The organism is Cyanobium sp. Cruz-8D1, assembly GCF_024345975.1.
Classification (GTDB): Bacteria; Cyanobacteriota; Cyanobacteriia; order PCC-6307; family Cyanobiaceae; genus Cyanobium.
On record NZ_JAGQCD010000017.1, the window covers coordinates 1 to 53,344 of the forward strand.

General features: G+C 65.1%; 62 protein-coding genes, 1 tRNA gene and 1 pseudogene (1 of these 64 cut by a window edge). 33 read left to right on the plus strand and 31 right to left on the minus strand.

What is annotated here, in order from left to right; translation table 11 throughout:
• The first annotated feature begins 112 nt into the window (after positions 1–112).
• The 3 genes from KBZ33_RS11405 to KBZ33_RS11415 are packed head-to-tail and all read left to right on the plus strand — an operon-like array spanning position 113 to position 1,157.
• Positions 113–271, plus strand: a complete 159-nt coding sequence (locus KBZ33_RS11405) for a hypothetical protein (RefSeq protein WP_254953320.1) — start codon at positions 113–115, stop codon at positions 269–271.
• 5 nt (positions 272–276) lie between these two features.
• A complete protein-coding gene (locus KBZ33_RS11410) occupies positions 277–777 on the plus strand; it encodes a hypothetical protein (protein ID WP_254953318.1) in 501 nt (166 codons plus the stop codon).
• 32 nt (positions 778–809) lie between these two features.
• Positions 810–1,157: a helix-turn-helix domain-containing protein gene (locus KBZ33_RS11415; protein ID WP_254953316.1), complete on the plus strand. Its 348-nt coding sequence runs from the start codon at positions 810–812 to the stop codon at positions 1,155–1,157.
• Between the two features lie 6 nt (positions 1,158–1,163).
• Here KBZ33_RS11415 and KBZ33_RS11420 read toward each other — a convergent pair whose 3' ends face one another.
• Genes KBZ33_RS11420 through KBZ33_RS11435 form a run of 4 tightly spaced genes read right to left on the minus strand, consistent with a single transcriptional unit; the run spans position 1,164 to position 4,354 of the window.
• Entirely contained in the window at positions 1,164–1,388 is a 225-nt protein-coding gene (locus KBZ33_RS11420; protein ID WP_254953314.1) for a hypothetical protein, read from the minus strand.
• A gap of 34 nt (positions 1,389–1,422) precedes the next feature.
• Positions 1,423–1,908 carry a GNAT family N-acetyltransferase gene (locus KBZ33_RS11425; protein ID WP_254953312.1) on the minus strand — a complete coding sequence of 162 codons (486 nt, stop codon included), beginning with the start codon at positions 1,906–1,908 and terminating at the stop codon, positions 1,423–1,425.
• Positions 1,895–2,176: a DUF1778 domain-containing protein gene (locus KBZ33_RS11430; protein WP_197163942.1), complete on the minus strand. Its 282-nt coding sequence runs from the start codon at positions 2,174–2,176 to the stop codon at positions 1,895–1,897. The genes KBZ33_RS11425 and KBZ33_RS11430 overlap by 14 nt, the downstream gene beginning before the upstream one ends.
• A 39-nt stretch (positions 2,177–2,215) precedes the next feature.
• A complete protein-coding gene (locus KBZ33_RS11435) occupies positions 2,216–4,354 on the minus strand; it encodes a WYL domain-containing protein (RefSeq protein WP_254953308.1) in 2,139 nt (712 codons plus the stop codon).
• Positions 4,355–4,524: 170 nt separating this feature from the next.
• Between KBZ33_RS11435 and KBZ33_RS11440 the strand changes: the two genes are divergently transcribed.
• The 10 genes from KBZ33_RS11440 (at position 4,525) to KBZ33_RS11485 (ending at position 17,493) form a co-directional block, all read left to right on the plus strand.
• Entirely contained in the window at positions 4,525–5,445 is a 921-nt protein-coding gene (locus KBZ33_RS11440) for a hypothetical protein (protein ID WP_254953306.1), read from the plus strand.
• A 159-nt stretch (positions 5,446–5,604) separates the two neighbouring features.
• On the plus strand, positions 5,605–9,132 hold the full coding sequence (locus KBZ33_RS11445) for a helicase-related protein (protein WP_254953304.1): 3,528 nt from the start codon (positions 5,605–5,607) through the stop codon (positions 9,130–9,132).
• A 1-nt stretch (position 9,133) separates the two neighbouring features.
• Positions 9,134–10,609, plus strand: coding sequence for an AAA family ATPase (locus KBZ33_RS11450; RefSeq protein WP_254953302.1), 1,476 nt, complete (start codon positions 9,134–9,136; stop codon positions 10,607–10,609).
• 2 nt (positions 10,610–10,611) lie between these two features.
• On the plus strand, positions 10,612–11,292 hold the full coding sequence (locus KBZ33_RS11455; protein WP_254953300.1) for a retron system putative HNH endonuclease: 681 nt from the start codon (positions 10,612–10,614) through the stop codon (positions 11,290–11,292).
• The gene (locus KBZ33_RS11460; protein WP_254953298.1) at positions 11,289–11,966 is read left to right on the plus strand and encodes a DUF1156 domain-containing protein; all 678 of its coding nucleotides are present in this window, start codon (positions 11,289–11,291) and stop codon (positions 11,964–11,966) included. The genes KBZ33_RS11455 and KBZ33_RS11460 overlap by 4 nt, the downstream gene beginning before the upstream one ends.
• Positions 11,963–12,886: an HNH endonuclease gene (locus KBZ33_RS11465; protein WP_254953296.1), complete on the plus strand. Its 924-nt coding sequence runs from the start codon at positions 11,963–11,965 to the stop codon at positions 12,884–12,886. The genes KBZ33_RS11460 and KBZ33_RS11465 overlap by 4 nt, the downstream gene beginning before the upstream one ends.
• A 144-nt stretch (positions 12,887–13,030) precedes the next feature.
• Positions 13,031–15,490: an ATP-binding protein gene (locus KBZ33_RS11470; RefSeq protein ID WP_254953294.1), complete on the plus strand. Its 2,460-nt coding sequence runs from the start codon at positions 13,031–13,033 to the stop codon at positions 15,488–15,490.
• Between the two features lie 30 nt (positions 15,491–15,520).
• Positions 15,521–15,874: a hypothetical protein gene (locus KBZ33_RS11475; RefSeq protein ID WP_254953292.1), complete on the plus strand. Its 354-nt coding sequence runs from the start codon at positions 15,521–15,523 to the stop codon at positions 15,872–15,874.
• A gap of 425 nt (positions 15,875–16,299) precedes the next feature.
• Entirely contained in the window at positions 16,300–16,512 is a 213-nt protein-coding gene (locus tag KBZ33_RS11480) for a hypothetical protein (RefSeq protein WP_254953291.1), read from the plus strand.
• A gap of 357 nt (positions 16,513–16,869) precedes the next feature.
• Positions 16,870–17,493, plus strand: coding sequence for a sigma-70 family RNA polymerase sigma factor (locus tag KBZ33_RS11485; protein WP_254953290.1), 624 nt, complete (start codon positions 16,870–16,872; stop codon positions 17,491–17,493).
• A gap of 102 nt (positions 17,494–17,595) precedes the next feature.
• Here the strand turns inward: KBZ33_RS11485 and KBZ33_RS11490 are convergent, their stop codons facing one another.
• From KBZ33_RS11490 to KBZ33_RS11515, 6 genes are all read right to left on the minus strand, one after another.
• Positions 17,596–18,642 carry a hypothetical protein gene (locus tag KBZ33_RS11490; RefSeq protein WP_254953288.1) on the minus strand — a complete coding sequence of 349 codons (1,047 nt, stop codon included), beginning with the start codon at positions 18,640–18,642 and terminating at the stop codon, positions 17,596–17,598.
• Positions 18,643–18,654: 12 nt separating this feature from the next.
• A complete protein-coding gene (locus KBZ33_RS11495; RefSeq protein WP_254953286.1) occupies positions 18,655–19,332 on the minus strand; it encodes a hypothetical protein in 678 nt (225 codons plus the stop codon).
• A gap of 40 nt (positions 19,333–19,372) precedes the next feature.
• Positions 19,373–19,615 carry a hypothetical protein gene (locus KBZ33_RS11500; protein ID WP_254953283.1) on the minus strand — a complete coding sequence of 81 codons (243 nt, stop codon included), beginning with the start codon at positions 19,613–19,615 and terminating at the stop codon, positions 19,373–19,375.
• A gap of 80 nt (positions 19,616–19,695) precedes the next feature.
• Positions 19,696–20,370: a hypothetical protein gene (locus tag KBZ33_RS11505; protein ID WP_254953281.1), complete on the minus strand. Its 675-nt coding sequence runs from the start codon at positions 20,368–20,370 to the stop codon at positions 19,696–19,698.
• A 10-nt stretch (positions 20,371–20,380) separates the two neighbouring features.
• Positions 20,381–20,815, minus strand: a complete 435-nt coding sequence (locus tag KBZ33_RS11510) for a hypothetical protein (RefSeq protein WP_254953278.1) — start codon at positions 20,813–20,815, stop codon at positions 20,381–20,383.
• 79 nt (positions 20,816–20,894) lie between these two features.
• Complete coding sequence (locus KBZ33_RS11515) at positions 20,895–21,803, minus strand: major capsid protein (protein WP_261362404.1); 909 nt, start codon at positions 21,801–21,803, stop codon at positions 20,895–20,897.
• A gap of 262 nt (positions 21,804–22,065) precedes the next feature.
• Between KBZ33_RS11515 and KBZ33_RS11520 the strand changes: the two genes are divergently transcribed.
• The 5 genes from KBZ33_RS11520 (at position 22,066) to KBZ33_RS11540 (ending at position 24,583) form a co-directional block, all read left to right on the plus strand.
• Positions 22,066–22,266 (plus strand): hypothetical protein, encoded by a 201-nt coding sequence (locus KBZ33_RS11520; protein WP_254953275.1) that lies wholly within the window; start codon positions 22,066–22,068, stop codon positions 22,264–22,266.
• Positions 22,267–22,363: 97 nt separating this feature from the next.
• On the plus strand, positions 22,364–23,107 hold the full coding sequence (locus KBZ33_RS11525) for a L,D-transpeptidase (RefSeq protein ID WP_254953273.1): 744 nt from the start codon (positions 22,364–22,366) through the stop codon (positions 23,105–23,107).
• 54 nt (positions 23,108–23,161) lie between these two features.
• On the plus strand, positions 23,162–23,428 hold the full coding sequence (locus tag KBZ33_RS11530; RefSeq protein ID WP_254953270.1) for a hypothetical protein: 267 nt from the start codon (positions 23,162–23,164) through the stop codon (positions 23,426–23,428).
• A gap of 114 nt (positions 23,429–23,542) precedes the next feature.
• Entirely contained in the window at positions 23,543–23,881 is a 339-nt protein-coding gene (locus KBZ33_RS11535; protein WP_254953268.1) for a hypothetical protein, read from the plus strand.
• A gap of 483 nt (positions 23,882–24,364) precedes the next feature.
• Complete coding sequence (locus tag KBZ33_RS11540; protein ID WP_254943082.1) at positions 24,365–24,583, plus strand: hypothetical protein; 219 nt, start codon at positions 24,365–24,367, stop codon at positions 24,581–24,583.
• 338 nt (positions 24,584–24,921) lie between these two features.
• On the opposite strand, the gene KBZ33_RS11545 is transcribed toward KBZ33_RS11540, so the two are convergent.
• Positions 24,922–25,869: a hypothetical protein gene (locus KBZ33_RS11545; RefSeq protein WP_255011777.1), complete on the minus strand. Its 948-nt coding sequence runs from the start codon at positions 25,867–25,869 to the stop codon at positions 24,922–24,924.
• A 123-nt stretch (positions 25,870–25,992) separates the two neighbouring features.
• Between KBZ33_RS11545 and KBZ33_RS11550 the strand changes: the two genes are divergently transcribed.
• Together KBZ33_RS11550 and KBZ33_RS11555 are read left to right on the plus strand one after the other, a co-directional pair.
• Positions 25,993–26,208, plus strand: coding sequence for a type II toxin-antitoxin system VapB family antitoxin (locus KBZ33_RS11550; protein ID WP_254953264.1), 216 nt, complete (start codon positions 25,993–25,995; stop codon positions 26,206–26,208).
• Positions 26,205–26,594, plus strand: a complete 390-nt coding sequence (locus KBZ33_RS11555; protein ID WP_254953262.1) for a PIN domain nuclease — start codon at positions 26,205–26,207, stop codon at positions 26,592–26,594. Before KBZ33_RS11550 ends, KBZ33_RS11555 begins: the two co-directional genes overlap by 4 nt.
• 25 nt (positions 26,595–26,619) lie before the next feature.
• Here KBZ33_RS11555 and KBZ33_RS11560 read toward each other — a convergent pair whose 3' ends face one another.
• Positions 26,620–27,264 (minus strand): LysM peptidoglycan-binding domain-containing protein, encoded by a 645-nt coding sequence (locus KBZ33_RS11560; RefSeq protein ID WP_254953260.1) that lies wholly within the window; start codon positions 27,262–27,264, stop codon positions 26,620–26,622.
• 58 nt (positions 27,265–27,322) lie between these two features.
• On the opposite strand from KBZ33_RS11560, the gene KBZ33_RS11565 reads away from it, so the two are divergent.
• A complete protein-coding gene (locus tag KBZ33_RS11565) occupies positions 27,323–27,709 on the plus strand; it encodes a Uma2 family endonuclease (protein WP_315859191.1) in 387 nt (128 codons plus the stop codon).
• Between the two features lie 287 nt (positions 27,710–27,996).
• Here KBZ33_RS11565 and KBZ33_RS11570 read toward each other — a convergent pair whose 3' ends face one another.
• Positions 27,997–28,752: a lamin tail domain-containing protein gene (locus tag KBZ33_RS11570; RefSeq protein WP_254953257.1), complete on the minus strand. Its 756-nt coding sequence runs from the start codon at positions 28,750–28,752 to the stop codon at positions 27,997–27,999.
• Between the two features lie 484 nt (positions 28,753–29,236).
• Here KBZ33_RS11570 and KBZ33_RS11575 point away from each other — a divergent pair, with 484 nt between their 5' ends.
• Positions 29,237–29,911, plus strand: a complete 675-nt coding sequence (locus KBZ33_RS11575; protein ID WP_254953255.1) for a Uma2 family endonuclease — start codon at positions 29,237–29,239, stop codon at positions 29,909–29,911.
• A gap of 16 nt (positions 29,912–29,927) precedes the next feature.
• Here KBZ33_RS11575 and KBZ33_RS11580 read toward each other — a convergent pair.
• The 6 genes and pseudogenes from KBZ33_RS11580 to KBZ33_RS11605 form a co-directional block, all read right to left on the minus strand.
• Positions 29,928–30,764 (minus strand): annotated as a pseudogene (locus KBZ33_RS11580) (carotenoid oxygenase family protein); the annotation flags it as partial.
• A 3-nt stretch (positions 30,765–30,767) separates the two neighbouring features.
• The gene (locus tag KBZ33_RS11585; protein WP_254953253.1) at positions 30,768–31,334 is read right to left on the minus strand and encodes a hypothetical protein; all 567 of its coding nucleotides are present in this window, start codon (positions 31,332–31,334) and stop codon (positions 30,768–30,770) included.
• Between the two features lie 3 nt (positions 31,335–31,337).
• A complete protein-coding gene (locus KBZ33_RS11590) occupies positions 31,338–31,835 on the minus strand; it encodes a hypothetical protein (protein WP_254953251.1) in 498 nt (165 codons plus the stop codon).
• Positions 31,836–31,851: 16 nt separating this feature from the next.
• The gene (locus KBZ33_RS11595) at positions 31,852–32,307 is read right to left on the minus strand and encodes a type II toxin-antitoxin system YhaV family toxin (protein ID WP_254953249.1); all 456 of its coding nucleotides are present in this window, start codon (positions 32,305–32,307) and stop codon (positions 31,852–31,854) included.
• Positions 32,304–32,651, minus strand: coding sequence for a hypothetical protein (locus KBZ33_RS11600; RefSeq protein WP_254953247.1), 348 nt, complete (start codon positions 32,649–32,651; stop codon positions 32,304–32,306). The genes KBZ33_RS11595 and KBZ33_RS11600 overlap by 4 nt, the downstream gene beginning before the upstream one ends.
• Positions 32,652–32,707: 56 nt before the next feature.
• Entirely contained in the window at positions 32,708–34,288 is a 1,581-nt protein-coding gene (locus KBZ33_RS11605; RefSeq protein WP_254953245.1) for a DUF4055 domain-containing protein, read from the minus strand.
• Between the two features lie 359 nt (positions 34,289–34,647).
• Between KBZ33_RS11605 and KBZ33_RS11610 the strand changes: the two genes are divergently transcribed.
• Genes KBZ33_RS11610 through KBZ33_RS11620 form a run of 3 tightly spaced genes read left to right on the plus strand, consistent with a single transcriptional unit; the run spans position 34,648 to position 38,092 of the window.
• Complete coding sequence (locus KBZ33_RS11610) at positions 34,648–35,736, plus strand: ABC-three component system protein (protein WP_254953243.1); 1,089 nt, start codon at positions 34,648–34,650, stop codon at positions 35,734–35,736.
• Positions 35,733–36,242, plus strand: a complete 510-nt coding sequence (locus KBZ33_RS11615) for an ABC-three component system middle component 2 (RefSeq protein ID WP_315859192.1) — start codon at positions 35,733–35,735, stop codon at positions 36,240–36,242. Before KBZ33_RS11610 ends, KBZ33_RS11615 begins: the two co-directional genes overlap by 4 nt.
• On the plus strand, positions 36,239–38,092 hold the full coding sequence (locus tag KBZ33_RS11620; protein ID WP_254953239.1) for a hypothetical protein: 1,854 nt from the start codon (positions 36,239–36,241) through the stop codon (positions 38,090–38,092). Before KBZ33_RS11615 ends, KBZ33_RS11620 begins: the two co-directional genes overlap by 4 nt.
• Before the next feature lie 249 nt (positions 38,093–38,341).
• Here the strand turns inward: KBZ33_RS11620 and KBZ33_RS11625 are convergent, their stop codons facing one another.
• The 9 genes from KBZ33_RS11625 to KBZ33_RS11665 form a co-directional block, all read right to left on the minus strand.
• Positions 38,342–39,322 (minus strand): IS5 family transposase, encoded by a 981-nt coding sequence (locus KBZ33_RS11625; protein ID WP_254953237.1) that lies wholly within the window; start codon positions 39,320–39,322, stop codon positions 38,342–38,344.
• A 108-nt stretch (positions 39,323–39,430) separates the two neighbouring features.
• The gene (locus tag KBZ33_RS21610) at positions 39,431–40,132 is read right to left on the minus strand and encodes a sigma factor (RefSeq protein WP_254953235.1); all 702 of its coding nucleotides are present in this window, start codon (positions 40,130–40,132) and stop codon (positions 39,431–39,433) included.
• Positions 40,129–41,772, minus strand: coding sequence for a terminase (locus KBZ33_RS11635; protein WP_254953233.1), 1,644 nt, complete (start codon positions 41,770–41,772; stop codon positions 40,129–40,131). Before KBZ33_RS11635 ends, KBZ33_RS21610 begins: the two co-directional genes overlap by 4 nt.
• Positions 41,769–42,302, minus strand: a complete 534-nt coding sequence (locus tag KBZ33_RS11640; protein ID WP_254953231.1) for a hypothetical protein — start codon at positions 42,300–42,302, stop codon at positions 41,769–41,771. The genes KBZ33_RS11635 and KBZ33_RS11640 overlap by 4 nt, the downstream gene beginning before the upstream one ends.
• Entirely contained in the window at positions 42,299–42,703 is a 405-nt protein-coding gene (locus tag KBZ33_RS11645; RefSeq protein WP_254953230.1) for a hypothetical protein, read from the minus strand. The genes KBZ33_RS11640 and KBZ33_RS11645 overlap by 4 nt, the downstream gene beginning before the upstream one ends.
• 3 nt (positions 42,704–42,706) lie before the next feature.
• A complete protein-coding gene (locus KBZ33_RS11650) occupies positions 42,707–43,054 on the minus strand; it encodes a hypothetical protein (RefSeq protein WP_254953228.1) in 348 nt (115 codons plus the stop codon).
• A 97-nt stretch (positions 43,055–43,151) separates the two neighbouring features.
• Entirely contained in the window at positions 43,152–43,865 is a 714-nt protein-coding gene (locus KBZ33_RS11655) for a hypothetical protein (RefSeq protein ID WP_254953226.1), read from the minus strand.
• Positions 43,866–44,256: 391 nt separating this feature from the next.
• Positions 44,257–46,773, minus strand: coding sequence for an AAA family ATPase (locus KBZ33_RS11660; RefSeq protein ID WP_254953217.1), 2,517 nt, complete (start codon positions 46,771–46,773; stop codon positions 44,257–44,259).
• Complete coding sequence (locus KBZ33_RS11665) at positions 46,760–46,936, minus strand: hypothetical protein (RefSeq protein ID WP_254953215.1); 177 nt, start codon at positions 46,934–46,936, stop codon at positions 46,760–46,762. The genes KBZ33_RS11660 and KBZ33_RS11665 overlap by 14 nt, the downstream gene beginning before the upstream one ends.
• 88 nt (positions 46,937–47,024) lie before the next feature.
• Between KBZ33_RS11665 and KBZ33_RS11670 the strand changes: the two genes are divergently transcribed.
• From KBZ33_RS11670 to KBZ33_RS11705, 8 genes are all read left to right on the plus strand, one after another.
• Positions 47,025–47,324: a DUF2786 domain-containing protein gene (locus KBZ33_RS11670; RefSeq protein WP_254953213.1), complete on the plus strand. Its 300-nt coding sequence runs from the start codon at positions 47,025–47,027 to the stop codon at positions 47,322–47,324.
• Positions 47,294–47,875, plus strand: coding sequence for a hypothetical protein (locus tag KBZ33_RS11675; protein WP_254953211.1), 582 nt, complete (start codon positions 47,294–47,296; stop codon positions 47,873–47,875). Before KBZ33_RS11670 ends, KBZ33_RS11675 begins: the two co-directional genes overlap by 31 nt.
• Positions 47,876–47,949: 74 nt before the next feature.
• The gene (locus tag KBZ33_RS11680) at positions 47,950–48,633 is read left to right on the plus strand and encodes a helix-turn-helix transcriptional regulator (RefSeq protein WP_254953209.1); all 684 of its coding nucleotides are present in this window, start codon (positions 47,950–47,952) and stop codon (positions 48,631–48,633) included.
• A gap of 126 nt (positions 48,634–48,759) precedes the next feature.
• A complete protein-coding gene (locus KBZ33_RS11685) occupies positions 48,760–49,548 on the plus strand; it encodes a hypothetical protein (protein ID WP_254953207.1) in 789 nt (262 codons plus the stop codon).
• A complete protein-coding gene (locus tag KBZ33_RS11690; protein WP_254953205.1) occupies positions 49,545–49,784 on the plus strand; it encodes a hypothetical protein in 240 nt (79 codons plus the stop codon). Before KBZ33_RS11685 ends, KBZ33_RS11690 begins: the two co-directional genes overlap by 4 nt.
• Positions 49,774–50,427 carry a hypothetical protein gene (locus KBZ33_RS11695; RefSeq protein WP_254953203.1) on the plus strand — a complete coding sequence of 218 codons (654 nt, stop codon included), beginning with the start codon at positions 49,774–49,776 and terminating at the stop codon, positions 50,425–50,427. Before KBZ33_RS11690 ends, KBZ33_RS11695 begins: the two co-directional genes overlap by 11 nt.
• Positions 50,427–50,663 (plus strand): hypothetical protein, encoded by a 237-nt coding sequence (locus tag KBZ33_RS11700; protein WP_254953201.1) that lies wholly within the window; start codon positions 50,427–50,429, stop codon positions 50,661–50,663. The genes KBZ33_RS11695 and KBZ33_RS11700 overlap by 1 nt, the downstream gene beginning before the upstream one ends.
• Complete coding sequence (locus KBZ33_RS11705; RefSeq protein ID WP_254953199.1) at positions 50,660–50,875, plus strand: AlpA family transcriptional regulator; 216 nt, start codon at positions 50,660–50,662, stop codon at positions 50,873–50,875. Before KBZ33_RS11700 ends, KBZ33_RS11705 begins: the two co-directional genes overlap by 4 nt.
• 99 nt (positions 50,876–50,974) lie before the next feature.
• Here KBZ33_RS11705 and KBZ33_RS11710 read toward each other — a convergent pair whose 3' ends face one another.
• The 3 genes from KBZ33_RS11710 to KBZ33_RS11720 all read right to left on the minus strand — a co-directional run.
• Complete coding sequence (locus KBZ33_RS11710; RefSeq protein WP_254953197.1) at positions 50,975–52,192, minus strand: phage integrase central domain-containing protein; 1,218 nt, start codon at positions 52,190–52,192, stop codon at positions 50,975–50,977.
• 188 nt (positions 52,193–52,380) lie between these two features.
• Positions 52,381–52,465: transfer RNA gene (locus KBZ33_RS11715), tRNA-Ser, on the minus strand.
• A 23-nt stretch (positions 52,466–52,488) separates the two neighbouring features.
• A protein-coding gene (locus KBZ33_RS11720; RefSeq protein ID WP_254953195.1) for a ComEC/Rec2 family competence protein crosses the window boundary here: on the minus strand, positions 52,489–53,344 show its 3' portion. It continues 1,151 nt past the right edge of the window; 856 of the gene's 2,007 nt are visible here — the last part of the coding sequence; its start codon lies off the right edge, out of view; its stop codon occupies positions 52,489–52,491.

Sequence of the window (53,344 nt, forward strand, 5' to 3'; positions counted from 1 at the left end):
ACGGGTCTGGGGATCCACAGGGGATTGGATTGGTTTCGCAGCCCCAAGCTCCCATGGCTCCCTGCCCACCCCATTGACTGAGACCCATTCTGTCGCAAGGGTTCTCAGACTTGTGTCGGGCAGTCAGGTCGCCCACACCAACCGCTACCGGCGTGAGCGCGATGAGCTGCGCGAAGCCCTCAGGATCGAACGGCAGACCAGCCAGGCCCTGCGGCAGGAGCTGGAGCAACTGCGCGGCGGTGAGCAGCTGGGGCTGGGCCTCGCTGAGTGAGCACCATGCCCCGCAAGTCTTCCCCTGCAGCGAAAGGAGCCAAGCCAGCCGCCAAAGCCAAGGCAACGGCCAAAGCTTCGGCTGGTGACAGGCCTGCGCGGCAGAAAGAGCCCTCGCTGGCCGACCTCAAGGGCCAGGTCTTGTCCCTGGCAAAGGTCTCCAGCACCCAGGAGCTCAAGCGAGCCAACGTGGATCTGCGCCATCTCGATTTCCGCCTCAAGGCCAGCTGGCGCTCCGCCTTGGGGGTGTTGCAGCAGGCGGCGGTCGCCATGGACGAGTGGGACCGGAACCCACCGGAGGAATACAAAGAGCTGTTCGCCGAGATTGATCAGGCCGCAGCGGCCTACAGCGCCTCGATTGAGCAGGGCCTCAAGCTGAGCAGCCAGCTGCGCGACGCCGCAGACGACCTGGAGGCCGTCGCCGGTGAGCTGCAGCAGGAGGCCGAGGAGCTCAAAACCATCGAGCAGGCCTCCCGCAAGCAGCGTCGGGTCCGCTCGCTCAACTGACGGTTTTGATGCTTTGGGCGTAAGTTCGGCACATGAGCGCGATCAGCCCGGCTCTCCTCAGCGATGTGACCGCCGCCCTCCGGGAGGCTGGTCGCAGCGACCTGGTTGATCGGCTGGTCGCCAGTGCTGCAGCTGCCCCGCTCACCAGTAAGCAGGCCGCCACCTTGCTTGGGGTGTCGTCGGCCAACACCGTGAAGAACTGGCTGGAGGGTGGCTGGTTTCCTGGTGCCTTTCAGACCGCCGGGGGGCACTGGCGCTTCCCACTGGAAGACGTGGAGGCCGTGAGGTCGCGTTTGGACGGCCTGCGCGATCGCAACAGCCGCAGGGATCTGACACCTGCGGATGGCGACGACGCGTCGGCCGAGCCGCCTCTGTCCTGAAGCCACTCAACCATTCACTTCGTCGATGGTGATCTCCTGCTCCCAGGCTTTGGCGATCGAGCGATCCAGTCGCCGCAGCAGCGCCACGAAGCTCCCCCCCTCGCGACGCACCAACATCACCGGGCAGTCGTAACTGGTGGTGGCGGAGGCCACACACTCGATCGGACCGACACGCCCCACCGTGATGTCGCCGCCTTCTTCCAGGATCGCTTCGATGTTGGGATAAGCCATGGGATGGGTGGCGTGGGGAGCTTTGGGGCGGGTGTCAGTCGGCTGGTTCTGAGAGCTGCAGCATCAACGTCGAGGCACTGAGCGGCGAGGGGCGAAATCCAAGCGAGCGGTAGAACGCAGCCGCCTGCTCGTCGATCGCGTGCACCAGCAGGGCTCTGGCGCCGATCAGACGCCTGGCGGCAAGGCTGCGCCGCAGCGCATCGGCCACCAGGGCGCGGCCCAGGCCCTGGCCCTGCTGGCGACGATCCACCGCCAATCGGCCGAGCACTACAACGGGAAGGGGGTCGGGCATGTTGCGGCGCAAGGCACCGGGCACCTCCGCCAGCACGATCGCCCCAGCCGACAGACAGGCATAGGCGATCACGGCGTTGCCCTCGTCTGGGCAGAGCACCACCGTGCGCGACACCCCTTGGCGCTCATTGGCCAGGGCCCGCTGCTGCAGCCAGCGGTTCAACGCGGCGTTGCCGCAGTCGAAGCCTTCCAGCTGATGCTGCGGGCCAAGGGGCTCAGGCGGGCGCATGCCAGGGCAGCGGCAGCTCGAGCAGACGGTCGATGCTGGCCTGATCCTGGGCGGCAGCGCCGGAATCCTCCAGATCCACCAGCAGGGCCGTGGTCTGCTCCGGCGTCAGAGAAAACAGCGTGCGATCGAGCAGCACATCCCGTGCTCGCTCCTGGCAGCTGCGCAGGATGAATTCGGTGCGGCTGATCCCTTCTGCCGCTGCGGCCTGATCAATCAGCTGGCGCTGCTCAGCCGAGGCCCGCAGCTGCAGCACCTGATCGCGCGCCATCACCCCACTCTCGTTGTCATGACATTGTAGTGCGCTCTTTTAGACCGGTTGGTACACCGCCAGGGCGGCCTGCAGCCGCTCCTGATGCTCCTGGCGCAGCTCCGGCGGGGCTTCAATGCGGATGCCGGCGCCGAAGCCGAACAACCAGTTGCGCAGATCGATGTCGCGCTCCATTGTCCAGGGAGGTAGGTCAAGCTCCACCGGATAAGGGTGGGTGTCGCTGGGGCTGCCGGGCTCCAGCACGTGCGGCGCGTTGGGGTGATGCCACCAGTGCTCACCGGGCAGGGGCCTGGAGAAGCGGGTGTGCTCGATCGGGTACCGCTGCAGGCCTTCGCGGATGAAGGCAAAGCACCAGCCCTGGCAGCAGAAGCGCAGCGTCACCAGCTGCTTGACGCGGATCCGGGCATTGGGGCTGGCCAGCCGCAGCTGGCTCTTGAGGTCATGGCCGAAATAGATGCCGCCGCTGTGGTGCAACAGCAGCTCCAGGCGCCGCAGGGCCTGGCTGTGGGCCTCGTCGCTGCGCCGGTTGCCCCGTTCGCTGCGGCGCAGGGCCAGACGGTCGATCCGTTCGCTGCGGATCAGGCCCACGCCGGTGCCGATCGCGTCTTCCTCGAACACCAGATACCAGCCGATGTTGTGGAACAGCAGCTGCAGCGGCCACACGCGCAAGGAGCCGTTTGGGCTGTCCGCAAAGGAGCCCACCGAGACGTAGCGCTCCAGCTCGATCCGCCGCCGTTCCACGATCGCCGTTTCCAGGGCCTCGGCCTGCCGCTCGGCGGCCAGGGAATCGGGCCGCACCAGGGCACTGCTCACGATCGAGCGGTTGGCGAACGCCCGCACCGGCGTGGTGCCGTCCACGGCGATGCCTCCCCAGGCGAGCCGCTGCTCCAGCTCCCGCAGCAGATCCTGGGCGGTGGGATCGGCCAGCCGGCCGGCGGCCTGGCTCACCACCCCGTGGATCTCCCGCAACCGGTGGGCCGAGAGCAGGGCGGTGCCGATGGCATAGCCGTGGCGCACGTTGTCGTTGCGGTGGCGGAAGCCATAGGGGGTGAGCAGCTTCTCGAGGTCCTTGCGCAGGGTGGCGGCCTCGGAAGGCAGGTAGGCGCCGGGGATGGCCTCGGTGCGCTCGATCAGGTGCTCGGGCAAGGGCACGCCCTCGGCTTGATCAAAGGGCTGCTGCAGCAGGTGGCGCAGCAGGGTGAACACCCGCATGAACACCGGCCCATCGCCCATGGGCGGGAAGCCACCGTTCACCCCACCGGGCCAGGGGCCTGTGGCTGGCGGCTCAGGCTGGGGCGGCGCCAGCTGGATCGGTGCCAAGGAGGGCTCGGCGCTGCAGAAGCCATTGGCCTCCAACCAGGCCAGATCCCCCCGGATCGCGGTGGCATCGCCGTAGCAATCGCCGTGTAGACGCCGCAGGTAGGCCGCCGCCTGATCCGCCAGGTCGCCCTCGGGCAGGGGCGACACGATCGCCTCCAGCTCCGCGCGGGTGGCGGGGTCGGCTGCGGAGAGCTCGGGGTAGGTGGTGAGCAGGCGCAGCAGGTGCAGCAGCCGCTCCAGATCCAGTAGGCGCGAGTACCCGTGAAGCTGGAAGCGTTTCTCCCGGTTGCGGGCCGAGCGGATGCGGTGATCGAGGCGCGCCAGCTCATCACGCAGCAGGGCCTCCAACTCGCGGCCGTGGGTGGGCACCACCGCCACCACCGCCGCGAATCCCTCCGCCCGGGATGGCCCGAACGCCGGATCGGCCAGGGCGGCCGCCATCTCGCGGATCACCGGCTCGGGCACCAGGCGCTTGCGGGTCTGATTCCACTGCAGACAGGTGGCGAGCGGCGTGTAGAGCCACCAGCCGATCCACTCCACCGGCACCGGCAAGGTCAGGGCCTGGGTGATCGCCAGGCGCCAGGGCCGGCGGGCATGGGTGGCATCGAGGATCACCGGCGTACCGGCGGCCACGGCCTCGCGGAGGCGCTGGTGCAGCAGGGCTTCGATGTCACGCCACGGGCCCTGCACCGCCGCGTCGCCGAACAGCTCGCCGCGCACCACATCGGTGGAGAGCACCACGGCACCGGTGAGCTGGGCCAGCACGCCAGCCAGGGTGGTCTTGCCGCTGGCGGGCGGGCCGATCAGCAGGTGGCAGCGCAGGGGCGCAGGCGTGGGCGCAACAGGTGGGCTGGTCATGGCCACAGCGTGGCCGCTGGGGCGTGCCACGGCAAGGCTCTACAAGCGAAAGAGCAGATTTAGGACCAAACCACGACTGGGATCTGTCTGACGGCTTTGCTATTTCGCAGGAAGAACGGCACCAAAACCGCCTGCGCTGCTGAGGCTGCTCCCAGCGCCTCATCCATCCCATGGCTTCCCCGCGCCCCCCGTCGCTGGCCCAGGCCCATCACTACCGCCTGCCGGAGCTGCTGCACGACATCCGCCTGCTCGATCTGCTGGAGCTCTGCGGCACCACCGTGCAGACCAGCCGTCACCTGCAGCTGAGCCAGCCCACCATCAGCCGCCGCTACCGGCTCCTCTCGGAGGATTTCGGCCTGGTGCGCGATCGCTGCCAGCTCTGGGGCTGCGGTTATGGCACCTCGGCCGCGATGCGCCTGCTGCGGCTGGGTTGCCGCGCCCATCGCCTGGCTGCTGGTGTCGCCCGGATCGGCAGCGATCTGCTCCATCACCCCCTGCTGGCGGGCTGCCCCTGGCTGCTGCCCACCCCTCAGCGGTTCCGGGCGGCGGCCAACTGGCTGGAGCTGGTACGCCAGGGCGTGCTCGATGGCGCCCTGATCTCAGGCCTGGAGCTGGAGGAAGCAGAAGGACTGAACCACCAGGAGCTGGAGCTGCTGCCGCTGGGGGAGCTGCCCCTGGCCCTGGCGTTCTGCCCCGAGGCGCCAGTGCTGGTGGGCGCTGTCCCCGGCAGGCCGGCCTCAGGGGGGCGAGTTGCGGAGGTGCTGGTGCCCGATCGCGGCCTGGCGCCCGGCCTGCGGCGGCTCCTGCGGGAGCTGGGGCTCCCCCTGCGCAGCGGGGGCAACAGCCTGCAGACCCCAGATGACTGGATCAGCCGGATCCAGGGCAGCACCCTGGCTCTGGTGGTGGCCGATCGGGAGGCCGACACCTGGGCCTCCCTGCAGCGCTGGCCCTTTGGCCACGGGCCCCAGGCTTCCCGACCCCACAGTCCGGTATGGCTGGCGCTGCCGGCCGACTGGCAGGAGCACCCGGTGTTGCGGCACACCGCCCGGGAACTGGGCCGGATCGGCGCCGCGCAACAGCTGGAGGGCTGAAATTATGCGCTCCGTGCATAGATCCAAGACTCGCGGCTCCAAGTGCTTCTGTTGTGCTGCCACATCGCTTCCGCTAGGTGCAGACTGGCCGCAGCGTCACCTGCCCCCCATGCCACCCCACCCGCCACAGGCGGTCGAACCACAGGGGGGCACGCCGCGATGACCGCCCGCTTGGAAGACCTCATGCCCGATGCCCAGGTCAGGGGCCTGGTGGGCCGCGAGGCTGTCCGGATTGTGTCCGCCGAGATGCTGGGGGAGGCCGCTTGCAAGGTGGTGTACCGCGGGCAGGACGGCGCCCTGGGCGAGCAGCTGCTGTTCCGCAGCAATGAGGCCGACCTGGAGCTGGTGGGTGGTGGCCGCAAGTGGAGCTTCGAGGGGGACGGCGAGCTATTCCGGCTGGTATCGGAGGCCGAACGGATACGGCTGGCCTACCTGTTCGACCCTTATGTGGCAGTAAGCAGCAGCACGATCGACCCGCTGCCCCACCAAATCAGCGCGGTCTACGAGCACATGCTCCCCCGCCAGCCAATGCGCTTCCTGCTGGCGGACGACCCCGGCGCAGGCAAGACGATTATGGCCGGCCTGCTGATCAAGGAGCTGCTGATCCGTGGCGAGCTGGAGCGCTGTCTGATCGTGGCGCCGGGCTCTCTGACAGAGCAGTGGCAGGACGAGCTGAAGGAGAAGTTCGAGCTGCAGTTCGAACTGCTCACCCGCGATCTGATCAACGCCACCGGCCTGGGTAATCCCTTCGCGGAGCGGCCGTTGCTGATCGCCCGGATGGATCAGCTCTCGCGCGATGCGGAGCTGCAGACCCGACTGGAGCAGGCGCCCGAGTGGGACCTGGTGGTGTTCGATGAATCCCACCGCATGAGCGCCCACTACTTCGGCAATGAGGTGAAGCGCACCAAGCGCTACGACATGGGTAAGCGGGTGGGCAGCCATGCCCGCAACCTCCTGCTGATGACGGCGACGCCGCACAACGGCAAGGACGAGGACTTCCAGCTGTTCATGGCCTTGCTGGATGAGGACCGCTTCGCGGGGCAGCAGAAGGATGCCGTGCACCGCAGCGACCCCACGGACCTGATGCGCCGGCTGGTGAAGGAAGACCTCTACACATTCTCGGGAACCAAGCTGTTCCCCGAGCGCCGCAGCTACACAGCCGAATACGAACTCTCCGAGCCTGAGAAAGTGCTCTACGAGAAGGTGACCGAATACGTGCGCGACGAGATGAACCGCGCCGACCGCAACGCCAACCAGCAGGGCGGCGCCAAGAAGCGGGTCAATGTGGGCTTCGCGCTGATGACCCTGCAGCGGCGGCTGGCCAGTTCACCATTCGCCATCCATCGCTCGCTGGAACGACGGCGGGAGCGGCTGGAGAGCCGGCTCAAGGAGGAGCGCCTGCTCCTAGAGGGCCGTGAGGCGGGCAGCAAGCTGGTTCTTGATGCCAAGTTCGACCCAGGCGCCATCAGCGACGACGACATCGCCGAGTTGTATGAGGAGGACACCGCCGGGGAAGTGGAAGCCACTGAGGAGGCATTCACCGATAACGCCACCACAGCCCAGACCCTCGAAGAGCTGGCGTCCGAGATCGAAACCCTCAAGGGCCTGGAGAGGCTGAGCAAGAAGGTGGTGGATCAACGCTGCGATGCCAAGTGGAGCGAACTTGATCGGATCCTGGATGACGAGCAGATGCGCGAGCCCAATGGCGGCCGCCGCAAGCTGGTGCTGTTCACCGAGTTCAAGGACACCCTCACGGATCTAGCCATCAAGATCCGCGATCGGCTGGGCCGGCCGGAGGCGGTGGTGGAGATCCATGGCGGGGTGGCGCGCGACAAACGCCGCCAGATCGTGCATGCCTTCATGAACGATCCGCAGGTGGTGGTGCTCCTCGCCAATGACGCTGCCGGGGAGGGTGTGAACCTGCAGCGGGCCCACCTGATGGTCAACTACGACTTGCCCTGGAACCCCAACCGGCTGGAGCAGCGCTTCGGGCGCATCCACCGGATCGGCCAGAAGGAGGTCTGCCATCTCTGGAACCTGCTGGCCAAGGACACCCGCGAGGGGGATGTCTACATCCAGCTTCTCCACAAGCTGGAGATCGCCCGAGAAGCCCTCGGCGACAAGGTCTTCGACGTGCTCGGGCAACTTTTCTCAGGTCGGTCACTGCGGGACTTGCTGATGGACGCCGTGCGCTACAACCAGCAACCCGAACGGCAGCTCCAGATGGATCTGGAGATCGAAGGGGCCGTGAACCAGGAGCATCTGCGGCAGTTGCTCAACGAGCGGGCCCTGGTCCAGCAGGGCATGGATGTCCACAAGGTGGAGCTGCTCCGGCAGCAGATGGAACGGGCGATGGCCCGCCGCATCCATCCTCACTACGTCCACGACTTCTTCATCCAGGCGTTCCGGCGGCTGGGCGGCAAGGTGTTCGACCGGGAGAAGGGCCGCTACGAGATCACCTACGTGCCACCGCTGCTGCTTGATCGCAACCAGCAGATCGGTTTCGGGATACCCGTGCATGCGCGCTACGAACGGATCTGTTTCGAGAAGGACCATGTTGCCGATACCCCGCGGGCGGAGCTGGTGAGCCCTGGCCATCCGCTGCTGGAGGCTTGCCTATCCCTGGTGTTGGAGCGTGATGGCGCCGTGCTCGGCCAAGGGGCGGTGCTGGTGGATGAACGGGATCTGGGCACTGAGCCGCGGATGCTGTTCTGCCTGGAGCATGGGCTGCAGGACGGCCGCCGCAACCGCCATGGAAAGCAGGAGTTGGTCTCGAATCGGCTGCAATTCCTGGAGATCAACCGCCAGGGCGAGGTTGCCATTGCTGGCTCTGCGCCCTACCTCGACTACCGACCCTTGAAAGAAGGGGAGCGTGAGCAGATCGAAGGGGTGCTCAGCGAGAGCTGGTTGGCGCAGGATTGGGATCAGTTGGTGATCACCCAGGCCCTCACGACCCTGGTGCCCGAGCACCTGGAAGAGGTGAAGGGTGAACGGCTGGAGCGGATTGCCAAGGCAAGCCAGGAGATTCAGTCACGGATGCAGCGGGAAATCAACCTCTGGTACCGCCGCTACGAAGAACTCAAGCTGCAGGAGTCGGCCGGCAAACAGGTGCGGCTCCCGGCCCAGGTGGCCAAGGAGCGCTACGAACTCCTGCTGGCCCGACTGGAGAAGCGCAAGGTCCAACTGGCGCTGGAGGCTCAGATCAGCGCCAAGGTGCCGATCCTCAAGGGCGGAACCCTGGTGATTCCGATGGGCTTGCTGCTGGAGGCCAGTGGCGCCGCAGAAGAAGCCGGCCCCGATGCAGCCGCCCGGAAGCGGGTGGAGCTGTTGGCGATGAACGCCGTGTTCGAGGCGGAGAAGGCACTGGGGCGCATGCCACGGGACGTGAGTGCGCAGCGGGGCATCGGCTACGACATCGAATCGATGGATGACCAGGGCGATCTGTTCTTCATCGAGGTGAAGGGCCGCATTGATGGGGCCGACTCGGTGACGCTCACGATCAATGAGGTGAATACCGGCCGCAACTCGCCCCACCGTTTCCGGCTGGCCCTGGTGGCCGTGACGGGGGATCAGGCTGCAGCGCCGGTCTACGTAAGCGGCATCGACTGGGGGGTGCCGGGCTTTGGCGATACCCAGATCACCAAGAACCTCCAGCAACTGCTGGCGGCTGGCAACAGGGCTCATTAACATGACAAGTAATGATAATGCGGGTGATCAGGTGAGTCTACTCGAGCTTTTAGGAATTGATGGCTGGTCAGAGAGTGAAAGACTAAGCGGATGGCCCAATGTCGACGATGATCATTTTGCCATACGGACTCTTGAACTAATTCGATATCGTTGCTTTGATACTGTTAAGCTTGATTTTCACCCAAAACTAACGTTATTTTCAGCACCCAATGGGGAAGGCAAGACAGCAATTCTTGATGGAGTTGCGATCTCGCTTCGGCTCTTTGTCGATACTATACAGAAGCAGGTGAGTTCTCCGGGATTCAAGAAAGAAGACATTCAACTTTTCGTTGCCCCCGGTGGCAGTATGGAGAACTATCTACCTCAAGAGCATACAAAGTTAAACGCGACGGCGATTCTCTTTGGGCATTCAGTATCCTGGGCAAGAGAGCTTGGATCAGATCAGCCAAAAGCAAAGACTACAATCAAGGATGCCAAAGATCTTGCCAAAATTGCGAAAGAACTTTTGAAAGGAATCCAGCCTCGTCCTTCCTCACAGGCTGGCGAAGAAGCGCCTGTCACTCTTCCTCTAATATCTTATTACGGAACTGGGAGACTGTTTTCTCAGATTCCACAGAAAAGCGCTTACGTTGGTAGCAAGTCTCGGCTAAGTGGCTACAGGGATTGCCTTAATCCAAATTCAAGCTATAAGGCATTCCTTGCTTGGTTCTCCCCAATGAGCAGCGAAGCTCAAGCAGAACACGTCAGCGGGCTATCGGCAGGTCATCAAGCCATTGCGAGACTTAATGCAGTAAGCGATACCATTCAACAAATTTTAGAACCCACTGGCTGGAAGGGGGTTCGATGGGACTATGTCAATCAAGAGTTACTGGCTTTTCATGCCGATGGTCGCGTGTTTCCAGTACGCCTTCTATCAGATGGAGTGCGCAACATGCTCGCCATGGCTGCCGACATGGTGTTTAGATGCTCTCAGCTAAATCCACACTTGGGAAGGGAAGTGGCAAACCTCACTCCGGGGATTGCACTTATTGATGAAATCGATATGCATCTCCACCCTGAGTGGCAACAGTCCGTGCTTTCTCGGCTTATAAAGGTATTTCCCAAAATCCAGTTTCTTGTTTCTACTCATAGCTCTGAAGTGATAAGCACTATTAGCAAGGAGCATATTCGAGTGATCAAAGATGGTCTCGTAACCAGCCCGATAAAACAAACATCAGCAGTACCTAGTGATCGCATTCTCTCGGATGTAATGGGTGTTCATCCTATCTGGGGAGAACTTAAAGCCGCGAAGGAACTAACTCGTTATCATGCACTAATCAGCCAAGACCTTGAGACATCAACAGAGGCCGAAAGTCTTCGTGCAGATCTCATCGAGCATTTTGGAGAAAGCTCTCAACAGATTGTTGAGTGTGATCAAGCTATCCGCCTTCGAATGATCCGCAAGAAAATTTCAGATCGCTCTGGCAAGGAGGGTTAAGCATGAAGCTCCTATACCGCACGCCTCTCAATCCGAATTTCTTAACCCAATACAATCCGAACACTGATAAATGGTCTGTCAAAGAACCTTGCACTCCATCCAGTGACCATCGAAATCAGATTTGGATTGCGTTATTAAGCATCCAGGGTGGTGTATGTGCCTACTGTGAAGCTGGACTTCAAAACGGTCGTCACATTGAACATTTCGCAAATCGAGGCAAACGCCCCGACCTCACGTTTGAATGGACCAATCTTTTTGGAAGCTGTAATAGAAATGATTGCTGCGGACATTACAAGGACAGCAGCCGTAATCCTTTTAGTGGCTATAATTTAGCTGATCTTATCAAGCCCGATAGGGAGGATCCTTGGCACTTTCTTGTCTTCGGCTCTGACGGTAGGGTTTCCGTACGCGATGGGCTCTCAGTGAACGACAAAATACGCGGCCAAACAACTATTGATGTTTTCAACCTGAACGCACCTCATCACGTCCCAGAGAGGTTGAGTAAATATTATTGCGTTCAAGGCCATCTAGGCTTAATCGAAGAGGATGCGGAGGAAGCAATAGTTGATTTAATTTTAGATGAAATCCGCTCTTCAGTATTGCCTCATTTGGACACATATTCATCTGCGGCATTGCAGCCCTTAGAGCTAATCCTTGGCCCTGAGAATTATTCGACCCCATGACCCCCCACCCCGTCCACCGCCGCAAGAAGCTGATCGAGATCGCTATCCCGCTGGAGGCGATCAATGCGGCCTCGGCGAAAGAGAAGAGCATCCGCCATGGCCACCCGAGCACCCTGCACCTGTGGTGGGCGCGGCGGCCTCTGGCGGCGGCGCGGGCGGTGATCTTCTGCCAGATGGTGGACGACCCCTCGGCGGTGCCGGAGGAGTTCCCTACTGAGGAAGCCCAGGAGAACGAGCGGCTGCGGCTGTTCGGATTGATCAGCGAGCTGGTGACCTGGGAGAACACCACCAACGAGCAGGTGCTGAATCGGACGCGGGCAGAGATCCACCGCAGTTGGCGGAGGGCCTGCGCCGACAACGCCGATCACCCCGAGGCTGCAGAGCTGTTCAACCCAGAGAAGCTGCCTGGATTCCACGATCCCTTCGCCGGTGGTGGGGCGTTGCCGCTTGAGGCGCAGCGGTTGGGGCTGGAGGCCTACGCCAGTGATCTGAACCCGGTGGCGGTGCTGATCAACAAGGCGATGATTGAGATGCACAAAATGGCAACCGTATCAGCCATTCCCGTCGACTGCGTTGCAGATAGCATTGGTTCGTTTAGTTGTTGGCGGCTGATCTCAGCCACACTTTTCGCTAATCCTCTTTTAAATCTTGGCAAGGTTATGCTTATGCCATGAAACTGTATATTGGCATCACCGATACGGATTGGTTCCGTTACCTCCGCAGCAGTAATGCTGATGAGATGAACTTCTGGCGGCCAAAGGCTACCAACCAGTTCAAGGCCTTGGAGCCTGGCGAGCTTTTCCTATTTAAGTCAAAATATCCTCATCATCGGATCGTGGGTGGCGCATTCTTCGTACGTCACACGACTTTAAGTCTTGATCTAGCGTGGAAGGCCTTCGCAACAGCCAATGGTACCGATTCCATGGAAAAGTTTCGACGCATGATTCAGGGGCATCGAAGGGATAACGAATTCAACCCGATCATTGGATGCACAATCTTGACTCAGCCGTTCTACCTGGAAGACAATGAGACCATTGACCCACCATCAGACTGGTCGGGCAACATCGTTACTGGCAAGAGCTACGAGATCGCGCCGGGCAGCGAAGGCCTGAGGTTGTTCGAGCAGGCTCAGGCAGTCTTTTCGGCTAGCTATCCGAGAAATAGTACAGACAAGCCATATGAACCAATTGACAGATTCGGCAAGCCGCAGCTTGTGGCTCCAAGGCTTGGTCAGGGAGGCTTTCGTATTCTGGTCATGGATGCCTACTCGCGGAAGTGTGCAATCACAGGGGAGAAAACACTGCCAGTCCTGGAAGCAGCGCACATTAAGCCCTATTCCGAGGAGGGACCACATGAGGTTTCCAATGGCATCTTCATGAGATCCGATCTGCACACATTATTTGATGGTGGATATCTGACTCTGACAAGAGAGTTCAACATCGAAGTCAGCAAGCGAATTCGCGAGGAGTTTTCAAACGGCCGTGAGTACTATGCTCTGCATGGAAGGAAATTGGTGACGTTGCCAGAGAATCCATCAAGCAGGCCAAACCTTTCGCACCTTGAGTGGCATCAGAATAATAGGTTTCTTGGCTAACTGAATGAGCCTGATGAATGTTGAAATTATTGCAGTAAGTTGCAGTGGGCTAGGGGCTGCTATCCTGAAATCTAATGTAGATTTTGTATCAAGTGGCTATCACAGTCTCATTCACCCCAGCCGTGGCCAGGCCGCGCCGTGTTGGTGGGCACCGCCTTCAGCCCCTCCAAGGCCACCACCTATCCCGATGGCACCGTCGTCAACACCCTCTGGGGTGAACTCGCCTATCAGCTCGGTGGGGCCCATGGCTATGCCCTTATCGCCAGCAGTGATCTGCAGCGAGTGGCCCCCGGTGCCCAGGATCTGGCCGCCCTGTTCACCGCCCATGCCCCTTGCCTGATCCTGGTGGATGAGTGGGTGGCCTACGCCCGCAACCTGGTGAGCAACGCCACCCTGCCGGCAGGCACCTTCGATTCACAGGTGTCCTTCGCGCAGGCGCTCACCGAAGCCGTGAAGCAGGTGCCCAATGCCCTGCTCTTGATCTCTGTTCCCCAGAGCGTCAACGAGATCGGCGGCAATGATGGCGAGAAGGCCGTCTCGGCCCTCAAAAACGTGGTCACCCGCATCGCCTACCAATGGCGGCCTGCCACCGGCAATGAGGGCTTCGAGATTGTGCGGAGGCGGTTGTTCGAGCCGATCACCACCAAGGAAGCCGGCGCCGCCCGCGATGCGGTGGTCCGCAGCTTCACCGACCTCTATTCCCAGAACCCCTCAGAATTCCCGGCCGAAACACGAGAAGCGGGCTACCGCGACCTGCTGATCAGCGCCTATCCGATCCACCCTGAGCTGTTCAAGCGCCTCTACGACGACTGGAGCACCCTCGATCGCTTCCAACGAACTCGGGGCGTGCTGCGCCTTCTGGCGCTCACGATCGAGGGCCTCTGGAACAGCAACAGCAAGGACCTGCTGATCACGCCCAGCTCGATCCCGCTGGACGACAACGACGTCAAGAACGAGCTGGTGCGCTTCCTCGACAACCAGTGGGAGCCGATCATTTCCCAGGATGTGGATGGCCCCCAATCCACCCCCACCCGGCTGGATACGGAGAACCCCAACTTCGGCCGTGTCAGCGCCTGCAAGCGGGTGGCCCGCTCCCTCTACATCGGCACCGCCCCAGATGCGGATGCCCTGCGCAAAGGGATCGGCGATCAGCGGGTGAAGCTCGCCTGCGTGATGCCGGGCGAGCCGATCGGCGTGTTCGGCGATGCCCTGCGCCGCCTCGGCGATCGGGGCCGCTTCATCCAGCAGGACGGCGACCGCTACTGGATCGACACCCGCCCCAACCTCAACCGCACCGCCGAGGAGCACCGCGAGAGCTACCTGCGCCAGCGCGAAGAGCTGCTGGCTGAACTCAACACCCGCCTTGCCCAGGAGGCCACCAAGCGGGGCGACTTCGCCGGTCTTCATGCGGCCCCTCTGGAAAACAGTGCCGTCCCCGATGAAGCGGCCACCCGGCTCGTGCTCCTCGCGGCGCAGCACACCCATCGCAAGGGCGTTGAGTTCAGCGCGGCGAGGCAATGGACCGCAACCTGCCTGCAGAGCCGGGGCAACAGCCCCCGCCAGTTCGCCAACACCCTGATCTTCCTGGCTCCCGATGAAGCCAATCTTGAAAACCTCTTCCACGCCCTGGCCGATCGCCGCGCCTGGCAGCACATCATCGACAACGAGCTGGAGCTGAACCTCACGGTCGCCCAGAAGAACCAAGCGATTGGAAAGATCGCGGAAGCGACCCAGGCCGTGGCCAGCCGCATCCCAGAAACCTGGTGCCACCTGCTGATCCCCTATCAGAGCAAGCCGGGCCCCGGTGGGGCACTCTGGGACGAGAAGAAGCTCACCAGCGGCAAGGGAAGCCTGGCCGAGCGGGCCAGTGAGCGCTGCGTGCAGGAGGACGTGCTGTTCCTGCAACTTGGTGCCCGCCGCATCCGCGACGACCTCAACCGCTTCCTCTGGACCGACAAGCCCCATGTGGCAGTCCGCGACCTTGTCGACTGGAGCCGCAAGTACCTCTACCTGCCCCGCGTGGCTACCGATCAGGTGATCCTCAACGCCCTGGTGAATCAGCAGGCTGCCCTAACCGGTGAAGCCACATTTCACCTTGCCGATGACTTCGATGAGGGCACTGGGCGCTACAGCGGCTTGAGGCCCCAGCAGGGCCCCAACACTGGCCCGGCATCTTTGACGAGCCTGGTGGTGAAAGACGAGGTAGCGGCCGTCCAGATCGAGGCGGATCGGCTGGCTGAAGAGGAGCGGAAGCGACAGGCCTCGAAGCCAGAAGTGGTTGGGGCCGGTGGAACGGGGCCGGGCATCGCCAAGCCACCGGTCATTGGGCCTGGACCAGATCCCATTCCCCCACCACCGCCGCCAAAACCCAGCCTCCCCACCACCTACACCGCCTCGGTGAAGTTGGACTCGGTGACGGCAGGTCCCCAGGTCGGCAAGTTCCTGGTCGAGGTGATGTCGCACCTGCAGGCGCTGCCAGGGGTGGAGATTGAGATGTCCCTGGAGGTCAAGGTGCGGGCGCCTGGCGGTATCGACGAGGCCACAGCGCGGATCGTGCTGGAGAACTCGTCGGCGCTGAAGGTGGATAAGCCGGGTCTGTACTAAACATAATTATAGGCTCTGAGATCTAATGCCATGACAGAGGACCACGTCGCAATACCTATTCCAATATCGTCCGAGGACGACGAGCCAGACTACTTGGAATACATTAAGGGTTTTCGAGATGAACTTCGTCCTGCTCTTGACCTTAAGGTCGACGATGGAGACTGCCGGACGACGTACCTTGATCACGAGTTCACTGACGCCACCATGGCAGGAGATCAGATAACCATTGATTACGAGGTCACGACCGACACTTATTACGGATGTAAAGATATAGACAGCCTGGGCTCAGTGTGGAGGGCAATCACGGGGACAAGCAATGGGGCCCATTGGATCTTCCCGCACTACACCTATCCCGATGACAGGTCAACATTTGAGGAGTTCTAGGATTAATAGCGATAAGCTACGGCCTAAGCTGGCGGTAATCCTGTATGGTCCGCCCCCAAGGCCATAAAAGGAGGCTTGGCTTTAACTGCTTCATTGTCTTGGGCTTTCGTGTCCGGCAACTCCGCCTTTTAGCTATGCAATAGATTGCTGAGCTACTGAATTGAGCTACTGCGAGAGTCGCTTCAGATCTTGCTGCAGTTGCTCGGCGATGCCCGCAAAGCTGCCGATCTGGTCTGCCCGGAAGCACCTGCGGCGGATGGGGGTTGAGCCTGCTGCTGGTGGGCAGGCCTTGGGCTCTGGCGATTACGCCACCCGGCCTGCCCCGGCTTGCGCACCGCGCAAGGGCTGACGCGAGTCGCTCCGCGACCCTTGCGCGGCGCTGGCGGCGCCGGGGCTCAACGGCGGTGTCGTTCGCCAGCCCAGCCATGGCCGCCACTCCCCTCAGCCGCTCCTGCCCGATCCGCATCATCTCGGTGCATCTCCTCGATGCCGCCGGCCAGCTGCTGCGGGTGCTCTTCCTCGATCGCGAGGGGCGCATCAGCGCCAAGCCGCACTACGTGCCTCGCGAGCAGGCCCTGATCCTGGCTGCCAATCAGCAGCGGGTGCTCGGTCCCCAGGCCGAGGTGCGGGTGCTCTGAGCCCCCGGGGCCGGAGGCACACCGCCTCCGGCGTTCGGGTGTTGCCACAGCGCCCGTGGGCTTGGGCTTCCTGGATCCATGGATGCCTCCCTCACCAGCGAGCGGGTGGACGCTGCAGGTTCCTCACTGAGGCGGCTCACCGCAACGGCCTGACGGTTCCGACTGGGCGGTCCCTGGGCTGGGCACCCTGCAGCACCGGCAGTGGGGGAGGGAATTGCCCCCGCACCGGCGCACACCCACCGCCTCCCTCGGCCAGTCCTCACGCCGCGTCAAGGATCGGGCCAGGCGCCCCAGGGGGGCGTCCTTGCCGTGGCGCTGCGGCCGGCCGGTGGGGGTGGGGTTCTCCGCCGTCCCCAGATGGCTTCCCCGCTTTCCCCCTCGCGCCGCCAGCAGCAGCCCCAGCCTCTCGTCCGTTCTGCCCTGCGTGCCCGCGATGCCCTGGTGCTGGAGCACCTGCCCCTGGCTGATGCCCTGGCTTCCGCCGCCGCCCGGCGCCTCTTCCCGCTGGTGGAGCGGGAGGATCTGATCCAGGTGGCCCGTGAGGCCCTGGTCCGCTCTGCTCCCCGCTGCAGAGCCGGCGAGCCCGCAGCTCCTTATCTGCGCAGCTGCATCACCGGTGCCCTGCAGCATCACCTGCGTGATCGGGTGCGGCTAGTGCGTGTGCCCAAGCGCGTCCATGAAGCAGGGGATTGCCCCCTCGGCCACAGCAGCCTCGATGCCAGCTTTGCTGGCGAGCCGTGCCTGCTCGATCAGCTGGCAAGCCCAGAGCAAGAAGCAGCCGGGCCCGCTGATGATCAAGCGCTGGAGCAGCTAGTAGATCAGCTGCCGGCAGCTCAAGCCACGGCCCTGAGGCTCACCATCCTTGAGGGCCTGTCACTCCGCGCTGCAGCTGAGCGGCTGGAGATCAGTGCCATGTCGGTGCAGCGGGCCCAGAAGAAGGCTCTTGAGGCACTGCGCCAGCAGCTGGCAGGCGGGGGCTGAGGCCCCTTGGCTCAGCACAGTGACGCTGCTCTCTGGGCTGATCAGAACCCTCCAGCAGCGCGAGCCAATCACTGGCAGGGGTGCCTTGGTGTCAGTCATGGGTCACGGGCTCACCATCACCCGGTTGCCAGTGCCGCTGTTGCTCACTGCTGCGAACTGACTGCGCTGGGGTGACCAGCAGATCGATCGCCAGCTGATAGAGGCTGGGGTGCTGCGCACGGTCCAGGTGATGCCATCGGCGCTGGTCATGATCCGGCTGCTGCCGCTGCTGGCTACGGCCACAAGCACCTCCCGCTGCGGCGACCAGCAGAGGCTGGTCCAGGTGTTATCAGCGGCTGAGGTCCGGCTCGTCCAGTTACTGCCATCGGGGGAGGTCATCACCCGGTTGCCTGTGCCGCTGCTGCTCAACGCCACCAGCAGACCGAGCTCCGCTGCCCAGCAGAGTGCCATCCAGTTGTTGGTGCTGGCCGCACTCCGCAGGGACCAGCTGCGGCCGTCGGCTGAGGTCATCACCCGCTGGTTGCCGCCGGTGCTGCTCACCGCCACGAATATCCCCAGTTGAGGCGCCCAGCAGATGGAGCGCCACTCCTGATCTGCGGCAGCCGGGCCGGCTATCCAGGTGAGGCCATCGCTGCTGGTCATCACCCGGTTGCCCGTGCCGCTGCTGGCCACGGCCACGAGCAAGCCCAGCTCTGGTGCCCAGCAGATCGATGTCCAGTTGTTGATGGCAGGCGTCTGGCGCAGGGTCCAGCTGCGGCCATCCGGTGAGGTCATCACCCGCTGGCCCGTGCCGCTGTCGCTGACGGCGACAAACAGCCCCAGCTCGGCGGCCCAGCAGAGCGCCACCCAGTTCAGATCGGCTGCTGATAGTTGGGGGCTCCAGCGAATGCCATCGCTTGAGGTCATCACCCGGTTGCCCGTGCCGCTGCTCGCCACGCAGGCGTAGAGCTGCAGCTCCGGCGACCAGCAGATCGCCTGCCAGCTGTTCTCTGCCACTGAGCGCACGGTTGACCAGAGCACGCCACTGATAGCCAGCACTGGCGACGGGTTCAGCAACTCCGCCAGTGCTGCCGCCGGCAGCTGATAGGTACCGGCCTGGGGCCCGGTGGAGCGGGTGATCGCCAGCAGGTCGCCTGGTTGGAGGGTCATCAGCTGGGGCGCTCAGGGCAGAGCTGGAAGGGTGCTCAGGTCCAGCGGCATGTAGTCGCCGGCCGGCTGGGCGGTGGCCATGGCTTCCTTGAGGGCTGCTGCATCGACAGCGGCGCCCTCGGTGCCGGCGGTTAGGTCTTCGACAGCCGCTAGGCGCAGCACGCCTGCAGCGATGGTGGATGCGGGCTCAACGCTCAGCAGCGGTTGGGCCGGGTCACTTTCATCAACGCTCAGTGGTGCGGCCACCTGGATGCGGATCACGCCGGCACCGTCGGGGCCCAGGGCGGCATTTGCACTCCAGGCTTCCCCGTCAAACAGCAGCAGATCCCCCTGGGCGATGTCCTGACCCGCGATGCCGCTCCAGCTCGCCAGGGCAGGACCGCCAGCACTAGCCAAGTACACATCCCCCACTGCAGCGCCAGCCGGAGCCTCAGTGGTGGTGGGGTCAATCGCACCTCGGTAGGTGAGGGCACCGGAGATGGCGGCATGGAGGGTGCCATCGGCATCAACGCTGAGGTTTGTGCCCGGCTTGATTGCACCGATCGCCGCCGCCGTGGCCGGCGTGAGCATGAACGCCTTGACCTCCTCGGCAGTGGCCCGGTAGGGCGTGCTGCCGCGCTGCACCAGCAGCAGGTCGCTGGGCTGGGGCAGGGAGCGGCCGCTGGTGCGGGTATCGGTGGTGGTGGCCATGGCGATCAGTGCAGAAGGGGAGAGAGGTGGAGGGGAGAAATCAGTGCGGCAAGGGGCTGAGCAGGCGCAGGTCCAGCGCGATCACCACCACCCCATCGCCAGCAGTGGCACTGATGAGCGGCGCCAGAGCTTGCACCGAACTGACGCCCCCGGCTGGTGGCGGTTCAGGGGTTCCGCCGTCCTGCAGCTGGGCCTGGCCCAGGAAGATCACTCCCTGGGGCCGGCTGCTGCTGCGGCACTGGGCCGTCAGCTCGGCCAGCACAGCCGGATCGGGAGTGGCCATCGGCGCCAGGGCAGTGCTGCAGAGCTGTTGCCAGCCCCCAGCCAGGAATGCGCTGGCCGGGGCAGCCCTGGCCGCTGTGATCAGAGCAGGGCATCCCCCAGCTCCAGGGCAGCGAGATCTGCCGCATCGTTAGTGCCCTCGTTGCTGCCGCTGGCCTGGGCTTCCAGCGCCATCGCCTGCTCCACCAGCTCGGCCTTGGTCTGGCTGCCATCGAGCTCCACGCCGTAGACGGTGGAGCAGAACTCCACGATCTGGGCCTTGGTCATGGCCTGGAAGTCGGTGGGCTCAGAAGCCAACAGGGCCTCGCCACCATCGGTGGTGGTCTCCAGCGGGTCGTCGGTAGGAGTGGGCTCATCGAGTGCTGGGAGGGGTTCCGTCGCTGCTGGTTGCTCCGGCTCGAGGTCGAGCCCATCCACCAGCTCCGGTTCCGGCGCGATGTCCGCGGTGTCCACTGGGACCGGCTCATCGCCGCCACTGGCGGGGTTGAGCAGCTGCCAGCCCAGGGCCTGCCAGCCGGCCAGGTGCACCGGCCAGATCGAGCGAGTCGCACCGTCCTTGCCGATCAGCAGCTGGCTGGGAGGCAGCAGCGCTACATCGCCCACACCCGGATCGGGTGTGACGTTGAGCCGCTGCTCCGGGCCCGAGAGGCGAACTGGCGTGGAGGCGGGGTTGCTGCTGTCGAGAGGCTGCAGCAGTTCCAGCGGCAGGGCCTCAGCTCCGGCCGCCATGTTGAGGGTGTCGAGTGGGTTGCTCATGCCGCTCACCTCACAGCCCCTGGTTGGCGGTGAGCGCCACGGTCATCCCGGCAGGCGTGCCAGGCGAAACCATCGCCCGCGCCAGCCGCAGGCAGGGCGGGGTGATCAGCTCGCTGTCGGCTGGGTTGATCAGCAGCGCGGCGCCGCTGATGATCGCCTCCACCTTGCCGCCAGCGGAGGGGAAGGCGACGGCCGCGGCGGTGATCCAGCTGCCGGCGGTGCCGTCAGCCAACAGCGGCGCCAGCTCCAGGGTCACCGTCACCGCCCCGCTATGGCCGGGGTGGGAAGCCACCAGCACAAAGGAGCTGGTGGCATCGAGATCGGTGCCGAGGTTGACGACATCACCGCTGCTGCGGGTGTGCTCGTAGCAGTCGGTGGCGGAGTGGTTGATCCAGCCGACGAGCACCGTCTGGGCGTCGAGCAGCCGAGTGGCTTGAGAGGTCATGGAAGGGTCTCCAGAACAAAGAACAGGGGGAAAAGATCTGTTGTGCCGCCAGGGTCTTGCGGAGCTGATCAAACGCTGCTCAGAGCAGCACCAGCGGCATGGGCGCCACGTTGAACAGGCGTGCGGCGGCCTTGCGGTTGCACACCGCAAAACCCACGTACCAATCCACCCGCGTGCGGAACACCGGCGCGTCGTGCACCTCCCCGAAGTCCCGCACCGAGATCCCGTAGCGCCCCTCGAATGGGCCCTGCAGACCGCAGACGGCGGCATCCCCGAGCACGCAGCAGTAGATCGAGGTGGTGCCCACTGGTTCGTCGTAGCCGAGCACGGCTTTGCCCTCGGCGTCCTCCTCCACCAGCAGGATCTCGATCCCCTCGAAGTAGTGGCGGCCGTCGATCACTTCATAGAGGTCACCGCCGGCCTGACGGGAGGCGGTGCTGATCTGGCGGCGGGCGGCCTTGCTGGCGATCAGCACCTTGTCGCCGCCGTAGCCGATCACGCTGTCGGTGAGCGCCTCCAGCGCCAGCAGGTTGAGGGTGCTGCCGCCGTTGTCGATCGTCTGGTCCTCTCCAGGTGCCAGGCGCTTGCTCAACCCGTTGAACGCCCGCGGATCGAAGGTGTCATCGCCATTGATGATCGCCGCCTCCAGCGTCAGGCGCATGGAGCGCACCTTCATCTCGGTCTGGGCAGCACGGGCCTCAGGGCCCTGCAGATCCACGATCGAGCGGTCCACATCCAGGTCGCCGCCGAACAGGTGCACGAACTCCGAATCGGAGTTGATCACCCCGTAGCTCTGGCGATAGCCCTCGTTGACGGCGCGGAAGCCGACGCGGGGGAGTTTGGTCTCGGCCGGGAAGCTCAGGGAGCCGCCCACGAGGTTGCGGAAGGGCAGGCGGCGCAGCAGCTCCCCCTCCGCAAAGGTCTTGAGCACCGCCAGCTGTTCGGCGCGGCGGGCGTATTTCTGCGCCTCGATCAAGGTCAGGCCCAAGGGCACACTCCCGGGGCCTCGCCCCAGTGACAACAGCAGCTGTTGCCAGGTGACCCACGCCCCAAACCACCGAGGAGACAGAACCGTAGTGGCCCAGCTCCTGGTGGATCGGCTACGCGCAGCCCTCCTCATGGTCCGGGCGGCCTCAAGGGCTGACGCGAGTCAGCCGGACTGGTGCGTTGGCTGCGCTGCGCTCCGCATTGCAGAGGGGGCTGCCCCTTGACCCCGCCCGGCCTGCTTCGGGGTCTCCGCTACGCCTGCCATGGCTTCCGCATCCCGGATCCGCGCCTTCCAGCTCCTGAGCTCCCGCACCCTGGAGCTGCTGTGGGAAGAGGCCTCGGCCCACCGCCCGGCTCCTCTGGAGCGGCTGGAGCAGCTCTGCGCTGATCTGCTCTTTGAGCGCCAGGTGGCCACGCCAGCTTCGGTGCCGCTCTGGTGCCCCGAGAGCGAGCTGCCTTTCTGAGGCGGGCGGCCCCGGCTGCGGCTGGGGCGCTCTCTTTGTGCCTGCAGCCGGCGGCCCCAAGCCAGCACTGGCAACAGGGCTCAGCAGCACCATGCCCATGGCCAGCCCCATGACCCCCGAGCGGTTCCAGGACCGCTTTGAAGCCTTTCGCGGTGAACCCCAGCAGGTTTCCGGCGTCTGGACCCTCCATGCCGCGATCGCTGCCCTGCCCGGCAGCGAGGCCGTGCTCAATGAGCAGGCTCCCTGGGCGCTCACCTTCAGCGAGAAGCCGGTCGCGCCCCCGGTCCCAGCAGCTCCTGCCGGTGGTCTGGATCCCCGCGGTTCAGAGGAGGCCGGGATGGCCGGCCCGCAGCTGGCAGCACCCGTCCAACCCGGCGACTCCTACCTGCTGGTGAATGACCGGGACGAGGACATGGAGGCCTACGACCACAACGGCCAGTTCCTCTGGAAGATCCCCTGCCTGGCCCGCGGCCAAGGCGCCGACACCGACTGGAGCCACAACAGCACTGACACCCCGCCGGGGCTCTACAGGCTTGGCCAGCTCTACGCCGACTACGAGCAGAACCCCAACCCGCCCTGCAGCGACACCGCCATGGCCTACGGCTGGTATTCCTTCGACATGGAGGAGATGGAGGGCCAGGAGGTGGCCGTGGGTCGGGCCGGGATCATGCTCCACGGCGGTGGATCGGCCTGCGGCTGGCCCGGCGCCTGGGCAGCGCAGCAGCCGCTGCACCCCACCCTCGGTTGCGTTCGCCTGCACAACGCCGATCTGCGCGACAAGGTGCTGCCCCTCCACCGGCAGGGCACCGTCTATGTGGGGGTCTTCCAGGAAAAAAAGTGACGGCGGCTCTGGTGCTGCCGCCAGCTGGGGCCTGATCGCGAGGGAAGAGCAGCGATGGACTCAGGCCCACTGCCCCGGCCGCCCAAGCCGCCGTTCGACCGCGAGCGGTTCGTCTTCAAGATCCTGGCGGTGGTGATCGGTACCCAGCTGCTGATCTATTCCCTCGCCGCTGGGGTCTGCGGCCAGCGGGCGCTGGAGGGGCGATCGATCGGGCAGATCTGCCCCGGCACCCTGGAGCAGCTGCAGGGCGGGTTTGATTCCACCCTCAAATTGCTGCTGGCACTGCTGGGCGGAGCAGCGCTCACGCGCATGGACCGGTAACGCCTGGGAGCGGAAGGAGGGCTTGCTCCGGGCCTCTCCAGTCTGAGGCCCTCCTGCGGTCGGGCCTCCGCTGGGATCGGTCCCATCGCTGCGCCACACCTGGCGCCGATCACCATGGCCACGCTCTCATCTGCCGCCTCACCGTTCTGCCGGCCTGAGGAAGATCCATTCCTGCTGCTGGAGTCCTGCGGCAAAGCCATCGAATCAATCCTGCGGGGCCATGCCGGCCGGCCACTGCGCCGCACCTGGATTGATCGGCCCTATGGAGAAGAGGAGATCTCCCGGTTGGAGGAAGAGGTGCTGCCGGCGATCCAGCAGTGCCTGGCGCGGGTCGATGAGATCGATAGCGCCCTGGAAGCAGAAGCCCAGCTGAGCTACCGCCAGGAGGTGGAGGCAGAAGCCGCATTGCGGCGGGGTGGGCTGCAGTGCAGTCGGTGCATGCCGGTCGTCTGATGCTGCGGGGGCCCTGGGCCCCCATTCGGCCTACGCCGTTCCGCCTCTCGCGCCTGCTCGGGCTCCGCGACTCCGGCCAGGGGATGTGAGGACCGCAGGAAGGGGCCGCCACCAGAGATTGCCCTGCCACCAGCAAGACCGGGGCCAATGAACCAGGTCACAGACGAACGTTGGCCGGGGTGATGCAGAGCCGGCTAGCAGGGTGCCGCTGCGCGGCGGGCCGCATCAGATTTGACGGGAGCAGCTGAGACAGCCCTCGATCCCAGGAGAGCCAACACCTCTGCTCCCCTGTCGCGGTGAGAAATCAGCACGACACTTGCACCGTTGCCACTGGAGGCTGGCTGGCCGGGCGTTGCAGAACCCCTCCGCAGCATGCCCCTACGGCTCGCACCAGCAAGGGCTGACGCAAGGCTCGCTGCTCTCGCCCCTGGCTAGTGCTCATCTGCGGGGCGCTTGGTCGGTGTTCTCCGCACCACCCCAGCCATGGCCACTCCCCAAGGCCCCGTCTGTGAAGTCCGCCTGCTTGTGGTTCACCGCTATCAGCCCGGCGTTCAGAAGCTCGGCTCCACTCCCTGTGAGGTCGAGTTCTTTGGCCGCCGCGGTAAGCCCGTCAAGAAGATGCGGCTGATCCCTGCCGAGAAGGCATTTGCCTTTGCCCGCAAGCTGCAGGGCACCCCCGGCTGCACCGTCTCGGTCTGCTGAGCCAGGGGGGCTCTGGCCCGGCTGCCGCTTGATGGCCTGGCTTTACAGCCAATGGCGGTAGCTGCTCCGCTGCCGCCTGGCCCTGGCCTTGGAGCGAGCAGAGCCGAACTGGGGGCTTGTGCCGTCCCGTCGGCGCCTTACCCAGGTCCCTTTTCTGATCAAGCCGGCGTCCTGGCTATTGGCGCGGCGTGCAGCAACGATCGCCCCGTAACCACGCTTTTGTTTGGCACGGGCACGTGAGCGGGCCTGGCTGGCGCTGGCGGCCGGAACCACGGTGGATGTGGAGCGGTTGCGCCAGAACACCAGATACCAAGCCATTCCCTCAGCCCCTTTGGTGATCAGCGGCGAGGAGCCGGCGCCCGGGGCGTGGTGGCCTTGACCGCCTCTAGGTAGAGCTCGGCGGTGCTCAGGGTCTGCAGGTTTGGCGCGGCGCTGTGGTCATGGCCCGCCTCTGCAACCGTGCCCGCATACAAGCCGCTGCGTTGCTGGAAAAGAAAGCTGAACACCGGGTGACGGCGCAATTCCTCCATGTAATCGCCATCGCTCAGCGCTACGCCATCGGCGGTGAGGGGTTGACCCTTGCCATCGACAGGAAGCAGCCGCTCACGGCCGTCCACATCCCCTAGCTGGAAGTGACCACCGCACAGCGTCACGAAGGTGTCAAAGAACGTCCCTCGCTCATCGCCGCCGACCCGGCCTTCCGCTTCTGAAAACAGGCGTTCCAGCAAGCGTTCCTTGCGCAGGTTCTGCACCTGGGAGCGGGCTTCGTCCCGTTCTTTTTCAACGCTGCGCACTCGGCGGATGTTGGCCTCATTGAGCTGGCGTTCGCGGTCGCCAACCTGGCGCTCAAATTCCTCGCGCTTGCGCTCAGCGTCCTGCAGGCGGGCGTATTCATCGGGGTTGATCTCCGAGAAGCGCGACAGCTGGGCGCGAGCCTTGCGCAGCTCTTTCTCGAGCTGGTTGCTGCGGCGGCGCTCAGCACGCAGCGGCTCAGCATTGCTGGTGGTGGCAGCAGGGGCGTCGTCGGTGTCGCTGCTGCCAGTGGGATCCTGGGGTATGGCGGAATCGAGGCCGTCGTCAGCGCCGCACAGATCACCGCTGCCGCCCTCGTCCTCGTCGCTATCGAGAAGGTCCGGGTCAGTGGCAGGTGGAGCAGAGCCAGCGGGGCCCTGGTTGGGCTGCTGCTGCTGTTGGCCGTAGACCTGCCTTGGAGCAGTAGGGGCCAAGGGGGCTGGAGCGGTGCCGCTGCAAGTGCGGCTGAAGTCAGAGAAGAAGGAAGAGGACATCACCCATCACGGCTGTGGTGCTGCGGGCGCCCCGTCCGGGCTGCGCTCGCTCTCCCTGTTGCCAGGCCCTGAGAATGTGTATGCCTGGCCTAAGCTCTACACACCGGCTTGAGTGCTCGAGTCATGCGCACCAACATCGTCATCGACGACACCCTGATGAAGCAGGCGATGCAGGCCAGTGGAGCACGCAGTAAGCGGGAAGCCGTGGAGTTGGGGCTGCGCACCCTGGTCAAGCTGCAGCAGCAAGCAGAAATTCGCGCCTTCCGCGGGCGCCTGCAGTGGGAAGGTGATCTGGAGGCCCAACGCCTGGATGAGGAGCCTGCGGGCAAGCAGCCGTGATCGTTGTTGATTCCTCGGTCTGGATCGATTTTTTCAATGGGGTCAGTACCCCCGAGGTGGATCGGTTGGATGCGCTGCTCGGGGTGACGCCACTAGCGATCGGCGACCTCATCCTGGTGGAGGTGATGCAGGGATTCCGCAACGAGCGGGATGTGGCCACCGCCCGGCAGTTGTTCCGTTCCCTAGCTCTGCTGCCTCTGTTGGAGGGAAGCAACGCCTGGAAAGCGGCTGAGAACTACAGGCAGCTGCGCCGCAAAGGGATCACGGTGCGCAAGACGATCGACGGGATCATCGCCACCGCCTGCATAGAAGCCAACCTGCCGCTGCTTTTCAGCGACCGGGACTTCCAGCCCTACGTCGAGCACCTGGGCCTGGTGGAGGCATGAGCTACGGGTCGCAGCACCACCCCGTCTAAGCAGGCAGCTCCTCCAGCACAGGAGCAGAGCGCCTCGCCGGCAGGTAGATCCACTCCCCCGCTGGTAGCTGGGTGGAGGGCAGATAACCCGGCACCAGCAGTTGCATACCCAGAGGAATGGGTGTGGTGGAGCGGTAGACGGGCAGCAGCAGGGTGGTGCCAGGCGGCAGAGGTTCCTCGCTGGGCCAGCTGCTCAGCTCCAGGTTGAACTCGCGCAGCAGAGAAAGAGTGAGGTTCTGCTCGGCCGCCACGCTGCTTAACGTGTCGTCTTCTGCGGTGACGTAGGTCTCGCTTTGCTGCAGCACCGGGTTGAGGCTGCGCACCTTGGCTTCCGTGGTGCCATGGCGGCCAGCCAGTACCGCCAGAGAATCACCCTCGATTGAGGTGATCGTCTGGGTGCTTTCCAGCTGCGGGTTGCTCCGCCGCAAGGTTGCCACGGTGGTGCCGTAGCGCTCGGCGATCATGTTCAAGGTGTCGCCAGCTCTGAGCACCAGCACGCTGTGGGGCCTTAGCACCAGCTGGATCGCCTCTCCCAGTAGCGGCTGTTCCAATAAACCGATGCCACCGGGGCCGTAGTCCGCCCCGAAGTGCTGCCCAAGCTCAAGGCGCCCATGCCCGCAGTCGCGACCAGCTGCCGGCACCGCCCTTGGCCCCAAAACCTGCACGCTCGCCGAGCTGTGCCAGGCCAATCCAGACGCCGTGCTGGAGCTGGCCGCCGATGGTTCCCTGATCTGCATGACCCCCACCGGAAGTGATACAGGCGCCCGCAATGGCGAACTGTTCTTTCAGATCACGACCTGGGCCCGTGCCACCGGCGGCTGGAAGGCGTTCGACAGTTCCACCGGTTTCCGCCTCGCCGACAACTCCGTGCTCAGCCCCGATGCCTCTCTGGTGGGCCTCGACTGCTGGCAGGCCCTCAGCGCCGAGCAACGCCGCGGTTTCGCTCCCCTCTGCCCCGATCTGGTGGTGGAGCTCGCCAGCACCAGTGGTGCAAGCCCCAGCGACGAAGGCCCCGCGGCCTCACCGCCCTGCGCCAAAAAATGGACGCCTATCAGCGCAACGGCGCCCGGCTCGGTTGGCTCCTGATTCCTGCGGAGCGGGCGGTGGAGATCTGGGAACCGCTGGCTATCACCTGGTCCCTTCGCTGAGCAAATGGTCTGCTCCAGCGTATGCCGACCAGGTGCAGGTCCCCTGGGTCGCCTCTCGGCGACGGAAGTGGTTGCGATCGCAGCAGCGGTGATTCAGGCTCTTGATCTGGCCTGACTGGAACCCTGACAGGTTGACGGCTGAACGAGCGCAGACGGTGATAGCTCTAAAAAGAAAGGCCCCACTGCGGCGGGGCCAACAGGCAATCAGGGAACCCGAGGGCTGCCTTAGTTCAGGGGCGAGGACGACCCAGAGCGCAGCCTTGCCCGCAGCCGACGGCTGTAGGCGAAGGCTGCGCCGATACCGAGAAGTGGCAGCGGCCCAGGTACAGCTGGAGTGGTAGGGGACCCAATCGTGCCAGGTGAACCAATTTCACTGCTGCTGTTAACGGCGATGAACGCGCCGTTGACTCCAGCCGCGCTCAGTGTGGAGATCGTGGCGTTGTTTAACAAGGCGGCATTGTCGAAGGTGGCAAAGGGGCCTGCTGGTGATACACCAAAAACGACGTTAGCTTGGAGAACACCAGTAGCATTATAGATATTTACGGCATCACCAGATGTACTCAATCCCACGCCTGAACCAGTGTAGTTACCGATCTGTAAGCTGGCAGGGGGATTTGCGCCGAACCAGTTGGAGCGGAAAATGGTGTTGATGGTAGCACCTTCGATGAAGGTGACAGATTCACCTGCGCCGATGCTTGTGATACCGCTCAAAGCGACAGCAGATGCGAAACTGTTGGAGTTATCGTCGAATTTCCAGCCTATGATGTTTACGGCACTTGTGCCTATATTGGTTAGTTCGAACCAGTCAGCGGCCACTGGCGAGCTGCCACTGGCCCATGGCGCTACTTCGGTGATGAAAATACTAGACGCCGCGTGGGCATGGCCGGCGGTGATCGCCACCACCGTAAAGGCAGCGCCAAAGGCTGACTTGGCCAGCGATAACCAGCGGCTGCGCCGGTCGGGATTGAAAGTGCTTGCCATAGGACTGGAGGATGGGTTAAAAAGTCAGAGTGAGTAAATATAAAGAATTCTGAAAGCTTGTAAGTTGCTTTCCCAAATTCGGAGATGTATATGTCCCTGCGCAATTTTGATTGATGTTTGGGGGGGGGGTGTGGGGCTGGGCAGTTTCAAAAGCGTCCACCTCCGCTGCTGGTCGTCAGGTTCCTGTCACCCTGGGTCCAGGGCCGCTCCGGGTTGCCTCCGCAAGTTAGCACCTGCCCTTCAGCCGGAACCTCGGCAGCGCAGCGCCGGCACCTGGCCCAGGCCGATCCGGTCCCAGCCTGGAGGCCACCGGCGCGCAGCCAAATCAAGCGAGCGGCCTGGGTCGTCGCTCTCTTGGGCCTGGGCCTTGCCATCAGCTGCTCTCATCGCCGCTCGCCAGCAGCCGCTTGAACAGGCCGTGATCCAGCGTCGCCCTCACCTGCCCCCACCGCCTTTAGCGTGAAACTCTGCACTCGCTGGGCCCATGCTCGCTCCGCCCCGCCCCCTGGAGACCTCGTCCGGTGAGCAATGGGGCGCCGCCGGGCTGCCGGAATCGCTCAACCTGCCAGCTTCGCTCTGCGCAGGCCTGCGCCTCACTCCCGAGCAGTTCGCCGAACTGTGTGGGGCCAATACAGACTCCGTGCTGGAGCTGGCCGCCGATGGTTCCCTGATCTGCACGACCCCCACCGGAAGCGATACCGGCGCACGCAACGCCGATCTGGTCTTTCAGATTCAGGCGTGGGCCCGTGCCACCGGCAGCTGGAAGGCGTTCGACAGTTCCACCGGTTTTCGCCTTCCTGACGACTCGGTGCTCAGCCCCGACGCCTCGTTGGTGGCTCTCGATCGCTGGGAAGGGCTCAGCGCCGAGCAACGCCGCACCTTCGCCCCACTCTGTCCCGATCTGGTGGTGGAGCTGGCCAGCCCCAGCGACGAAGGCCCCCGCGGCCTCAGCGCCCTACGCCAGAAGATGGCCGCTTATCAGCGCAACGGCGCCCGCCTCGGCTGGCTGTTGATTCCGGCTGAGCGGGCCGTGGAGATCTGGGAGCCACTGGCGGAGTCCCCGGCCCAGCCGCGGCGGCTCGAAGCGGCCAGCCGCCTCGGTGGAGATCCCCACTTCCCAGGGCTGGCGGTGGATCTTGAAGAGATCTGGACGGGCTGAACCCCACCAAACCCCCTCACCCCTCCACAAAACTACCGTGCAGCCCGTAGGGGATCGCCAGCGGCAGCTCCACCACCGCCAGCTCCTCCATGGAGGCGGCATCGAGGATCACCAGATCGCTGGCGCAGCGGGCGCCGTTCCACACCATGCACAGCACCCAGCCGTCGTCTTCGGCGGGTTCGGGGCCCGCACCTGCGGTCCGCGGCACCATCACCGGTTCGCTCACAAAGCCCCGCGGCGCGGCGCTCCACACCTTGCGCTCGCCGCTGACCAGATCCAGCTTCTTGATCGCTTGGAGCGGATCGTTGCCGGTTTCACGCTCGGCCACCGCCATCCAGCCGTAACGGCAGCTGAGGCCTTCGCGGCGGGGGTTCACCATGGCGAACTCGCAGCAGCGCTCGCTCAGCCCCTCGGTGCCCACCGTGCCCTTGGCCAGATCGATCGTGCAGCGCTCCAGCAGACCCTCGGGGATCAGGTCAAAGTCGATGGTGCGGAAGTCGGTGTCGGGGCCGATCGAGGGGAAATCGGCATAGAAGATGCTCTCCACCACCAGCGCCGGACCCTCCACCTGGCCGCCGAAGCCATCGGGGCCGGCTTCGCTGATCTCCCAGGCGTTGAGGTGGTGGAACACGAAGCCCTCGGGCGCCGGCACGATCCTTGGTGGCTGGCCCGCATAGGCGCCGCCATCGCGGGGGATCAGCCAGAATTGGGCCTGGCCGCCGGGCTTGGAGGCCAGGCATTTGGCGGCGCCCTTCTGGCCCAGCAGGAAGGGCAGGGGGTTGAAGGCGATCGCGTTCTGCAAAAACACCGCCCAGTTGGGGGTGATCGCGAAGTCGTGCGGGAAGGCGAAGCCGCCTCACACCAGACATCCCGCAAACTGGGCCCGGCCGCCATTGGGCAGCCCGCCCTGGGGCGACAACTGGGCAAGATCTCCCAGCCACATCACCCCCTGGCAGGGGGCCTGCACCGTTCCCAGCAGCTCTGGATCCCAGGGCAGCGGCGCCTCATCACGAAAGCCGGGTGTGGCCCAATCGAGTTCGGCCGCCAGCCAGTCAAAGGTGTTGCTGGTGCTCACCGGCAGGATTGCTGAGCGGCAGAGGTAGCCGCGCAGCAGCACATCACCCGGGTCAGTGAGGGCGGTGTCGTTGTAGCCGCCCACGATGCCGGCTTGCTCGAGGAAGCAGTCGATCACGTGCCGGCGGATCGGAACCGGACTGCGACTCTCGGGCCGGTCCACCTCAAACAGGCAGAGGCGGGCATTGGCGTAGGGCTGCAACGCGAGCCATAGGGGCGCCGCCACCGGCTGAGCCACCCGGTTGTCGATTGCCGGTGAGGCTGCTGGCAAGCCCACCAGCTGGCCCCACTGCCCTGCGGCCCGCACGGGGTTAAGGCCCTGGTTCAGCGGCGAGAGGGGTTGCTCCATCGCTCAGCCCCGCACCAGTGATCCCTGGAAGGGATCGGTGTTGCACTGGCGCCAGTTCTGCAGCCGCGGCAGGAGCAGTGCCAGCTGGCCGATGTGCTGGCTGCGCTGTTTCCCAAGAACCACCGCCGGGGACGGGCCAGCAGGGTTCCACTCGCTTTCGGTTTCCTCCAGCAGCAGTTCGGTGGCGTACTCGACCACCGCCAACTTGCTCAGCGGCAGCGGGTTGGGAACGACGCCACCGGCCACGCCTTTGCGGCTGCTGCGGATTGGGCTGTTCACTTCCGCCGGGGTTAAAGCTGCCAGCTTCTGATTCAGGACCGCGATGGCATCGAGGTGGGCCTGGGCGGTGCACACGCCCTTGGGGTAATGGGTCTGGAGCATGGCCATCTCCCGGTTCAGGGCCGAGAGAGAGGGTGCGCTGACAGGAATCGAGAGGGCGATACGCAGGGCTTCTGCGTCGCCGGAGCGCCAGGTGCAGGTGGGTGGGGAGGACTGGGACATTCCCTCGTTTGCCAGCTCAGCCGGCGTCGAGCTCCCGTTGCAAGCTCACCCAGTCCTCCGGCAGCTCGCCGCGCTGCACCAGGCGCGAGAAAACGGCGTAGCAGTCGTTGCGATCGCCGTCCTTGCGGGGGAAGCCCAGCCAGAGGATCAGCAGTAGGCGCCGTCCCTCTGCTTCAAAGGGGCGAAAGAACAGGCGGTAGCGATCCGGCAGGCCCAGCCCTTTGAGCCGGCCATAGCGGCGCAACGGACCGCTGAGAGCAAAGCGGCTGGCGTAGGGATCGGAGGCGATCCGCTCCTTGATCCCCTCCATCACCGCCGCCAGCAACTTCACCTGGGGATGCAACGCGAACGCCTGGGGATCGAGCTCCTGCTTAAGCCGTCTCACCTCGGCTTTGAGCTCAACGTATTGCTGCGCAAACAGCTGGGGCTGGAAGGCGATCTCCCAGCCATGGCGCACCAGCGGCGCACTCATGCCCCGAGCGGCTCGTCTGCGGCCTCAACCGTCACGCCGGCCAGCAGCTCGTCGTCGTCTGCCGCCATGGCTTCCGTGTAGAGAACCGGGCCTGGATCGCTAGTGAGTGCCTGCCGGCTGAGGAAATCGAGGAAGAGCCCGAGCAGCAGGCTGTCCTCCTCAGCTTCTCCCTGCTGCGGCTCTTCTGGCTCCAGGCGCAATAGAAGGGTGTTTTCATCAAGCACCTCCGCCTGGCCGGCAGCACCGGCGAACTGGGGATGGTCCCGGTAGAAGGCTGCAGGCAGCCGCAGGCCAGAAGAATTGCCGATTCGGGCCGGGGTAACGCGGTAAGGGGTTACGGCCATAGCAAGCAGCACCGCAAGACTGGACTTACATCACGTTAGTCCGTATTGGCAGTTGTTCAGGCTGCTGGCGCGCCATCGAGCCCCAGCTGCTGGCGCAGCTCAGCCCCATCGATCACACCCCGCTCATGCAGCACCAGCCACTCCTGCACTGAGGGCTGGGGTTTACGCGGCGGTTGCGGCGGCACCAGTGGGCAGATCTCCACGTTGCAGGCCGGGGTGTCGGAGAGCTTTTCGCCGGTGAGACGGGTCCACTGGCGCAGCAGGGTGCTGAGCATCGAGCTCTTCTGGCCTGCCAACGACTGCAGCACCGCAAAGCTCTGGCCGGCGGTGAGCGAGACCTCCAGCTCGGTGCGGGCTGGGCCGTGGCCACCAGCTGGGATCAGGGCGTCGCGGCGCATGGCCTCCTCCAGCTGCTGCAGGTAGGCCCTGTGCTCTGCCAGCGAACGGGCTTCTATTTCGACCCACTGAAACTTGGCGCCCTCGGGCAGGTCCATGAAGGAGGAGGTGGAGAGCACCAGCCGCTGGGGGCGTTGGGCATCTGTGCCTCCAGTCGACGAACTCGAGCCCAGGGCCCCATCACTGCGGCGGAAGCCGTAGGCATCCACCAGCCCGGTGCGCACGCCCACTGGTAGAGCGGTGCGTGACAACAGATCCTCGTAATCGCTGCGGCAGCGGTAGTGATTGAGGTACTGGTGGGCCAGACCCAGGTGGGGCAGATCGCCCTCGCCAAAGGCGCTGCCATCCACTGAGTACCAAAGGGCCGGTAGGTCAAAGCGTTGCGGCAGCAGCGAAGGCTCACCCACCGGCACCACGTCGTAGCCATCAACGGCGCCGGGGTTGGGGTTGGCCTGCCAGCTGCGCAGCACCAGGCCGTCATCGGTGACCGACAGGCTGCGGTAGATCCATGCCTGTGGATCTGGCACCAGGCCGCCGTGAGCATCGATCACCACCGTGGGTACGGCCGCATTGCCAGTGGCGTAACGGGGCGGCAGGGCCTGGCGGCGCGGCTCCCGCCAGACGATCTCCACTGGGCCCGATGCCGGAGCACCGCTGGCGCCCTCGGCGGGGTGGCGCCAGTTGAGCAGGTCGCCCCTGGGTACTAGCTGCAGGCGGGGCAGGGAGAGGCGGTCACCCTTGGCCAGTGCTTCCAGCCGGTCACCTTCTGAGGGCCAGCGGTGCTGGGGCGGCAGCTGCAGGATCAAGCAGCCGCCATCGCGCAGGGTGAGCAGGTCGGCCAGGAACAGGAACACCCCCAGGTCGGTGCCCTGGCCATCAACATCGGTGGCCACCCGGGTGAGGGAGTCGGGCAGCTCCTGCCAGGCCAGGCGCGACAACATCCCGGCGTAGGTGCGCAGGGCATCGCGGTAGAAGCCGGTAGGGCGGGCTGCCTCCAGTCGCTTGAGGTAGCAGGTCTCGGGTTCTTCTATGCCACGGGTTAGATACAGCGGCCGGCGACTGGTGCCGTCAGGGAGTTCAAGAAGGGTCCAACAGTCGTAGACCAACTGCAGGCGGTCGCGCAGGCCGGAGAGGGTGGGGTGCTCCAGCCAGGGGGGCTGGGCTGGGGGCTGGGGCTGCGTCTCTGGTGGGGAGGAGGAGCCGCTGGGGGTGGTTGTCCTGCGGCGGCGGGTGGTGAGCACTGGCTGCTGCTTGTGGTCACAGCTCTTGCCAGTGGCAGCAATGGACGGCAGGAAGGGCTATGCAGGATCTGCATGGCTTTGGCCAGAGCATCAGGGCAAACAGGTTGACAAGACAGCGGGGCTTGGGTTCCTATGTGGGCTCGTTGAAAACCAGGCGCGCAGAGCTCCCTGCCCAGGATTCATTGCCTTGCGGCGGTTCTAGACTTCAGAATGATTTTTGGCTCTTGTGCTCACTGCCAGGTGCCCGGCTATCTCCTAGCGGGGCCCGCCCACCTAGCGTTAAATGCCCCCGAGCCCATCGGACTGACTGAGAAGGATGCCTGTGAGGAGTCCCAGGTCCCTCGTAGTTGGTTGAGTGCATGAGCAAGGTTCCGCCGCCCGTTCAGATCCCTCAGCCTCCGGCGCCGTCGTCCGGTCTGGCTGCTGACGCTGTGGCGTCGGGGCTTCCGGTACATCCCGTGGACCGCGTGAGGCTCTTCAGCCCTGACCAGTGGGAGCACTTCGTTCAGGAGTGGGTCGACTCGCTGCGCGACGAGTACGAACTTGTCGAGCGGTGCGGCGGGGCAGGTGACATGGGACGCGACGTCATCGCCACCGTGAATGGCGGCAACGGCGCATGGGACAACTACCAGTGCAAGCACTACCAGAAGGTGCTCGCGCCCGGCGACATTTGGGTCGAGCTAGGCAAGCTCGCGTACTACACACTGAAGGGCGAATACTCGTACCCTCGGAACTACTTCTTCGTCGCGCCGCAGGGTGTGGGCCCGAAGCTCTCGAACCTCTTGAAGAAGCCTCACGTGCTCCGTGACGGACTTCTCACGAACTGGGACAAAGCGTGTCGGACGGAGATCACCAAAACCGAGGTCGTCGACTGCGACGCTGCGATGAAGGAGCACATCGCAAACCTCGATTTCTCGATCTTCAAGACCAAGCCGCTCCTCCACATCATCGAGGCGCACGCCAAGACCCGCTGGTACGTGGCGCGCTTCGGAGGTGGGCTGCCGCCGCGCCCTGAGCCAACGCCGCCGCCAGGCGTGCCGACTGACAACGAAGCGGTCTTCGTCGGTGAGCTTCGCCGTGCGTATGCGGATCACCTTAAGCAGGACCTGAAGGATCTCGATGCGGGGCTCGCGTCCCGCGACGACCTCCGCGAGCACTTCCACGACGCGCGCGTTGAGTTCTACAGCGCCGAGGGGTTGAGGACCTTCTCGCGCGACACGCTGCCTCAGGGCGAGTTCGAGAAGCTGCAGGACGAGGTCCATTCCGGCATCAAGGACGAAGTGCGTGGTAGCCAAACCGACGGCTATCAATGTGTCCTCGCGGTGGTGAAGACGGCCCGCACGCTGCAGCTCACGAGCAACCCTCTCACCACGCGCATCCATACCCGTGACCGTGGAGGCATCTGCCACCAGATCGCCAACGACGGAAAGGTCCGGTGGGTCAAATGACATCCGAGACGCCCACACACGTCGTCTCGCCTTTTAACGGGCCCGTGGAGATCGGCCTGCGTTCTCTCTGCGTGCTGACCACGGCATTCCCCTCTGCGTACGCGCTGCAGCGGCTCGTGGTTTTCGACTACTTCCTCGTCCACTCCGACGACATCGAGGGTGGCCCCGAGGGGCTGCATCCGAGAACTCCCCATCGCGGCGGAGAGATCCTCGTTCGTCGCGGCGTGATTCAAGATGGGATCACGCTCTACGAGAGCCGTGGGCTCATCGAGCGCGTCTACAAGGGCGGCGGCATCTTCTTCGCCGCAACCGAAAAGTCCGCTGACTTCCTCGACACGCTCAGCACCGAGTACCTCGCGGGCCTGCGTGATCGCGCTGACTGGGTGGTCGACAGCTTCGGCGCCCTCGACAACACAGAGCTCGATTTGATGGTCCGCGAGCGCATCGGCACGTGGGGCGCCGAGTTCTCGATGGAGTCCGTTCTCTGGACCGAGGAGGCGTCATGAAGTTCGGCTTCGCCTTTCGGCGTCTCGCGCTCATCGGACCAGGGAAAGTGCCGGCCGAGGTCACGTTCATGCGCGGACTGAACGTCATCGGGGGCCCCTCCGATTCGGGCAAGAGCTTCATCGCTCAGTGCATTGACTACGCGCTCGGCGGTGGCGCCGCGCCGAAGGAGATCCCCGAAGCGGAGGGGTACAGCTCCGTCGTCATCGACATCGAGGCCAACAGCGACGGGCGCGTCTACTCGCTTGAGCGGAGCCTCCGGGGCGGTGAGGTGCTCTGCAAAACCGACGGGCGGCCCGACCGTGTGCTCGCAGCGAAGCACCAAGGGGGGAAGGAGTACACCGTCTCGCAGTTCCTCCTCGACCTGTCGGGACTGGGCTCAAAGAAGGTCCGCACCAATGAACAGGGCAAGACGAGGCCGCTCAGCTTTCGCGACATCGCCCGGCTAGTCATCATCGACGAGGAGACGGTCATCAAGGAGGACTCGCCGGTTCTCAGTGGGCAGTTCACGTCGAAGACCGTCGAGAGCGGCGTGTTTCGCCTCCTGCTCACGGGCACCGACGACTCCTCGATCATCGCGAAGGAAGATTCAAAGGTCGCGAAGGGGCGTCAGGCTGGCAAGGTCGAACTGCTCGAAGGCCTGCTGAAGGCGACGCGGGAACGTCTCGCTGAGCTTGGCGAGGCGGTGAGCTCTCTCGCCGAGGAGCACGACCGACTGACCCGAATCGAAGCTTTGATTCAAACGGCTCTCGCCGAGCGCAACGCCGCGCAGGCGAGCGTGGTGCCCCTGCAAACGAAGCGCAGCACGGCGTGGAAGGCGCTGAAGGCGGTCCAGTCGAAGCTCGCGGTTCTGTCGGAGCTGCAGACGCGGTTCGACTTGCTGGGGCAGCAGTACGAGTCCGACTTGCGACGGCTGGAGGCGATCGCCGAGGCCGGGGTTCGGCTCGACCAGCTCAAGGAGGAGCGGTGCCCGATTTGTGGCGCGCTCGCCGAACACCAGCATCACGAACATCCGAAGGCGATCCCGACACCGGCGGACGTCTCACAAGCGTGCAAAGCCGAGGCTGCCAAGACCTCGAAGCTGCTCCAGGACCTTCAGACCACGCGAGCCGCCAACGCCTCCGAAATCGAGCAGCTCCAAGGTACCCGCGACACTCGCCAAGCCGAACTCGATGCGATCTCGTCGGAGCTAAATGAACTGATGGAGCAGCTAGTCGACGTCGCCTCCAAGAAGGTCGACGAGCTGCGTGTGCGCGCGGAATATTGCCGCAAGGCGATCGAGCACCTCGAGCGAATTCAGGAACTCGAAGAGCTGCTCCAGGAGGCGAACAGGCCGAAGAAGAAGCAGAAGATGGCCGTCGCTGGCGCAGCTGTTAGCACCGCGCAGGCCGATCCGTTCAGTCGTGAGGTCGAAGCGCTTCTGAAGGCGTGGCACTTCCCCGACCTCGATCGCGTCTCGTTCAGCGAGAACGACCAGGACGTGGTGATCTCGGGCCGAGCGCGGAAGAGCCATGGCAAGGGGGTACGGGCCATCACTCGGGCGGCGTTCAACCTCGCGCTCCTTCGGCTTTGCATCGAAGGCGAGCGTCCCTTCCCTAACTTCGTCCTGATCGACTCGCCGCTGCTCGTCTACGAAGAGCCAGACGCTGGGGAGTCGACGTTTCCGCAGGACATCAAGAAGCACTTCTGGGAGAGCGTGAAGGCATCCTTCACCGACGCGCAAGTCATCATCATCGAAAACAGGAACCAAGTTCCGGATGACGGGCCACTCAGCAACGTGAACGTCATACGATTTACGGGGAATGATCAAGGGCGGCGCGGATTCATCCCGGAGGCACGAGGTGACAAATGAACTAGCGGACCGTGCAGAAATAAACGATGTGGCTTATCCCGGCGTTGAAAATATCGCGGTAGCATCTAACAAAAGCACTAGGGAAGCTCTGGGCAACAGGGAGTTAAGTGCCTCTTGAGACCGGCAAAGCTGCCTTTGGCCTTGATTTGCCTCTGAGGCCGGAAATTGTTGGCTCTATCGGCACATTTCGGGATCATCTGGCTGGTATTTGAGACTGAATCGAGATGTTTAGGAACACCATTCCCTTGCTCACACTGCTGCGAGTAACTGTCGCCGGGCCAGGAACAGATTCGTCAGAGCTGCAATCACATTGATTTTGCAGCTGTTCTTGGCCAGGCCGCGCAGCCCGGTTTTTTGGAATCCGAACTGCTGTTTGATCACCCGGAATGGGTGCTCGACCTTGGCACGGACATGTGCCTTTGCAGCCTCGATCAAATCCTGCAGCCTTCCATCTGGAGTGTCGGGCAGCGCTCGGCGCTTGCCTGGCCGCATTGCAACCCTGAACTCTGCTGCGGTGCCTGCCATCTCAGGCCTTTTGGCGATGCCCTGGTAACCAGCGTCGCCGTACACCACCTCCTCATCACCATGCAGCAACTCAGCAGCTGTGGTGAGGTCGTGGACGTTGGCAGCCGTGGTGACGACTGAATGGATCAGGCCGGAGTCCTTGTCGACGCCGATATGGACTTTCATCCCGTAGTACCACTGGTTGCCCTTCTTGGTTTGGTGCATCTCCGGATCGCGCTTCCCGTCTTTGTTTTTGGTGGAGCTGGGCGCCGCTATCAAGGTGGCATCCACGATCGTGCCCTGGCGCATCGTCATTCCCCGTGAGCTGAGGTGGGTTTTGACGGTTTCAAAAATCTGCTCGCCCAGATCGTGCTTCTCCAGCAGGTGACGAAAGGCCAGGATCGTCGTCTCATCGGGGATCCGGTCGCTGATCAGCTCGATGCCGGCAAAGCGGCGCATGGTGGGCACCTCGATCAGTGCCTCTTCCATAGCCGGATCGCTCAGCGAATACCACTGCTGCAATAGGTGGATCCGCAGCATGGTGGCCAGTGGATACGGGGGTCTGCCGCCCTTCTTGCTGGTCTTGGGGTAGTGGGGCTCAATTAGATCGAGAAGGACCTGCCAAGGCACCACCACCTCCATCTCAGCGAGGAACTTCTCCCGTTTGGTCTGCTTCTTGGCGGTGGTGAGCTCGTAATCAGAGAAGCCGAGCTGCTTGCCACCCATTACCTCAGTCCTGGTCTGCGATTACAGGGCCATTGTCCCGCGAATGGCCTTGGTTTTCCAGAGTCTCCCTAGCGGTCGGCGCTGCGCGCTGCCGCTGATGCTGAGCGTTCACTCAACAGGAAAAGCAACCACCCGTACAGAGCATGCATCGACGATCTGAATCCACTGCTCTCGGCTGATCCCTAGCCGCACCAACATCTCGCCCACGCCTACTCCTGAAGTCAGCAATCGCTGCCCCCGTGCATGAATCTCCCGCCAGGTGGGTGGCACCTTGAGCAGAAAGCCGTTGTCCCGCAGGAAGTGGGTAATCTCTCCATTGGCATAGGTGCGCCCGTAGGGACGGAATGGTCCCCGCGAAGGGTCGTAGCGGCGGGCCGCCTTGATCAGCCCGATCATCGCCAACTGGAGCAGATCCTCCTTGGGGTGAACAGTGCGCCGAGCGAAGTTGCCGGCGATCTTCTCCGCCAGGTCCATGTGCTCCAGCGCCAGGGCATCTGCAGCGGCATGGGGTTGCACTGGCCGCTCCCGCCGCGGCCTGCAGCGAGTGGGCCGCTGCCCTGGGGCTCTGGGGAGGTGACGCACTGGAGCGTGGAGGTTGATAAGCAGCTGCTCTGCTCGGGCATGGCACGCCGGCCGGCGGTAGCGCCGTTGCCGCAGCATCCGCTCCGCACCAGCGGCATCACCCACCAGCACCACCGTGAGCGGCAGCACCAGCTGCAACACCACTGGCGCAAGCGCTTCGGCTGATGGGCTCTCGCACACCGATGGCGCTGGATGTTCCCGCACCGCTGACACGATCGACTCGCTCACCGGCTCACCAGCAGCGGCGTCACCACCGGCTGGATGCCCTGGGCCTTCCAGTAGCGACCCTCCAGCCACAGGGCGCCGTGGCAGAAGGCATCCACAAGGTCCTTGCTGCCCTTGGGGAAGCGGATCGCTTCCTCCACCAGCGGCTGGGCGCGGTGGAGGAAGCGAATCTGGCCTGCTTCCACCAGGGGGGCGACGGCATGGGCGCGGGTTTCTTTGCTGCCGCGGGCAGTGATCGGCAGCATCCCCGGCACGCGGCGACGCAGCGTCTGCAGCACAGCCGGCCCGTTGGCGGCGTCCTCGATCAGCACGGCGTTGGGCCGCAGGCCCTGCTGCTCCAGCGCCTGCAGGCAGCCCAGCAGGAAGCGGATCACCTCCGGTAGGCCAAAGCGGTGCCGCGCCGCCCACAGAACCTCGATCTCCAACTCCTTTGGCCCCGATGGGCCCTGAGATTCACCCGATCGGGGGATGGCAGAGCGGGCCGGTGGTGCCAGCAGGCCCGCCAAGCAGAAGCCGCAGTAGTCGCTCTCCGCCTCCCCCTTGAAGCTCAGGTCACAGGAGAGCGCCAGCAGGGCGTAGTGGCGCTGGCTGTCGTCCTCGCGGGGGAAGGGCGGCCGGATCCACTGCCTCAGGAAGATTGAACCCGATGCCGGGCTGGGCCGCTGCTGATAGAGCGCGGCCCACCAGTAGGCGCCAAGTCGGGCGCGGATCTTGAGCAGCTCCGGCAAGGGGAAGCGCTCAGGGCACAGGGCCTCGCCCGGGTGGCGCCAGTCGGGGATCAGGGTGCAGGTGGGCGGCAGCTTGGCCCGCTCGGTTGGCTCCTCAGCGATGGCCGGCAGGTCCAGCACGGTCCAGTGCTGCGGCGCCTCCCCCAGCTCCTGCTCCAGCAGCCAGCCGATCACATCCTGGTGGTCCCAGCGGGTGAGCACCACCACCTGGGCCGAAAGGTTCGGCTGGGTGCTGCCGTCCGGTCCGAGCACTGAGGCCGGTTCGGCGCGGGTGAGCCACACCGATCGCAGCCAGTCGATCAGCTTCTGCCGCAGCGCAGGACTGGCGGCATCACCTGGGCCCTTGTAGGGGTCGTCAATGATTCCCAGGCTGTAGCCCTTACCCGTAAAGGGGCCATCGACTCCGGCAGCGATACACCCGCCCCGCTGGCGGGTAAGCCAGTTGCCCACCGCCGCCGAGTCCCGGGCCAGCAAGTGGCCGGTCACCCGGTAGAAGTGGCGCGCTTCTCTGGAGTGGGCGTAGGCCAGCTCCGCCGAGTACGACGCGATAGCCGCAAAGAGGTGCGGGTAGCGCTGCAAGAAGTAGGCCGGAAACAGCTTGGAAACCAGGAGACTTTTGCCGAGTCGGGGAGGACAGGTGACGATCAGGCGGCTCAGCTGGCCATCGGCCACCTGCTGGAGCAGGTCGATCAGCACCTCAGCCCAGCGGTGGAAGCCGTAGCGGGGGTAGGCCTCAGCGATGAAGCTGCGCAGGCTCTGGGGTTCCGATGGCTCGGCAGCAGTGGCCGTTGGGAGGTGGAGGAGGCCGGCATCGCCCCAGGGGTCGAGCTCGCTCAGCAGCAGGCCGCCTTCTGCAGGGGCCTGAGGCGTGAGCACCGGTGTTGGTATCGCAGTGGCGGCGGTGCTCGCCGTCATGCCCGTGGCTCCGGCGGCTTGATCGGTGCCCGCAGCAGACCGCCGATCTCGGCGATCACCCGGAAGGCGCCCACCGCCGCGTTGAACTGCTCGGCGTCCATCGCCCGCCTGGCGCAGTCATTGAGGGCAAAGATCTGCTCAGCCTGGTGGCGGCGCCGGTCAGAGATCAGCTCCTCCACCATCCGCTGCCGAGCCAGCGCCAGATAACGGCTCACCGTTTTGATGTTGGTGATTCCCCAGTTATGGGCTGCTTTTTCCCTGATCTGTGCCAGTGGCAGACGCTGGGCGATCCACAGCTGCGCTTCGGCGATTCGGGTCTCCACCTCCATATGGGTGGCGCGGGGTTTGTGGCTCTGGCTGCGGCGCCCCCGCGGCGGGTTGCCCTTGCCCACCGGCCGGCTGGGATCCGCCGCCGGCCAGATCGGGTTGCCGTCGTCGTCCTGCTGGGTCGGGGCAGCAAGCAGCTCCTCCAGCGACTCAGTGCCCGCCTCTGAGCAAGCGCCCGCTGTCGGTGGCTGCTCGGGGCTCATGCTCCACCTCCACTACTGGGCGGCAGATCAGGGAGCGCCGTCCCCTGGGGGGACTGCCTCAGGATCAGCCGCACGTAGGCGGCCCACTGCTCGGGGGTGAGCACCACCCGCCAGGTGCCGCCGCGGAAGCGCACCAAGGTCGCCGCGAATCCCGCAGCGGCGTGCTCGGCCTGCAGGGCGGCCTCGTCTGGCTTGAGGCGGGCCGCGGCGGCGGTGTTGGCCCAGCTGGCCACCTGAATCACATGGGCCGGTACGCCATCGAGGTCGCCGGTGTCACCGCCGGCCGTGGTGGTGCGGCCGGCGCCGAGCTTGCGGCGCACCACCAGGCCCAGCAGATCGCTCAGCAGCTGGGCCGCTTCCCGCTCGGCCGCATCCCCCTTGCGCTTCTGGGGATTGGCCATCGTTCAGCTCCGGCCCGGCTTGATCGTCCAGAACGCCTTGCCGTGCTTCTCCATGGCGGCACCGGTGGCGACCGCCAGCCGCTGGGCCTCCTTGAGGGCCTGCTCCTGTTGTTGCAGTGGCTCGGGGTAGGCGTAGCTGGTGCGCCCGGCCGACCAGCAAAAGCTGCAGCCGTTGTGGGAGAAGGAGGCATCCAGCTCGCCGGCCTCCAGGGCCCCGCTGAGCTGCTCCAGCAGCGGGGAGAGCTCGGCCTCGATCGCCTTCAGCTGCAGTTTGAGGACCGTGATGCGATCGAGCAGTGCGTCGAGGGCGGCGCCAGCCATTGGGGAAGAGCTGGCGGTGGTGGCAGCCATCAGCAGAGCCAGCAAGGAGCGAAGAGGCGCAGGCAAGAAGCCCCCGCAACAAACCATAGCGGCTCGATAGTCCGAATAGATGAGTTCGGACAGTGCATCACCACGGCCGGAACCTGCTCACGTAGCCCGCCCAGGCCGCTGCCCAGGCCGCCAGGCATTCCTCGCGTGAATAGAGCGGCGAGAAGCGGGTCTCCCCCGGCCGGGCCCAGATCGTCTGGCCGGCGTCGTACTCCACGCCCCAGGTGGCTTCCAGGGCCATGTAGCCGCCCAGTTGGGCGCGGGTGCAGTAGCTGCCCGAGCCGGGCCTGGAGAGGGTCTTGAGATCAGCCAGCACCCGCAGGCCGCCGGCGTGCTGGATGTAGCCGGTGTCGTAGGTGCCGGCCAGGTTGCGGACCAGGCAGCAGGTAGGGCGCTCGGAGGCGATCACCGTCACCTGCTGCCAGTGGGGGTGGGCCAGCAGCGGCTCGATCCAGTCCCGGTAGTCACCCGAGCGCAGGTTCTCCAACTGCCGGCTTGCCTGGTGGCGGACCTCCAGCAGGGGAAGGAAGCGCGCCTTGAGCAGGGCCTCCAGCGCCAGGTGCACGGTGTGGCCCCTCGGCTCCCAGACGTGGCGGGTGGCCTCGATGCGGGCCATCGCCCAGTCACTCTTGGTTGAGCCGACCACGCCGGTGACGGACACGGCGAACAGGTGGTCCCCCAGCCAGTAGCGGTGCTCCGGGTCGGTGCGCCGCAGACCTGGGATCGATGGCAGCCAGCCGCTGGGGAGAACGACAGCAGCGCAGCTGGTTGGGGTGGAAGAACGCCTGATCACTAGAACCTCACGTGATACACCAAAATCGTTCAATTCTTTGCAATCCCTTCTGGCGCAGTGGATCTGGGGCGATCTGGGCCCAGCGCAATCTTTGAAATCTTTGACGATCTTTGCCCCCCCGAAGCCAGGGACGACACCCATGAAAGATTCGAAAGATCGTCAAAGAAAACACGCCCGCGAAATCGCTGAGAGCGACTGCGGCACAGTCGATGGGAAAGAAAGCAAAGATTCCAGCCCCTGTACGACGAGCGTTCACGCCAGCGGCGTCGCGTTGCTCATGCCCTGTGGTGGCAGCAAAGATTCGAGAGTTTGACAAAAAAAACGCACCCACAAATTCGCTGAAAATGCCTGCGGCGCAGTCGATGGGAAAGAAAACAAGGATTTCAGCCCCCTACAGGTCGAACTCACGCGCCAACCACTCCGCGCCGGCGTCACTGAGCCCGTAGCGCAGGTAGTAGCTCTGGCCGCTGGTGCCCACCCTGGTTGTCGTCACCAGGCCGTCGAGCTTGCTGAGGAAACGGCCGAGGGTCGTGTAAATGCTCAGCGCCTCTCCCTCCAGATCTCGTCTCAGTCGCGCCTCCGGCGGCGCCGCGTTGATCGATTGCAGCAGCTCCAGCAGGCCCACCCCGGCCAGGCCGTTGGTGTGCAGCGCCTGGAGATACCGCAGAGCCTCCTTCTGCTTCTCGCTGGCCTTGCGCACCCGCTGAGCGGCGCGATCGAGATCGCTCTCCTGCTCCTGCTGCTCCTGCAGGTCGTCGTAGGTGCCCAGCCGGGCAAAGGCGCCGCTGCTGCCATCGATCGCCACCACCAGATCGGCGGGTGGGCCGGAGCGGGCTTCGCGCACCAGGCGGCGCTGCGGTGAATCCTTGATCAGCCGATTGCCCTTGGCCAGGTAGTGCAGGGTCAAGATCGTGTTGGCCGCCCCAGCAATGGCGTTGTGGCCCGAGAGGGCCTCGGTGCCGGTGGTGTCGTTGGCCTTGTTGCAGTGGTGGATCAGCAGCAACGTGCCGCCGGCATCGGTGATCTGGTGCTTGAGGTCGTAGATCAGCGACCCCATCTCCGGGTCGTTCTCCCCAAAGCAGCAGCTGCGGGTGATCGAGCGCAATGAATCGAGGATCACCACCGCTCCGGGGTGCTCGGCCAGGCAGGCCAGCAGGGCATCGAGGTTGGCCTCCGTGGCGCGGAAGCGGCGTGACCAGAGCAGCAACGGGTGATCCCAGATCCCCAGCTGCTGGAGCATCTGGGCGGTGTCGCCATCGCCCTGGTCGTCGGTCACCAGGATCACCGGCCGCGGTTCCTCTGGCGCCCCGAAGCCCAGGAAGTCCTCGGCGCAGAGCAGGCAGCGGGCGAGGGCATGCACCAGCCGCGTCTTGCCAACCTTGGCGCGGCCGCCCACGATCGAGAGGTCGCGGCGCGGGATGCAGCCCGGGATTTCCCACTGCACCGCCGGTGGGGGCATCGCAGCCCGTTCGTCTTCCGTGAGGGCGTGGAAGCGGTTGCCGTTGCGCAGGTCGAGAGCCTCGAGGGTGAGCTGGCCGATCTCCTGCAGCCGCAGGGCGGTCTTGAGTTGCAGGGCGGCATGGGCCTCGCGCACGCGGGCGTAACGCCAGAGGCTGTTGCGCTCCCGGACCGCCAGCGAGCGGATGCAGTGCTCAAGCGCCTGTAGCCGCTTTGGAATCGGCAGATGCACCTTCCCCCAGCGCACCCGGGTGTCGGGTCTGGGGGAAAAGCGCTGCGGGCCTGCACCAGGCCCAGCTCTCTTGGTGCCCCTGGCATTGCTGCTGCTTGTGCGGTCGGCGCTCTTGCCGCCGGGATGGCGCCCGCCGGTGTCGCCCTGGTTTCGGCGGCTGCCTGTTGCTTGCGCCCCGGGAGGCCTGGGGGTGTGAGCCGGCTCCGGCGGCAGCCAGCCGTGCTGACGAGCGTGGAACCAGAACGTGGCGGCGCTGATCTGCTCGCCGCCGGAGCTGGCCACCTGGCGGATGTCCCAGCCGCAGCTGACCGAGGGGCTGTGGGCCTCCATCAAGGCGATCGCCAGCTCCCGGTCGTGGCCGGCCTGCTCGCAGGCCTGAATCAACCCCCAGAGGAGGTTGCGGTAGTCGGCGTAGGTGTTGCTGCCGGCCACACGGCGGGGGATGGCGGCCAGAGCGCTGCGGATCTGCTCCAGCGGCCGCGGCGGCCCAAAGTCCTCGTCGTCGAGGTTTGGCAGAGGGATCCCAGTCCCTGGCCGCTCGCTGGGCTCATCCAAGGGGATGGCGTGCCGCGGCGCCGGGCCTGCAGCGGGTTCGGCGAACTCATCGGGCAGCAGCGCCAGGGCGATGTCCTCAGGCGCGTAGCGCTGGCCGCTCACGTGCACCAGCTCCACCAGGGCGGTGGGCTCGCCGGCCGCATCCACATACCAGCAGCCGGGCAGCCGCATCACCCGCGATGCGTCCTTGCAGTGGGGGTCACCGCCGGCGTAGGCGATCAGCTCCGCCTGCAGCGGCGCCCACTCCTGCGGCGGGATGGGCTGCTCCAGCAGCCAGTAGCAGTGGGCCGACTTGCCGCCGCTGAGCACGATCAGCGAGGGCTCCGGCAGCCCCAGCTCGCGCCAGGCGTTCAGTTGCCAGGCGATCGGCCGGTCGTCCCACTCCACAAAGAACGCCCGGCAGGCCGTGATCTCGCTCTTGCGGTCGCCGCCGTCGTTGATCACCAGGTAGATGCCCCGGCCTTCCCGCTGCCACTGCTCCGCCACTGCCAGCTCGAAAGGACCCTTGCGGGCGCCGATTGCTCCCTTGGCGGGGTTGGCGCGGTGGGGGAAGGCACGCAGCCGGGCGCTGGCTGGGTCCTTGCCCAGCAGGGAGAGGAACTGCTCGGCTGCGCCGTGGTCGATGCAGGCCTGGGCGGGGGCGGCTGGTTCAGCGCTGGCCATCGAGCCCCTGGCGCTTACGGGGCTTGCTGGCGAGCTGGTCGCGTTCCATCGCCTCGGCCACGATCAGCCGGATCACTGAGGATCGCGAGAGCGCACCGCCGTGGGTGCGCGCATCCAGCCAGTCCCGCTGCTCAAGCGTGAACTGCACGGAGAGCGGGGTCATCATCGAGGGCATGGGAACCTCGGCATGTCGAATCAGCTTATTCATGCTGGCACAGGCTCGCTAAGCTGATCCGATTGGCGAACAGGGCATGGTCGACAGCGCAGCGGCGGATCGGGCAGCGGAGAAGGTCCGCAAGCTGGTGGCGATGAGCGCCTCACCCCATCTGGAGGAGGCTCGCACCAGCGCCTATCTGGCCTGCCGGCTGATCCGTGAGCACGGCCTGCAGGTCAGCGGGCAACCTCCCTCTGCAGCGTCCGCGCCAGGAGTGCCGACGGCAGGGGTGCCCCACAGGCAGCCCACAGCCGACTCCCATGGCTTTTGCCGCATCCGCGTCCGCCATCCCGGCCATTGCCGCTGTTGCGGCAAACCGATCGCCCCAGGGGAGTAGGCGTTGTGGTGCCGTGGCAATGGCTTGCGTCACCCGCTCTGCACCCCCTGAGCCGCTGCTGCGCCGCCGAGATCCAGCAGGCCTTGCGGGCGCTGCTGGCGGGAGAGGCCTTCCTGGCAGACAGGCCCTGGAGTGAGATCTGGTGGGGGCGGATGCGGCTCGATCTGGCCAGCGGCTGGCAGCTGGAGATCGCGATCGAGCGTGACCAGCTCGGCGCCCTGCATTGGGCGCAGGCGCCCGACGGCCGTGATTGGGTCTACGGCTGCCAACGCGACGACTGGACCCTGGGACCCGACAGCCGCATCGTCGAGCCCGTGGCGTTGCTGGAGCCGGAGCAGCGCCAGCAGCTGGAGCGCCTGCTGCGCGAGACCATCTGCTGGCCTGCGCCGCTTGTTACCGGCGGTTGGGTGGTGCCGATGGGCAATGTGAAACCGTCGCGATACGCCCGGCGGAGAGGGCGGCGCCCCGTCCACCACCCCGTCACCAGGGCTGGTCGGGGCAGGCCAAAGCGAGCGTCCAAGACATGGTCGCCAGCGCCCACACCGCTCTGAAACAGGCACGTCACCGGTTCATGGTCATGATTGGGATGCCTTAGCCTTTCGCTAATGGCCAGATCCCAGTTCGCATGAGCTCTGAGTACCGGTACATCGAGGCCAAGCAGCTCGAAGCCGGTCAGGAGTTCGGGCGCATGCTCAGGCGCTGGCGGGAGCTCAACAACTGGACCCAGTACACCGCCTACAAGTGGGCCAAGGAGGCCGGCTTTGAGGTGATGGCGCCCAGCACCTTGAGCGTGTTCGAAAACGGCAAGGCGCCCAAGCCGCGGCCGGAGAGCTTCTTTGCCCTCGCCGAGGTCAACCGCCGGCTGGCCGCCAGAGACTTCAGCGGCGTGCGCACCCGCGCCCTCAAAGATCTGATCAGCCAGGCCAAGCCCCTGGTGGATGACGAGGAGCGGGTGTGGGGGCCAGCGGAGTTCTGGAGCTGCCACCTGGGGCTGTTGCCGGTGCCGAGCGCCTACCAGGCGCCTGCCGTGCCGGCCCAGCCCGAGGTCGATGCCGCAGAAGCGGCAAAGCTGAGCGAGCAGTGGCGCGGCCAGCTAGCGCAGACCGCCAAGCAGCACGGCATCGGCGTGATGGAGGCCCTGAGTTCCGCCTCCAAGGCAGCGCCAGTCAAGCAGCGGCAGGCTTTTCAGGCGATGCTGGCCGGCTTTGAGCCGTACTCCGCCGAGCAACTGCAGGGCATGTGGGACGGAGAGGCGTGGCTGCCGCAGCGCTGGCTGGAGGAATGGTCCACCAAGTCGGGCGCCAGCTGAGGCAGGCACGAACACCTCCCGGGCAGGTTCGGAGTACGCCATGTCATGCGTTGCACAGGATACAGATTCGGATTAGCGAGCCGCTAATATCTTGGGCAAGCGGGCGCCGGTCCCGCAGTGCCTTCGATGACCACCACCCCTTGCGGGCGGATGGAGCCGACGCCAGGTCCCACCGCCGTCTTTGATCTCAACCAGGCCCTGTTGCAGAGCCGCGAGCAGGCCCGCGCCCAGTGGGCCGAGGGCCTGGCCCAGTTCCAGTCCCAGATGGCCGCCATCGCCGACACCTCAATGCAGGAGGTTGTTCAGGCGGCGGCGCCGGCCTTTGCCCTGGGCTTCTCGTTCAGCGCCCAGAAGCTGATCAACGAGGAGCATGAGGTGCTGCGGGTAACCCTGCGGCACCGCGGCGGCGCCGAGGAGTTCAGCGAGGCCCAGGCGCCCCAGGAGGGCAGTGCGGCCTGGCATGCGCTCACCGCCTCCCTGCTGGCGGGCCTGCTGGGCATTCCTGTGGGCAACTCTCCTCTGACTATCGAGCCGGATCAGGTGCGACCGCAGCCACGGCCGTCGCAGCCAGGTGCCCCGGGCGCGAGCGCTTCAAGCGTCGGCACTGCAGCCGCCGCCCCCGCCCACGCTTCTGACGACCCTGAGGCCGCAGACGACGAGTGGGACACCGGCGTTCCAGATGGGCCCGAAGCAGGCGACTCCGGCCTGGAGCCCTTGTCGGACGAGGAGATCGCCACCCTGCACAAGTTCCTCGGGGCGATGCATCAGGAGGCGCGCAAGCGCTTCACGATCGAGTTCCGCCACCACTTCCAGGTGCCCCGGGAGGTGCGGACGATCAAGGACCGCATCACCCAGCGACGCCACAAGGACTTCATCGACGTGTTCGAGCGCGAGCTGGCGGGAGGAACGCCATGAGCGTCTGCCATCGCGCCTACGCCAGGCCCCAGCCGCGGTCGCAGCACGGCCGTCACTACCTGTGCGTCTGCGTGCACAGCGATGTCTACCGGCAGGTGAAGCAGCTGTCGGCCGAGCACCAGCTGAGTCTCTCGGGCGCCGCCCATCACCTGTTGCGGCTGGGTGCCGGCCTGGAGCCCCTGCTTCCCCTGACCTCTTTCTCTTCCACCCTGAACAGCAAGTCCCATGGCGATTGAACTCAACGACGGCAGCCGCATCGCGGCGCCGGTGATCCGTCAACAGCGCCTCGGTGAGGTGGCCTATCTGGCGATCGTGCGCCCGGAGCAGCGCGACCGCTTGCGCAAGAACCTCAGCAGCGGCGCGATGGAATCGATCCCCAACGGCACCGACCGGCAGGGCCGGCCCAAGGTGAAGCAGGAGATGGTCATCCATGCCATCGCCATGCCCGGCACGACGATGGAGGCTCGCATCGGTGATGAGGGCGGAGTGCCGGCACCGGGGGATCGGGTGCGACTGATCCTCAAGGCCAAGGGATTCGGCGAGTGGATCGAGGCGCGCCGTCAGCACCGCCGCGGCCGGCTGACTGTGGGGGATGTGCTGGTACTCGAGACCCGCTGGGCGCAGCAGTACGACCAGGACGGCAACCCCAAGGGCCCCAAGATCGAAGACCAGGCCGCCGCTGATGCGGTGCCGCGCAACGTCACGATCGGCTTCTACGGTCCGCTGAGCGTCCGCGAGGGCACAGATCCCGCCTGGATCGAGGCGGCGGAGCAGGCCTACAGGGCCGATGAAGCCGCTGCCCGCCAGCAGCAAGCGATCCCGCTGGCGGATGGGGAGGACTACGGCGATGAGTTCGCCGATGGGGAGGTGCCGTTCTGATGGCCCACCCCCAACACCCCGGCCGCACGCCGCGGCCCATGGGGCAGCCACAGCTGCCGGCCTTCTGCCGCACGCACCGACCGATCAGCACCACCGTGCGGTTGAGCAGCCTGCGGCAGCTGCAGTGGCTGCTGTGGCTGGTGCTGGTCTTTCAGCTGAGCACGGTGCTGCTGGTGCTGGCGGGGCCAGTGCCGCCGCAGGTGCAATGGATCGCGCCGAGGGAGGTGAGACCATGAGCTACGCCTCGAACCGGCGCTTGCTGCGGCTGCCGGAAGTCAAGGAGAAGGTGGGGCTGTCGCGCACGGCGATCTACAAGCTGATCGCTGAGGGGCAGTTCCCCCGGCAGGTGTGCATCGGACCCCGCACGGTGGCCTGGTGCCAGGACGACCTGGAGGCCTGGATCGAGCAGCGGATCCAGTCAGAAGTGCAACAGCCGAGTGGACGGTGAGCGAATCAACGGCGCCGCCGCCCGAACAACAGCCCTGGCCGGCCCTTAACGGGGCCGGCTTTTTTGTGCGCCGCTTGCAACCCGCGGAAGCTGACTGTCTCAGCGGACCTGATCGATTAAATCGGCCCAGCGCTGCATCATCTCGACGCGCTGCGGCCAGTACTCAGCGCGGTTGTACGCAGCGGTGACCTTGTTCTTCTCGATGTGGGCGAGCTGGCGATCAACGATACGTAGGTCGATGCCAAGCTGCTCCTGGATGTTGGTCATGGCCAGGGCTCGGAAGCCGTGGCCGCACATGCGTCCATCGAAGCCCATGCGCTTAAGGGCCATGTTCACGGTGTTGTTGCTGATAAAGCCGGTGGCGGTGCGCTGGCTCTGGAACACGTAGCCGCTGGGGCCGCTGATGGCGTGCTGGGAATGGAACAGCGCCGCGGCCTGGCGGGAGAGGGGCACGAGGTGCTCACGGCGGTTGCCACGTCGGCCCTTCATGCGCTCGGCCGGGATGGTCCAGAGGGCCTCCTCGAAGTCGAGCTCCTCCCAGCGGGCGGCGATCAGCTCGCTGGTGCGCACGAAGGTCAGGGCCAGCAAGCCCATGGCGTTGAGGGTGCTGGCATCGGCGCCGATACTGTTGGCGCGCATGGCCGCCAGCAGCTCAGGCAGCTCACTCCAGGCGATGCAGGGGTAGTGGCTGGTGGTCTGCTTGACGGGGGCGTGGCGCTTGAGGGAGTGGGCCGGATTGATCGTGCAGTGGCCGATGGCGACGGCGTAATCGAGCACCTGGCTGATCACGCCCAGGGAGCGCTTGGCGGTTTCATTGGAACCGCGTTGCTCGATGGAGCGCAGCACGGCCAGGCAGTCCTGAGCGGTGATGGCATCAATGGCCATGCCGCCGATGGCGGGAAAGATGTCCTTGTTGAGCTTCTTGAGAACGTCATCGCTGTGCCGCTCCGTCCAGGTGCCGGCCGTTTTGGTGGCGTGCCAGTCGAGTGCAACGGCCTCAAAGGTGAGCTGGGCATGTTTGCCCCAGCGCTGATCTTTGGTGCGTTTCTTGGCATCACAGGGATTGATTCCGTCTTCATAGAGAAGACGTTTCTGCTCATCACGGATGTCGCGTGCAGCCTTGAGCGAAGTCCTGGGGTATGGCCCGATGCGCAAATCCTGCCGACGGCCGTCCTTGGTGGGCGGGAAGCGGTGCCGCCATAGCCAGTACTTGCCGCCGGCGGGGTCGACCTCAAGAAGCAGGCCGCCGCCGTCCGAGACCCGGTATCGCCGAGATCCCTGTGGCAGAGCGCGAACTTCCTTGTCGGTTAGAGCCAAGACCCCGTTTACACCACCACCCCAGTTTTACACCACCACTTACACCACCACAATTTTTTGCTTGCCTGGGTTTTGCTGGGATGCCATGGGACGCCCAAACAGCAGAAAACCCAGTACAGGGCAGTGGGTCTCGGGAATCAGTGGGACATCACGGGAACCTTTGGGAATCCCCGTTTTGAGCTCTGAAACGGAGAGGGTGGGATTCGAACCCACGGAAGGTTTCCCTTCAAACGATTTCGAGTCGTTCGCTTTCGACCACTCAGCCACCTCTCCAGGCCCTTCGGCCGATTGGCATCTTACGGAGCGGTCAGCACCCCGCTCGCCCCACTGGCCCGCCAGCCTGGCGGCAGGGGGGCTCCGGCTGGTCCCGGTCCACTGAGCCACACCTGCCGCGGCCCGTGGACCAGCAGGACGCGATGGTCGGCGGGCCGGGGGCGGAACCCCAGCCAGACGGACTCCGCCGCCGACCCAGAGGCCGCCCCTGCGGCTGGCGCCGGTTGGCCCGACCGCCAGCTGGCCAGCGACTGCCGATCGGGCAGCAGCAGCCAGCGCTGGTGGCCCAGCTGCAGGCGCAGGGCGTGGCTGTCCATGGCCAGGGCCTGCACCGCCAGCCCCCGGCTCGCCAACCGCTGCCCCGCCGCCAGGGGGACCGCCCCATCGCCATAGGCCACCACCCGCGCCGCCTGGCGGCTCCAGCAGGCCGGATCGGCGCCCGCCACCGGATCGAGCAGCAGGGCCCAATCAAAGCGGGCCACCCCCAGACCCTGGGCCAGCTGGCCGGCCTGGCGGCAACTGAAACCATCGGCGCGGCTGCTGACCAGGGCGGCACGGCCGCGGTGGCGGGCCAACAACAGATCACGGCCGGGCCCCCCCTCCCCCTGGTGCACCAGCAGCAGCTGGTCGCCGCCCAGCAGCACCAGGTGCAGCACCAGCACCCCGAGGCCGAGGCCGGCCGCCCATCGCCGCCAGCGCCGGTCCAGGCCCGGCAGCACCAGGCCCAGCAACGCCAGCGTGAACAGCAGCACCAGCAGGGGCAGGGGCCGGCCGCTCTGCCACTGGGCCAGGGGCAGGCCGGCGACGACATGGGCGAGCTGGAGCAGTAAGGCGGCCAGCCAGCCGAGGGGCCCCAGCAGCGGCGCCAGCAGGGGCGGC

Bases quoted from the DNA above. Each gene is read 5' to 3' on its own strand.
- KBZ33_RS11410 (WP_254953318.1), top strand. From the start codon at position 277: ATGCCCCGCAAGTCTTCCCCTGCAGCGAAAGGAGCCAAGCCAGCCGCC.
- KBZ33_RS11415 (WP_254953316.1), top strand. From the start codon at position 810: ATGAGCGCGATCAGCCCGGCTCTCCTCAGCGATGTGACCGCCGCCCTC.
- KBZ33_RS11420 (WP_254953314.1), bottom strand. From the start codon at position 1,388: ATGGCTTATCCCAACATCGAAGCGATCCTGGAAGAAGGCGGCGACATC.
- KBZ33_RS11425 (WP_254953312.1), bottom strand. From the start codon at position 1,908: ATGCGCCCGCCTGAGCCCCTTGGCCCGCAGCATCAGCTGGAAGGCTTC.
- KBZ33_RS11430 (WP_197163942.1), bottom strand. From the start codon at position 2,176: ATGGCGCGCGATCAGGTGCTGCAGCTGCGGGCCTCGGCTGAGCAGCGC.
- KBZ33_RS11435 (WP_254953308.1), bottom strand. From the start codon at position 4,354: ATGACCAGCCCACCTGTTGCGCCCACGCCTGCGCCCCTGCGCTGCCAC.
- KBZ33_RS11440 (WP_254953306.1), top strand. From the start codon at position 4,525: ATGGCTTCCCCGCGCCCCCCGTCGCTGGCCCAGGCCCATCACTACCGC.
- KBZ33_RS11445 (WP_254953304.1), top strand. From the start codon at position 5,605: ATGACCGCCCGCTTGGAAGACCTCATGCCCGATGCCCAGGTCAGGGGC.
- KBZ33_RS11450 (WP_254953302.1), top strand. From the start codon at position 9,134: ATGACAAGTAATGATAATGCGGGTGATCAGGTGAGTCTACTCGAGCTT.
- KBZ33_RS11455 (WP_254953300.1), top strand. From the start codon at position 10,612: ATGAAGCTCCTATACCGCACGCCTCTCAATCCGAATTTCTTAACCCAA.
- KBZ33_RS11460 (WP_254953298.1), top strand. From the start codon at position 11,289: ATGACCCCCCACCCCGTCCACCGCCGCAAGAAGCTGATCGAGATCGCT.
- KBZ33_RS11465 (WP_254953296.1), top strand. From the start codon at position 11,963: ATGAAACTGTATATTGGCATCACCGATACGGATTGGTTCCGTTACCTC.
- KBZ33_RS11475 (WP_254953292.1), top strand. From the start codon at position 15,521: ATGACAGAGGACCACGTCGCAATACCTATTCCAATATCGTCCGAGGAC.
- KBZ33_RS11480 (WP_254953291.1), top strand. From the start codon at position 16,300: ATGGCCGCCACTCCCCTCAGCCGCTCCTGCCCGATCCGCATCATCTCG.
- KBZ33_RS11485 (WP_254953290.1), top strand. From the start codon at position 16,870: ATGGCTTCCCCGCTTTCCCCCTCGCGCCGCCAGCAGCAGCCCCAGCCT.
- KBZ33_RS11490 (WP_254953288.1), bottom strand. From the start codon at position 18,642: ATGACCCTCCAACCAGGCGACCTGCTGGCGATCACCCGCTCCACCGGG.
- KBZ33_RS11495 (WP_254953286.1), bottom strand. From the start codon at position 19,332: ATGGCCACCACCACCGATACCCGCACCAGCGGCCGCTCCCTGCCCCAG.
- KBZ33_RS11500 (WP_254953283.1), bottom strand. From the start codon at position 19,615: ATGGCCACTCCCGATCCGGCTGTGCTGGCCGAGCTGACGGCCCAGTGC.
- KBZ33_RS11505 (WP_254953281.1), bottom strand. From the start codon at position 20,370: ATGAGCAACCCACTCGACACCCTCAACATGGCGGCCGGAGCTGAGGCC.
- KBZ33_RS11510 (WP_254953278.1), bottom strand. From the start codon at position 20,815: ATGACCTCTCAAGCCACTCGGCTGCTCGACGCCCAGACGGTGCTCGTC.
- KBZ33_RS11520 (WP_254953275.1), top strand. From the start codon at position 22,066: ATGGCTTCCGCATCCCGGATCCGCGCCTTCCAGCTCCTGAGCTCCCGC.
- KBZ33_RS11525 (WP_254953273.1), top strand. From the start codon at position 22,364: ATGGCCAGCCCCATGACCCCCGAGCGGTTCCAGGACCGCTTTGAAGCC.
- KBZ33_RS11530 (WP_254953270.1), top strand. From the start codon at position 23,162: ATGGACTCAGGCCCACTGCCCCGGCCGCCCAAGCCGCCGTTCGACCGC.
- KBZ33_RS11535 (WP_254953268.1), top strand. From the start codon at position 23,543: ATGGCCACGCTCTCATCTGCCGCCTCACCGTTCTGCCGGCCTGAGGAA.
- KBZ33_RS11540 (WP_254943082.1), top strand. From the start codon at position 24,365: ATGGCCACTCCCCAAGGCCCCGTCTGTGAAGTCCGCCTGCTTGTGGTT.
- KBZ33_RS11545 (WP_255011777.1), bottom strand. From the start codon at position 25,869: ATGTCCTCTTCCTTCTTCTCTGACTTCAGCCGCACTTGCAGCGGCACC.
- KBZ33_RS11550 (WP_254953264.1), top strand. From the start codon at position 25,993: ATGCGCACCAACATCGTCATCGACGACACCCTGATGAAGCAGGCGATG.
- KBZ33_RS11570 (WP_254953257.1), bottom strand. From the start codon at position 28,752: ATGGCAAGCACTTTCAATCCCGACCGGCGCAGCCGCTGGTTATCGCTG.
- KBZ33_RS11575 (WP_254953255.1), top strand. From the start codon at position 29,237: ATGCTCGCTCCGCCCCGCCCCCTGGAGACCTCGTCCGGTGAGCAATGG.
- KBZ33_RS11585 (WP_254953253.1), bottom strand. From the start codon at position 31,334: ATGGAGCAACCCCTCTCGCCGCTGAACCAGGGCCTTAACCCCGTGCGG.
- KBZ33_RS11590 (WP_254953251.1), bottom strand. From the start codon at position 31,835: ATGTCCCAGTCCTCCCCACCCACCTGCACCTGGCGCTCCGGCGACGCA.
- KBZ33_RS11595 (WP_254953249.1), bottom strand. From the start codon at position 32,307: ATGAGTGCGCCGCTGGTGCGCCATGGCTGGGAGATCGCCTTCCAGCCC.
- KBZ33_RS11600 (WP_254953247.1), bottom strand. From the start codon at position 32,651: ATGGCCGTAACCCCTTACCGCGTTACCCCGGCCCGAATCGGCAATTCT.
- KBZ33_RS11610 (WP_254953243.1), top strand. From the start codon at position 34,648: ATGAGCAAGGTTCCGCCGCCCGTTCAGATCCCTCAGCCTCCGGCGCCG.
- KBZ33_RS11615 (WP_315859192.1), top strand. From the start codon at position 35,733: ATGACATCCGAGACGCCCACACACGTCGTCTCGCCTTTTAACGGGCCC.
- KBZ33_RS11620 (WP_254953239.1), top strand. From the start codon at position 36,239: ATGAAGTTCGGCTTCGCCTTTCGGCGTCTCGCGCTCATCGGACCAGGG.
- KBZ33_RS11625 (WP_254953237.1), bottom strand. From the start codon at position 39,322: ATGGGTGGCAAGCAGCTCGGCTTCTCTGATTACGAGCTCACCACCGCC.
- KBZ33_RS11635 (WP_254953233.1), bottom strand. From the start codon at position 41,772: ATGACGGCGAGCACCGCCGCCACTGCGATACCAACACCGGTGCTCACG.
- KBZ33_RS11640 (WP_254953231.1), bottom strand. From the start codon at position 42,302: ATGAGCCCCGAGCAGCCACCGACAGCGGGCGCTTGCTCAGAGGCGGGC.
- KBZ33_RS11645 (WP_254953230.1), bottom strand. From the start codon at position 42,703: ATGGCCAATCCCCAGAAGCGCAAGGGGGATGCGGCCGAGCGGGAAGCG.
- KBZ33_RS11650 (WP_254953228.1), bottom strand. From the start codon at position 43,054: ATGGCTGCCACCACCGCCAGCTCTTCCCCAATGGCTGGCGCCGCCCTC.
- KBZ33_RS11660 (WP_254953217.1), bottom strand. From the start codon at position 46,773: ATGGCCAGCGCTGAACCAGCCGCCCCCGCCCAGGCCTGCATCGACCAC.
- KBZ33_RS11665 (WP_254953215.1), bottom strand. From the start codon at position 46,936: ATGACCCCGCTCTCCGTGCAGTTCACGCTTGAGCAGCGGGACTGGCTG.
- KBZ33_RS11670 (WP_254953213.1), top strand. From the start codon at position 47,025: ATGGTCGACAGCGCAGCGGCGGATCGGGCAGCGGAGAAGGTCCGCAAG.
- KBZ33_RS11680 (WP_254953209.1), top strand. From the start codon at position 47,950: ATGAGCTCTGAGTACCGGTACATCGAGGCCAAGCAGCTCGAAGCCGGT.
- KBZ33_RS11685 (WP_254953207.1), top strand. From the start codon at position 48,760: ATGACCACCACCCCTTGCGGGCGGATGGAGCCGACGCCAGGTCCCACC.
- KBZ33_RS11690 (WP_254953205.1), top strand. From the start codon at position 49,545: ATGAGCGTCTGCCATCGCGCCTACGCCAGGCCCCAGCCGCGGTCGCAG.
- KBZ33_RS11695 (WP_254953203.1), top strand. From the start codon at position 49,774: ATGGCGATTGAACTCAACGACGGCAGCCGCATCGCGGCGCCGGTGATC.
- KBZ33_RS11700 (WP_254953201.1), top strand. From the start codon at position 50,427: ATGGCCCACCCCCAACACCCCGGCCGCACGCCGCGGCCCATGGGGCAG.
- KBZ33_RS11705 (WP_254953199.1), top strand. From the start codon at position 50,660: ATGAGCTACGCCTCGAACCGGCGCTTGCTGCGGCTGCCGGAAGTCAAG.